The organism is Pseudomonas sp. 910_23, assembly GCF_052850795.1.
The window spans coordinates 1-57,671 of the sequence record NZ_VXCZ01000029.1; the positions used below are offsets into that span (position 1 = coordinate 1).

A 57,671-nucleotide genomic window follows, 5' to 3' on the forward strand; every position below is an offset into this window, starting at 1 on the left:
CCAAGCAAAAAAAAGCCTGTATCTCTACAGGCTTTTCTCTATCTGGCTCCACGACCTGGACTCGAACCAGGGACCCAATGATTAACAGTCATTTGCTCTACCAACTGAGCTATCGCGGAATGCGCCGTATGTTACTGATTAAAAAGAAGAAGTCAAGCTTTTCGTTACATTCGCTTCAATTACCGCCATGACCGCTTGAAAACGCCGGTTCCGCCGCCAGATCCAGCCAGGCCCGTGCCGCCGGTGGCAGGTGGGCGCTGGCGCGCCAGGCCAGGGCGATGTGCCAGTCGGTGTGGGGTTCGTCTAGGGGGATCAAGGCGATGCCGGCGTGTTGGTGCTTGTGCGCCAGCATTCGCGGCAGGAAGGCAACGCCCAGGCCGGCGGTGACCAGGTCGACGATAAAGTCGATCTGCCCGCTACGGGCGGTGACTTTCGGGGTCACACCTTTGCGCTCACACGCGCTGAGAATCTTGGCGTTGAGGGCGAAACCGGCTTCGAACAGGATGAACGGCGAGTCCGCCAGGTCGGTGAAGTCGATGCGCTTGCGTCGGGCCAGTGGATGGCTGATGGGCAGTACTGCGATCAGGGGTTCGTTGCGTACCGGTTGGTAGTCAAAGCCTTCGTCCACCGGCAACAGCAGTGCGGCCAGATCGACCTCCCCGGCTTCCAGGCACTCACGCAGTTTTTTACTGCCGTACTCGGTCAGTTCAATGTCGATGTCCGGGTAACGGCTGCGGTACGTGGCGAACATGGCGGCAAACAGCACCCCGCACCCCACCGGCGGCAGGCCAATGCGTAGTACGCCGCGTGTAAGACCGCGCAGGTCGTTGATTTCAGCCATCAGGTCGTTGCGTTCGGCGAGTATCACCAAGGCGCGGCGGTAGGCGATTTCACCGGCGGCGGTCAGCTCGTTCTTGTGGCCGAGGCGGTTGAGCAACGGCGTACCCAGCTCGTCTTCCAACGTCTTGATCGCCTTGCTGACGGTAGACTGAGTCAACGCTACCACCTCGGCCGCCTGGGAGAACCCGCCCTGGCGCACCACTTCGACAAACGCACGCAATGTTCGCAGGTTCATCAGTATTCCTTTTGCGACTGGATATCAGTGATAAAAGTTGTTTTTATCATGTCACAACTTTGCTTATCGTGTAGCACTTTGCCCTGTGGAGACACCGTCGATGATCATCTCGTCCGCTTCCGACTACCGCGCTGCGGCCAAGCGCAAGTTGCCGCGCTTTCTGTTCGACTACATCGACGGCGGCGCCTACGCCGAGCACACGTTGCGCGCCAACAGTTCAGACCTGGCCGAGATCAGCCTGCGCCAACGCATCCTGCGCAATGTCGACAGCCTGAGCCTGAGCACCCACTTGTTCGGCACGGAACTGGCGATGCCGGTCATTCTTAGCCCGGTCGGCCTGACCGGCATGTATGCGCGGCGCGGTGAAGTGCAAGCGGCCAAGGCAGCTGCCAACAAAAACATCCCCTTCTGCCTGTCGACGGTGTCGGTGTGTTCAATTGAGGAAGTGGCCTCGCAGAGCCCGCAGTCGATCTGGTTCCAGCTCTATGTGCTCAAGGATCGCGGCTTTATGCGCAATGCGCTGGAGCGAGCGCAGGCGGCCGGCGTGACCACGCTGGTGTTCACGGTGGATATGCCCACACCCGGCGCACGCTACCGCGATGCGCACTCGGGCATGTCCGGGCCGTACGCGGCGCAGCGGCGCATGTTGCAGGCGGTCACCAAGCCGCAATGGGCATTCGATGTGGGCCTGATGGGCCGCCCCCACGACTTGGGCAATATCTCCAAGTACCTGGGCAAACCCACCCATCTGGAGGACTACATTGGCTGGCTTGCCAACAACTTCGACCCGTCGATCAGTTGGAAAGACCTGGAGTGGATCCGCGAATTCTGGAAAGGCCCGATGATCATCAAGGGCATCCTCGACCCCCAGGATGCCAGGGATGCGGTGAGTTTCGGTGCCGACGGTATCGTGGTGTCCAACCATGGCGGCCGCCAACTCGACGGCGTGCTGTCCACCGCCAAGGCGTTGCCGCCGATTGCCGACGCGGTGGGCGATGACTTGACCGTGCTGGTGGACTCCGGCATTCGTTCCGGGCTCGACGTGGTGCGTATGCTCGCCCTGGGTGCCAAGGCGTGCCTGCTGGGGCGCGCGACCACCTATGCGCTGGCCGCCGAAGGCCAACGTGGGGTAGAGAACGTGCTGGATATCTTCGCCAAGGAAATGCGCGTGGCCATGACGCTGACCGGCGTCACTTCCATCGCGCAGATCGACCGCACGACGCTGGTCCAGCCGTGATGAAGGCGGTGTCATTTATGTGAGGTTTATTTGAGACGTTGTTTGTTCGCGACAAACAACGCGAACCACCGTGACATTAAAGTTGAACGGGTCGGCCGCAATGCCAGCCCCTACCAGCCAAATAACTGGCGCCATTAATTAAAAGATAATTTTTGCTTTAATTACAGTCTTTTGATTTATAAGAACTTTTTAAAACAAAACGGCTTTGGCACGAATCTCGCTGTAACACTTGCCAAGCAGGTTAAGTGATGACAAGACGTGCGGCACGTGCCCCGGGGTTATAACTCAATGCAAAGCGGTTTAAACTGCTCCCATGTTTTACGGAACTGAAGGAACAGTAAGACGCCTGGCACTTGCCGCCCTCATCTCGCCTGTAAGACAGCCAAGTGCTTAGAGGCCACCCGCTTATGAAAACACCCACCCAGACCAACGCGATTGACTTCGACACTGCCAAATTGCAGCGCCTGGGATTTGGTCAACCTTCCCTGCGTCCACGCCGCCCCGCAACCCTGAGCGAACTTTGCCAGCAACTGAGCCAACAGTTGCAAACCAGCCTGGAGCCGGAGCGCATCCTCGGCCTGTTCTTTCGCGAAATACAACGCCTGGTGCCGCTGGACGCGTTGCAGTATCGCCATGCCGCCAGCGACCTGCGCCTCGAGTTCGGTCATCGTGGCCACCATTCGGTGAGCTACACCTTGAGCCACGAAGGCGAGCACCTTGGGGAGCTGGTGTTTCGCCGCAACCAACGGTTGATCGACGAGGAACTGAGCCAGCTCGAATCCCTGCTGGTGACGTTGCTGTATCCGATGCGTAACGCCCTGCTCTACCGTGCAGCCACCCGCAGCGCCCTGCGCGATTCGCTGACCGAAACCGGTAACCGCGTGGCCATGGATCAGACGCTGCAACGGGAAATCGACATGGCCAGGCGGCATCTGCACCCCTTGTCCGTGCTGATGCTGGACATCGACCACTTCAAGAGAATCAATGACACCCATGGTCACGCCGCCGGCGATAGCGTGCTGCGCACCGTGGCGGGGGCGATCAAACACCAGTTGCGTAACGTCGACATGGTATTTCGGTTTGGCGGGGAAGAGTTTCTGATCCTGCTGTCCAACACCGGACGCGATGCAGCGAAGATGGTCGGTGAGCGTTTGCGCCAGGCGGCACAAGCCCAGGACTATTGGGTGGAAGGCACGCGGGTCGAATTGACGGTGAGCCTGGGTTGCTCGACGCTGCTGGCGGCCGAATCGGCTGAAAGCCTGCTGCGCCGGGCAGACAACGCGCTGTACGTGGCCAAGCGCGAAGGCCGCAACCGCTTGGCTATGGCGGGGTAATTCCAACTGTGGCGAGGGAGCAAGCTCCCTCGCCACAAGTTACCATCAGAACAGTTACATCACGCCTCGCTGGCAACGCGCACCGGGCGCTCGCGAATGGCTGGCGCCTTCTCTTTGTCTTTCTCTACGTTCTCCAGGCGCATGCAGCTTTCCAGGAACAGGTACATGTAGTCGTAGCTTTTGCATACTGCCTGGCGCAACTCTTCCTGCAGGGCCTTGCCAGGGTTGTTCCCGGCCAGGGTGCAGATGATTTCCAGGGCTTCCCACGGGTGGGCGTCGTCGTACTGGGCGTGCATCTTCAGCCACTTCATCGCCCGCTTGCGATCTTCCTCGGGGAAGGCGTCGGCATACACACCGGTAGAGCAGACCACGGCAGACCACTCCCCAGTCGCCCCCTCGATCGCATAGTTGGTGGCGGCAATCGCGACGATCAACGAATCCGCCGAGCTGGTGTGCCAGCACCAATGGCTCAGTGCATGCAGTTCCGGCGGCACGTCCTGGGCTTGCAGCTCTTCAAGGCTGACACCATGGGCACGCGCCCAATTCACCCAATAATCAGCATGGTTGAGTTCCACGCGAATGTTGCGCATCAGCCAACGTCGCGCCATATCCTCACCCGGGTGGCGGGCGAACTTGGTCTTGGTCAGGTTTTGCGCCATGTACAAAGCAAACTGTTCCACCACCGGCCAACCACCAATGAGGTAGTGGCGCATGGTCTTGGCGCTGAGGGCGTTGTCGCGCATACGCTGATACAGTTCGTGCTCGACAACCCGACGCTTGCTCTCGCTACAGGCCTGGATCAATTGCTGCGCCCAGGCTGGGTAACTCGAGGCTTCCATAAGCGGCCCGGTTCTGTTGAATGTGTCGATCACTGTAGGGCTCCTTTTTAAGTGTGATTTTACAGACCAGCAAATGTTTCAGCGGAATGTGCCGGGCGCCTTGAACACCAGGGGCTGAGGCCGCACGGGTCGACACTGCAAGCTATCAAAGGTAAACAATTGCGGGCGTTCAATCAGGTAGCCCTGAGCGTAATCCACACCGATCTCAAGCAACGCTTGTTCGATCTGGGGTGTTTCAACAAATTCGGCAATTGTGCGCTTACCCATGACGTGGCCGATGTGGTTGATCACTTCGACCATGGCGCGGTTAATCGGGTCGTCCAGCATATCCTTTACGAAACTTCCATCGATCTTCAGGAAGTCTACAGGTAAATGTTTCAAATATGCGAATGAGGACATTCCGGCGCAAAAGTCGTCGAGTGAGAAATGGCAACCTAACGCTTTGAGTTCATTAATAAATCGAATGGCACTACCCAAATTGGCTATAGCGCTGGTTTCAGTTATTTCAAAACAAATCATTTCTGGTGGAATGCTGTAAGCACCGAATTTCTCACGTAAAAAACCTAGAAAATCGTCATCACCGATAGTTATTCCTGACAGATTAATCGCACACATGGCCATAGGACGGCCCGGACGTTCAGTCATGCATCGAGCAATGATCTTGAATACGTTTTCAACCACCCAACGATCCAGCGACGTCATCAAACCGTATCGTTCGGCTGCCGGGATAAAACTGTCGGGCAAAATGATGCGCCCGGCTTCGTCATGCAGGCGTAGAAGAATTTCGATGTGCCCATTGCCGGCTTCGGTGTGGCCCAACGGCGAGATTTCCTGCGCGTAGAGGCAAAACCGATCCTCTTCAAGGGCAATGTGCAGGCGCTGCACCCAGGCCATTTCGCCAAAGCGCAGCGACAACTCGGAATCATCGGCGTGATAGACCTGTATGCGGTTGCGCCCTTTTTCCTTGGCCATGTAGCAGGCCATGTCGGCCGCCCGCAGGGAGGTTTCCAGGGTGGTTGGGGTTTGCGAGATATGCACCAGGCCGATGCTGACGGTGGTCATGAACGGTCGGCCTTTCCACACAAAATGCAGGCTTTGCACCGTATGGCGCAAGCTCTCGGCGATCTTTTCCGCCACCGGCGCCGGGCAGTTCTCCAGCAGAATGCCGAACTCGTCCCCCCCCAGGCGTGCCAACGTATCTCCCTCGCGCAAGTCAGATTGCAACAGCGCGCAGATGTGGCGCAGGAGTTCGTCGCCTGCCGCATGGCCGCAGGTGTCGTTGACCAGCTTGAACTGGTCGAGATCGAGAAACATCAAGGCATGTCGCCCATTTTGCTGGCGTGCCACCTGTTGCAGTACCTGCTCAAGACGGAACTCGAATTCGCGGCGGTTGGCCAGGCCAGTCAAGGCATCATGGGTCGCCTGCCACGAAAGGTTGGCGATATACTGGCGCTCCTGGGTCATGTCGTGCAGCACCAGCACCGCACCGCTGACCTTGCCGCCACTGCGGATCGGCGCGCCCACCAGCGTGACCGAGACGGTGCTGCCGTCCAGGCGCTGGATCAGCTTGGAATGCTCGCTGCCGCCACTGAGTTGGCCCTTGATGATGTGTTCAATCAAGGTAAAGCCGTCGGGCTCGGCGTTTTCATCCAGCAACTTGAATAACGCCGCCAACGGCAAGCCCTGGGCCTGCTCCGACTTCCAGTGGGTCAGCGCTTCGGCCGCGGGGTTCATATAGGCAATGGCGCCGTCGACGTCGGTGGTGATCACCCCGTCACCAATCGACTCCAACGTGATCTGCGCCCGCTCCTTCTCCGCCTGCAGCGCGTCAGCGAAGGCGTGGCGCTGGGCCAGCAACTTGTGGGTACGCAACAGCGCCAGGACGATCAGCCCCAGGGCGGTGGCCAGGTTGGTGATCAACAACAGACGCAGGATCATTCGCGAACCTTCGCCCAGCGCATCACTGAACGCCTTGGCGGCCGGCGTTACACCCTCGTTGATGGCAATGATGCGCGCTTTCCAGGCGCGCACATCCTGCTCGGTGACCTGATCGGTGCTGATGGCGCTGTGCATCTGCTGGGCCAGTTCATCCAGTTGCTCAAGGTAGCCATCGCCCACCGTCCACAGCTCAATGGCTTTTTCCAGGTAGCTGAAATGGCGGAAGTTGAGGTACAGCCAGATCAGGCTGGGGACGTCGTCCGGGTGATTGCCACCCTTGAGGATGCCCAGGCGCGCGGCAGCCAGGTTTGGCGTGGCCCGATCCAGAGCCACACGCAGCTCATGCCCGCCTTGAGGTACGGCAATGGCATGCTGGTATTTGAGATAGGTGGCGTCGTCGCGGCTATCGGCATACAGCGTCAGGTAATAGATGGCATCCTTCTGGCCCTTGGACCACAAGCTTTCGCCAGCCACATAGCCACGCACCGCAGAGAGCACGTAGAGACTGCCACAGCCTAACAATGCCTGGAACAAGACAACGGCAATAAAGGGCCAGACGATACCCAACAACCGTGGCGTTCCGAGAGTCCGCTTTTGCTTCATGAAGTCCCTTACACATGCACAGCTTGATACGCACGCGAAAATCCGCTTCCGATAGCACAGCCTAAGCTAAATCAACGCACTTGTTGCAGGTGTCCGTAAAGTTTGGCGTAGAGCCCGCCGTCGGCAATCAATTGCTGATGGTCACCATCCTCGGCGATGTGCCCGCCATCGAACACCAGTACTCGGTCAGCCTGTTTCACCGCGGACAGCCGGTGGGCGATGATCAGTGTAGTACGCCCGCTGAGAAACCGCGCCAATGCCTGGTGCAGGTTGTACTCGGTCGCCGCATCCAGTGCCGAGGTGGCTTCGTCCAGAATCACCACTTTAGGCTCGGCGAGCACCATGCGGGCGATGGCCAGGCGCTGCCGTTGACCACCGGAGAAGCGCACACCCGAGCGCCCCACCACACTGTCCAGGCCCATGGGCAGCGCCCTGACAGTAGCATCCAGCTGGGCGATTTCCAGCGCCTGCCAGCAGGCTTGATCGGAGCGAGTGCGGCCCATGGTCAAATTGGCGCGCACGGTGTCGTTGAACAGCGCCGGGTGTTGCAGGACTACGGCGACGTTTTCACGAATGGTTTCCAGGCCGATCTCCTGCTGGGTGGCCCCCCCAAAACGAATGCTGCCGGCCTGTGGTGTGTAGAGCCCCAGCAGCAACTGCACCAGGGTACTTTTGCCGCCACCGCTGGCGCCGACAATCGCCACCTTCTCCCCCGGCGCGATCGCCAGGTTCAATTGGTCGAGCACCAGGTCCTCACCGTAGCCAAACTCCAGACCACGCACCTCGATACCGACAGTCTCATGCCCGGTAAACGGGTCGGCACCACCGGCGTACTGCGGCTCATCGGCGCGTGCCAACAGCTCGTTGATCCGCGTCAGCGCGCCGCCCGCGGCGTAGTAGGCATATTGCAGGTTCAGCAGTTGTTCCACCGGGCCGATCATGAACCACAAGTAGCTGAACACGGCGAGCATCTGGCCGATGGACAGGTCGGAGAACAGCACCGTAAGCATGGCTGCCGCACGGAAAATGTCGATACCGAACTGGAACAGCAACCCACTGGCGCGGCTGGAAGCATCGGTTTTCCATTGGGAATGAATCGCATAGTCGCGCACTTCCAGGGCACGCTGGCCCAGGCGCCCAAGGAAAAAGCCCTGGCGATTGCCGGCGCGCACTTCCTGGATGGCATCGAGGGTTTCGGTCAATGCCTGGGTAAAGCGCGAGGTGCTGTCGTTCTCCAACTTCTTCAGATGCTTGACGCGCTTGCCCAATTGCACGGTGGCGTAGATCACCAGCGGGTTGAACAACAGGATCAATAGCGCCAGCTGCCAATGCATCCACACCAGGATTGCCGACGTACCGACCAGGGTGAGCATCGCCACCAGGAAACGGCTGAGGGTTTCGCCGACGAATTTGTCCAGGGTGTCCAGGTCGGTGACCAGGTGGGTAGTGACCGTACCACTACCCAGGCTTTCGTACTCACCCAGGGAGATCCGCTTGAGGCGTTCGATCAGCCGCACGCGGATGCGATAGACGATGTCCTTGGCCAAACGCGCAAACAGCCGCGCCTGCACCACGTTGAACACCAACGCACCACAGCGCAGGGCCAGCGTTACCAATAGCATCAGGCCGATGTAGCCGGCGGCTTTCTGCCAACCCAGGGGCAACGCGTGGTTCATCACCTTGAGCGCGGCATCGCCGTGGCCCAGCAGCACTTCGTCCACCAGCAATGGCAACAGCAGGGGGATCGGCACACTGCACAGCGTCGCCAGCACGGCCACGCCATTGGCGATCCACAGGGCTTTCTTGTGGCGCAGCGCCAGACGGCGAATCTCTGCCCAGGTCAGGCGGTCAGTGCGTTGAGGTTGCTCATACACAGGCAGCTCGCTCCAGCCATCGACCCAATAACGGCGACAGCTCGGACAGCGGCTGGTAACCATTGGTCAGCAAGGCCAACTGGCCATTGCGCTCTGCGAGCAACGTCGGGAAACCGGCGATCCCCAGATCCTGCACCCAGGTGAAATCGGCGGCCGTGGCGGCATGCTGCTCGGCGCGGTCGAACTCGCCTGCAAACTCGATACGCGGAATACCGGCCTGCTCGGCCAGGTCCACCAGCACATGGGCGAGGGTCACGTCCTGTCCCTCGACATAGAACGCGCGCTGGATCAGCCCCAGCAGCTTCCAGGCGCAATCCGGCGCCAGGCTGCGCGCGGTGACGATGGCACGGCAGGCAGGCTCGGTGTCGTAGACAAACCCGTCAGGCAATGCGCCCTCACGCTTGAATGGCTGGCCGGTGGCCTCGGTCACCGCTTGCCAGTGCTCAAGAATGTAGCGCCGGGTGGTCGGCTCCAGCGCTGCACCGCTACCGGTACGCAAGCCGCCCACCACCAGGTGCACGTCCACGCCGGCCGCCTGGGCCTGCTCAACCAGCGCCTGCGCGACCGGGGCGAAGCCCCAGCACCAGGAACACATCGGATCCATTACATAGAGCAGGCGCGCAGACATGGCTCAGGCCTCGGAAGGAGTTTGCTTGTAGTTGAAACCAATCGGGTGCGGCATGTTGCGGGCCTTGGCCAGCTCGATCTGCTTCTGCCGGTCGATCGCGCTGCGACGGGTCTTCTCCGGCAGCTTATCCCAGCAATGGGGGCAACTGATGCCAGCCACATAATGCTCAGAGGCGCGATCTTCTACGCTCACTGGTGTGCGGCAGGCATGACATTGATCGTAGTCGCCTTCGCTCAAGTCGTGGCGCACGGTCACGCGATTGTCGAACACAAAGCAGTCGCCCTGCCATTTGGTTTCCTCCTGGGGCACCTCTTCGAGGTACTTCAGGATCCCGCCCTTGAGGTGATAAACCTCATCAAAGCCTTCGCTGAGCATATAGCTCGACGCCTTCTCGCAACGAATGCCGCCGGTGCAGAACATGGCGACTTTCTTGTGCTTGGCCGGGTCGAAGTTGGCTTTGATATAGTCGGGAAATTCGCGAAAACTGGTGGTCTTTGGGTCGATTGCGCCCTCAAAGGTACCGATTGACACCTCATAATCGTTACGGGTGTCGATCAACAGCACTTCAGGATCGCTGATCAGTGCGTTCCAGTCTTGCGGGTTGACGTAGGTGCCGACCTTTTTGTTCGGATCAACCCCTTCGACGCCCAGGGTCACGATCTCTTTCTTGAGTTTGACCTTGGTTCGGTAGAACGGCTGATCGTCGCAGTAGGATTCCTTGTGGTCAATGTCGACCATGCGCGGGTCTTTTTTCAGCCAGGCCATCAGGCCATCGATACCTTCGCGGCTGCCGGAAACGGTGCCGTTGATGCCTTCTTCGGCGATCAGCAAGGTGCCTTTGATGCCGTTGTCGACCATCGCCTGCAGCAGTGGCTCGCGCAGGGCGACGTAATCTTCGAGGGTGACGAACTTATACAGTGCCGCCACAACAATCGGTTGAGTCATGGGTGTTCTCTCCAGGTGGCTACCCTCGTAAGGGGTGAACCGGATGCAAAAAGGCGTCGGTCAGGCGACGCGGCGCGCATTCTAACAAAAGTGCGGCGCCATCGCATCGGCACGCAGCCTCTGATATGTCCTCAGCGATGTGGGTTACGTACCCCTTCCACTCGGTACCGCTGGCCGCCGAGATGGCTGAACATCAAACGATAGGCACCGCGTCCACGAGCAGCGGCGTAGCCGTGCAAATCAGCGGACCATAGTTGGTCTCTGTGAGCATGCCAATGAACCGCGCCAAAACGCCCTTCACGCAAGTGGCTGAGGGTAAGGGCAATACTGCGGCGCTCGCGGCCCGATAGTTGGGTATCTACAAGCCTCGCGGTATCGAACTCCATCTGCGGGGTAGCGGCTCTCGCTGCCGCCGGCGCCACCAACGGCACCTGCGCCTGTGCTTGCCGACCACCGCGTGCGCGACTTGAACCAGCCACCGGTGTCGTCACCCCAACCTCGAACGCGCTTGGCCCCGCCTGCTGACCGCTCGCGGCAGCGGACTCACGTGCTGGACTTCGCAGCACTATCACGCCATAGCCCATGCGTTTCAACTCCGGCATCGGGTTACGATTCCCCCCCAGTACGCGTTCGAGGTCTTCCGCCTCGTCCACAGGCCCCACGTAGCCACGGAGGGTCCCCTGACGCCGATGGACCATAAGGGTAATGCCTTTTTCAGCATGACGGCGCGCGTAGGCAAAATTCACCAGCCGCTCCGTTTCTTCGTGACTCAGCCCCGCATCCTCCGCCGCAGCAATCGCCGTCTCCGAAACGGCCCTGGCGAAATTTTCTTCCTGTTGTTGCGCTGCGCTGGCCAGGGCCTGCGGCTGCATGCTTTGATAGGTAATGAAGCGGGCGGTACCAACCAGCAGGCCTCCCACCAGCCCCCCCACGGCAGCTCCCACCCTCGCATCGCCCAGCAACGCTCCCGCCCCCAGGCCCAGCAAGGCCAGAACCAGGATGAGTATGATCTCGTCCTGTATCTGAGGATTTTCCATGTCGGTAGGCTGCAACCCCATTGAATCAACGAACGTGACCGGGTTGTTGAACGCCATGAGATAAGGATTCAGCTGCGTCCCTCCCCCAACGGGGTCGGGGCTTATCCAGCGCTGCAACCATGGGGCGTAATAGCGGAAACCGTAGTAATACAAACCGCTGCCGTCACGCTCCTTGCCTGAATATCGACGGGTTTTGTAACTGCCCTCCACCGCGTTGCGCGATGCCCACCACGCTGTCCCCCCATACGGGAAATAACTCTCCTGACTCAATAACTCGGCCTCTTCGCCCAACTCCAACCCATGGCTCGACTGCTGATCGGTCAGGCAGAAACGCAGGGCTTCATCGTCAGCCCCCTCATCAAGTCCCAGCTCCCATTGCAAGACCTCCACCGCGCAGCGCGCTACGTCAAGGCGCAACACATTCAATCGACGCAATGGCCACTGGCGAATTTCCAGGCCTGGCAGGTAATAGACACGCGCCGTTTGTCGACTGCCGGCAACCTGCTGGTGAGTGAGCTTGAGCACACGCTGGCCGTCGCCTGCATACACATAAGCTTCCTCATCCGAGTCAGCTCCGTCGCGCACAACTGACGTGACCCTGGACAACTGATTACGCACATTCCACGCCATCGCTACACCACGCCCCAGCCGTTGCTGATTGCCATTGGCGTCAAAACCCTGCGCCAACGCGCCAACCGGATGCTCGCTAGACAACGCGCGGTTACTGCCACTGGCGACCTGCATGTCTCGCGTGTAACCGACGCCACTGGACGGCACATGCCGCAACCGGGTCAGGTTGCCCCCCTCGTCATAAGCATAATGCTGGGTGTAGTTGCGACATAAACCGGCATCGGTCGAACCGAACGAAATACGCGCAGGCAGTGCTGGGGTGATGGCGGCGACGGTACTTTCCCGGCCTGTCGCCTGGGTCAGTTGGTACAGCGAGTCGTATTGATAGCAATAGGCGGCATTCACTTGCGTGTTGTGGCTCCATTGGGCCGGTTGCGCCTGATCCCGCAGCTTCGAAACATTTCCCACGGGATCATAGTCGTAGCGCAAATCCTGTAATGGCGCCGCCGGCTCATTCTGGCGGTACGCCATCAACCGGTTCATACGGCCATCCTCGGGCCGATAGGCGGCCAGACTGCTCACGCCATTGCCCAACCGGGCCGCCTCCACCTGACCGGCGGCATTATAGACGTAGCGATCTATCACGGTTTTGCGTGCGCCACTTTTCAAGGCGAGGTGAATATGTTTCGTCTGTCCGTCCAACCCATAGGCAAACTGCCGACCATTACCCTTGGCGTCGACCTGTTCCAACGTGCCGCCGAGGGCATCAAATATCCAGCGTGTGGTGTAACGCTCGCCGTCCAACTGCGCGTCCTGATCGGCCTGAGCAAGCGGCCAGTCAACATCGCCCGGCGCCTCGCGAAATCGCCGCGTCTGCCGAAGCACTTGCCCGCTCATCCCATACGCTTCGAACACCTGGGTGCCAGCCGGGTCGGCATGGCACACCAGACGACCACCGCGGTTAAGCGCGCGGTGCTCAGACGTTGGGGTGGCATATACCAGGCGTTCGACACACCGAGGTCGCTCTTCGTCGGCAGCCTGTTCGAACACCGCCACCGGACGTTGCAAGTCATCGTAGTCGTGGCGCTGATAGGCCCCCCTACCATCCCAGACCTGCAACAGTTGCCCGGATGGCGCTGCCAGCATCAGCCGCATGCCGGCGTCCACATCGTGGTGGCGGATCAGCGTCCCGGACAGGCTGTACACCGACACCTGATTCGCCTCGATCAATGGTTCACGTGATTTAAGGGTATGCAGGCGAGAGTCCCACTGCTCAAGCATCAGGCCGCTGGCCCCATAGACTTGACGCCTGACACGGGCCTTCGGCGCAGCCTGGGGGGTAGCGCGCAGATAAGCGACACTGCGGACCGTCAACCCACGGGGGTCGAATGCTACAAGCGAGGGCGTATTTCGATGAAGTGAAGCAGACATGATCACATGGCCTGAGTTGCACAATGGTCAGAAAAGCCTAGGGCTCATGTCTTGCACAGAGGTGGTATCGGTGTATAGGCACCTCAACCGGCGTGCGCCGACGACGCCTGTAAATACCTATACCTGGCCCCGTTAACCTGCGTGATAGCGTTTTTCATTGCCCGCCGGCACCCTCGGCGGGCGTGAAGGAACGTATGAATATGCAAACCGACAGCAGCCCCTTGCTCGCCAAGCTGATTGATCACTCACGTCCTCCCGCCCCCGGTCGGGACGATTTCAAGACCGCCCTGCAGCGCCTCAACCTCACCTCGGTATTGGACATCGTACGATTGTCCGAAAGAGCCTTTGCCGAGCAACTGGCAACGTACAACGATGACGATGCACACACGGTGTACCTCAAGGCCCAGAGCGCCGCCGCGCAACTGGAAACGCTATTTCGCGAACAGCAAGTCTCGCCCCCCCCTTCTTCACCGCGCAATAAACGCAGTCTCCCCCCCGAGACCAGCGCAACCTACCAGGCCTTGTTCAAGGAAAAGTGGGACCAGTTCTGCTCCAGTTCGTCGATTGCAGCGGTTGACTCACCGACTGCCTACCTGCGGGCGCTCTATTTGTTCGCCCAGCAGCTGGAAGAAAACACCAAGGACGCAAACGCGCTCAAGCTGTCGCAGCGACGCCCGGAACTCAAAGACCAGGTGATCAACCAACATAGCGTTTCGGGCCAGGTTCCCATGTTGTCGATCGTCAACCAGATCTTGCTCAAAAATATCGCGCCGGCCAAAGAAGAAGATACCTATAAGGTGCTGAGTGAAACCTGGTATCCGTTTTCTCTGCCCTATCATTTGCACCATCAGCAATGCCAACAGGGCCTGTCAGGCGACAAGCCGGCGTTGGGTGAGTTGAACTATCGCATCAGTCGCCAATTGCCTCTGGCGGGAGAAACCAGCACTTACGGGCAGGTCGGCGAACAGAACAACGAAGTCCAGTGTCAGTTATCGGGGTTGAGCCCTCAACAACAGACAATGCTGAAAGCTAAATGGGTTACCGAAACAGAGGTGGAAAAAGAGGAAAAGGTGAAAAAGTTCCATCTCCAGTTTTACAACTGGACGATAGATCAGACAGGACCAGAGAAACTCACTGACTTTCTGAACCATACACAACTGGATGCCGACCAACTTCAGGCGCTGCTTGCACAACAGACTCAGTCACCACGCCAATCGCCTAACTGCAAGCAAAACCCCGGCCTCACCTACGGTGCGTGCTATATCAACGGCACGACCACACCCGCTATCAGCCTGGACAACGCCAAGCTGACCCACGTTAGCCTTGAGCGCTTCGACAGGCTGCAACGCATGATTCGTCTACAGCGCTGGCTCGGCCTGCCTTTCGCGCAATTGGACACCCTGATAGTCAGCGCCATGCGCTGTGAAGGCCATCGCAACAGCACGCTGCTGATCACCCATAACACCCTCCGGTCGCTGGGGGTCTTTTGCTATTTGAGCAAACGCTACACGTTGCAAGCCGAAGAATTTGCCGCCCTGCTTCATCAGTTACCCGTCCATGCCTCAGGCGACCGCGTGTCATTGTTCGACCAGGTGTTCAATCGCACGGGTTCCGCCCTGCCTCCCCTGTATCTGGACAGCGCTACGTTCGACGGTACCACCCGGCAACAGCTCTGCGCGGGGTTGGGCCTGCAAGACACCCAGGATTCGCTTCAACTACTGATCAACCCCAACAAACCTGCAACCCGTACGATCGAGACGGTCAGCGAGATCTATCGGCAAGCGAGAGTCGCTCGCCTGTTCGGGTTATCGGTCGTGGAATGCCGACAGTTGGTGCAAATGCTCGGGAATGCGAACTTTCTCATGCAGCTGCGCAACCCAACGTTACGCAACAAACCGAAGGGCACGACTGACTTCCTCGACATGCTCATGCACCTGGAGTGGGCCAGCCGTTGGTTTAAAGAAAACGGCAGCAGCCTGGCGCTGCTCAGACGCCAGCTATTGCTGGATCGCCAGGTCCAGGACCCGATCATCAATCAGCTATTGAAGGAGTTCGCCAGCTATGACCAAGCGTCTCTTTCCGAAGCGTTGCACCGGCTTGATCTCCCTCAGCAACCCGATGACGAAACAGTTCGTTTACCCGCCATTGACTGGGAATCCTTGGCCTATGCGGCGCTGCAACGGATGCGTCCCAATAACAGCATCGAGATGGCGCTCGATCAAGTGCTCTCCTCCGTTGAAATCAGCACTATGCCTGTACGTACGACACATTTGATCAACCAAGCGAAACCTACCCTCAACACACTGCTGAGCAAGGTGCGTGATGAGTTGTGGGCTTTATATCTACGCCTTAAAGAAATCACCCAAGCCGTCCTCCATGAGCCAAGCAATGCCAACGGCTATCAAAAATACGACAATGACCACCATTTCCTGCGTTTATATGCCCCCGCTGCTTCGCCGCTGCAAACGCTCAGTTATCTGATACTGCGGTTACCTCACGCCGCCGATATTCTGCAACTGCCCCTCAGCCCACAAGCACTTCACCAGTTCCTGATCAATCCGCACTGGCTCGCGAGCAAGTACAAGATGTCTTCATTACTTGAACTCACCCCGTACAACCTCTACCTCATGCAGCAGTTCAAACATTGCATACACCACTGCGGCCTGACGGAAGAGCAACTGCTCGACTACTTCGAACACGCCAATACCTTGCCCAACGACGCTACGCAAAACACCAGTGAAGAAACGAACGAGCGTCTCGCTCAACTTTTAGGTTGGAATGCCAGTGAAATCGACGTTTTCTGCGACAAACTGAGACCTCCACGCATTACCTCAATGATGCGCCTGGACTGGGTGCTGCGCTGCCGCCAAGCCAGCATCGACACAGGCCTGCCTGCCAACATGCTGATCAAAGCCAGCGAACTGAAAGCCGACTCTACATTTGCTGACTGGAAGAGCGTCGGCGAGGCGATCACAAGTGCGTATTCATAACCCATTCACACCCTACTCACATTCGACCTGCTCAAGGATTGATCATGTCTCACTCGCTTAATCAACAGCTCAATGAAAGCCTGCGCGACGCCATGCTCGCGTACTACCTGACCTACAAGGTACCTACCGATTTAAAGGAAAAGATCACCCATGCCGACGATCTTTACGAATACTGGCTGCTCGACGTACAAGTCAGCCAAGCCGTACCGACCAGCCCGGTAGCCTGTGCCATCTCCAGCCTGCAGCAGTACATCACGCGCATCCAACTCGGCCTGGAACCGGGCTATGAAAAGCAGGGCATGACCGCGCAACAGGACACGTTATGGCGCGAACAGTTGCACACCTACGCTCTCTGGAATGCCAACCAGCAGTTGCACTATCACCCCGCCAACTACTTGGACCCGACATTACGGCGTGACAAGACCGACAGTTTTGAACAGTTGGAAAACGACCTGAGCCAGTATCGAATTCAAGCGGATACCGTCACCACGGCGGTTCACAATTACCTGGCCAGGTTCGAGGAAACCGCCAACATACGCACGATCAACGGTTATATCGACGCCGACTTGAGCAAGCTGCATAGCGGCACCTATTACTTCGTCGGTAAATCGAGTTCCGAAAACACCTATTACTGGCGCTCCCTCGATCTGTCCAAGCGCGCAGGCTCGGTACTTTTTCAGGACGCCTGGTCAGACTGGGAGAGAATCAACTTGTCGGTCTCCGATGCCACCGCCGAGCAAAGTATCCGGCCGGTGTACTTCAATAACCGGTTATTTTTCATCTGGGCCGAATGCATCAAACCCGCCCCCACCAGTTCCGTCCCAACGGCGCAAACGGATTCAGAGGAAAAAAAACAGCTGACCGAATGGATCAACAGCCGCTACGTCAAGTTTCGCCTCAATTTTTCTTATAAAAAGCACGATGGTAGTTGGAGCGCACCCAAAGCCTGCATCGAGGAGCACTGCGCTACCGAAGACGTCAATGCATTGACCTCTGCCTTTCTGAAAACCATTACGCAGACGGTAGCTATCGTCGACAGTAACGGCCCCCCGGTACTGTTTTTAAGTGTGCTGGCCACCAGCCGTAAAGACCCCAAACAGCAGGAGAACTTTATTGGCAAATTTTTCCAGGCTGTCCACGTCGACCAGTCCTTCAACATCACCACCATCGCCGATGGTGGCAGCCCCGAGCGCTACAGCGTGCTGCCCGGCTCACAGGTGGACGAAGAGATAAACCGACTCCTGGAACACTTCGATCCATCGCAGAAGACAAAAGTGCAGACTGTCGTTCAAGGCAAAGATCAAAGCGTGAGTGGGTACTACAGTGAGTTGCTGCCTGACACCGCCCGGCAATACCTCACGTTCTTTGCTCATAAAAACCAAGGTAACTTGCAGTTCAAGGTGACCCCCCCAAACAAGCACTCGATTTCCCCCAGGGAAGAAACGATTACCGAAGACAACAACCATTGGAACTTTGGAAAAAATCGAGAAAAAATAAAAAACCCAGAAACAAGTGACGTCTCTTTTGATTCAAACACCAATGAACTCGTATTTACTTCCACCCTCAATCAAAATTTCCGGCAATCGTACAGCGTCACATTAACAAAAGAAGCCCCTAAGGACATTAGCATCATACTGATAGTAGACGACGCACTGGATGATCCGAAAGCCACTCAGCTCAAACTGACCAGCGAGTCTAAAATTACCGGCCCAACAGACGCGTTAAAAACTGATTTTTACGCTATTTATTTTAAAAACACGGCCACGCATGACGAGTTCCCCAACGCTGTACATATCAAAAACGGGTTACTCATTAACGCTAAGTCCAAAGACGGGAACACCGTCTCACTCGAAGATCATTATATCGACAAGAATGCGTTCATCAGTTTATACACAAGTACAAAAAACTCCATCCAGGTCGCCCTTGACCGCTACAGCAAATACCCAGACGCAAACAAAAAGACGTCGCTGCACGCACAAAATACGTTGACCATCAAAAGGCCCAACGTGCGCACATCTAATTTACGTGCCTATAAGCACATCATTATGAGAGCCAATTTTACAGACTATCCATTCACCGAAAAAATCAATGCCAACTCGCATCAAATCATCAACTATCAGGACACTGTCCACGAAAGCCTCACCGGATCAAAACCCGAATTACCCAGCGGCCATCGGGTCACGGCGCGGATTCCAGTGACCACGGAGGAAATAACGTCGGGCATTACCCTGATACACGGGGTGGTGACGCTTGAGCCTGCCAAAGAAGACGGCTCGACAATTCTCGGCTATACCCTGAAAGCGACCACCTTGAAGCTGGCCCCTTCCACCTCTGACACAACGCTCAATCAACAACTGGCGCCGACGATCAAAAGACAGACGTCGGAAAAACTCGGCACCGCCGAATTTATTGATTTCCCAACGAGCACCTCAACCCCGCCTGCCGACACGCCCCCCCGCCTGCGCATGAATACCTGTTTTGCCGGCAATCTGGTCAAGGCGGCCAATGTCAGCCTTGAGCATTTGTTTTCGTTAACACCGAAAACGTGGCAAGAACCTCCACTCACGCCAGGTGGCGCAGCAGAGGACATTGACTTTAACGGGGCTCACGGCAAGTACTTCTGGGAGCTGTTCCTGTACGTGCCCTGGCTGGTTGCCCACCGCCTGAATCAGGAGCAGCAGTATGTCGAAGCCCAAGCCTGGCTCAAACACATCTTCGACCCAGGGCGATTGGCCGATACGGCCAGCGAGCGCCCTGCATTTTGGGGGTTCAACGAGCTCGTTCGTACGGGTCCGCTCCCCGGTTCAGTCACTCACGACCCACATAAACTGGCGATTCGCTCACCGGTGCATTTTCGCAAAGCAATCTACCTGCTTTATCTCGACATACTGCTCAATCGTGGCGATGCAGCCTATCGGCAACTCACCCCCGACAGCCTGACCCAGGCCAAACTCTGGTACACGCGAGCCAATCACTTTCTCGGGCCACGCCCCCGCGTCACCACCACTGAACCGTGGGATGAAATCACCCTCGAAAGTTTGACGACGAGCCGCTCTAAAGCCCTGGTAGAACTGGAGCAAGAAAACCCACCAATCAATGTCAACCCTGCGACCGAAAGCACCGCACTGGCTTCGCTCACGGACACCGATAATCTGTGCCTACCCTTCAATACCGATCTGGTGGCGCGCTGGGACAAGCTCGAAAGTCGCCTGCATAACCTGCGCTACAATCTCGATATCACTGGCAAACCCTTGCGCCTGTCGCTGTACGCAACCCCGCTCTCACCTCTGAAACTGTTGGCCAGCCGCAGCAGCGGTGCCTTCGGCGAAGGAGGCGCGGCGCCGTTCATTGACGCGCAAGTCGGCCATTATCGCTTCCAGATCATGCTGGGCCACGCGCTCACGGCAACCGAGGCGGTGATTCAATTCGGCAACACGGTGCTGAGCCTGATTGAGCGCAAGGAACAGGCTGAATACCTGGAGTTGCAGCAACAACAAGCCTGGGACTTGGCCAATATCGTCGTCACCCAACAACACCAGGCATTGTTGCTCGACGAGAAAAACCGCCAGGCACTCGGCGCCAGTCGTAGCATGATCGAATCCCGGATGCGCCACTACGAACGCCTGCTCACCGAAGGCATCAGCCCCGCAGAAGCACACGCAGGCCAACTCTACCTGATCAGTAGCGGATTCGAGGCCGCAGGTTCCGCCGCCGCCGCAGCGGCCGGCATCGCGATGATCGCGCCGAACATCTTCGGTACGAGTACCGGCGGGTCGCGCTGGGAGGGCCCGTTTTATGCAGCCCAAGCCTTGGCTCAAGGCGTCGCGACAGTGTTGCGGGGCACTGCCGCAGACCTGGACCGTTCCGAGCAATTCAACCGTCGGGAGCAAGAGTGGGCGCATGCCCAGGATCAGGCCCGACTCGAATTGGCACAGGTCGATGCCCAGTTACAAGCCTATGCCGAGCAGGAAAAAGCCACGCGCCTGCAATTACGCCTGGCCGAGACCTCCCTGGCCCAGGCCTGGTCGAACTATCAATTGCTGGCCAAGCGCTTTACCAGGGCACAACTGTATGACTGGCTCAATGTACAACTGAGCAAGTTCTACTACCAAGTCTATGACCTTAGCCTTTCCCTGTGCCGCACCGCGCAAGCGTGCTGGCAGTACGAAGTCGCAGACTATGCGAGCACGTTTATCCAGCCCGGTGCCTGGAACAACAACTACCGCGGCTACCTGGCGGGTGAGGCCCTGAAGCTGTCGCTGTTGAAGATGAATGCGGCCTATGTGGACCAGAACGTGCGGGACCTGGAGATCGTCAAGACCATCTCCCTGCGTCATCGCATGATCGATTGCAAAGTCTCCACACCTACAACAGACACAACCGGCACTCAATCATCGAGTACACAAAACACATGGGCCGAGCATAAACGACAACTGGTCGATAACGGCACGCTGTGCTTCAAGTTGCCCGAGGCTCTGTTTGAAGAGGATTACCCCCACCACATCCTGCGGCGAATAAAAGGCATCAGCGTGTCGTTACCCGCGACGCTAGGCCCCTATGAGGACATCAAGGCGATACTGACCCAAACCCATAACGAAATCGTATTGCCCGCAGGCGAGCGGCGCCGCGACATGCGTGCCCATCAGCAAATCGCACTGTCCACCGGCCTGGATGACAACGGCCTGTTCACCCTCAACTTCGAGAGCCACGATCGCTACTTGCCCTTCGAATACACCGGGGCCATCTCCAACTGGACCCTGGAATTCCCCAATCACAGCCGGCAAGAAGCCGTACTCCAATCAATCAACGATATCGTCATTCACCTGCGTTACACCGCCAGGGTGCCAGTTGCCAGCGGGGGTAAGGTATGAACGACGATACGCCCAACCTCCAAGTCAATACCCCGGCCCTGCCCAAAGGCGGCGGTGCCATTCAAGGCACCGGCAAAGGCTGGGGCGATGTCGGCGCCAGCGGTATGGCCACCTTTGAGATTCCCTTGCCGATCTCTCCCGCGCGCGGTTACGCGCCGGCCATGTCGCTGGCCTATCACAGCGGCGCTGGCAACGGCCCCTTCGGATTGGGTTGGGGGATACCCCTGCCGGCTGTCAGCCGGCGTACCTCCCATGGTGTGCCGGCCTACACGGAGCACGACGTACTGGTGGGCCCCGACGCGCAAATATGGCTACCCGAACGCGACGCCGAAGGTGCGATCGTCAGCCGCGCCGCGACCTCCTTCAATGGTTTGCCACTGACCATCGCCTACACGGCCACCCGGTACTTTCCCCGGGTTGAGAGCCATTTCGACCGTATCGAGCACTGGCACTCGGCAACCGATGCTGCAGGCTTCTGGTTGATACAAAGTGCCGATGGCAGTCAGCACTTTTACGGGAAGACCCCATTGGCCCGAATTGCCGATCCGGACCACCCGCACCATGTGGCGCAATGGTTGTTGCAGGAAAGCCTGAATACCCACGGCGAACACATTTATTATCACTACAAAAAAGAAACTGACTCCTCACGCTACCCGAGGGACTGTCGAGCCCAGCGTTACCTGGAGCGCGTCTGCTACGGCAACTTCACCGCCGAGGAGCAGGAACAACTCTACCTTTGGAAGACCGACGATGAGCCGGGCATGGGCTGGCACTTTCAGTTGCTCTTTGACTATGGCGAACGTGACCTTGAGCTGGATAAGCGGCCGACGTATCAGAAAATCCGGGAGTGGCCGACACGACCCGATCCTTGCTCGGATTTTTCGTTCGGCTTCGAGCTACGCACCCTGCGCTGTTGCAACCAGATTCTGATGTTTCACCACTTCCCCAAGGAAGCGCAAATGGGCACCGACCCGGTGCTGGTCAAACGTCTGCTGCTGGAATACCGCGCGCCCACCCATGTCAGCCTGTTGATTGGGGTCCATGAGCAGGCCTTCGACAGCTCGGGCAATAGTGTGAGCCGCCCGCCGCTGGAGTGTTTTTACCAATCGAGCCAGCTCAAGGTAGACAAGAGCGGCTATAAGCCCTTCAGTTCGCTGCCCGGGCTGTATGACAGCGATCGCTATCAACTGGTCGATCTGTATGGCGAAGGCATACCGGGTGTGTTGTATCGCGCTGACAAGAGTTGGTACTACCGTGAACCGCTCAGGCCGCAGCACACGAAAACCAGCGACGAGGTGATTTACGGCGCGGCCCAGGAGTTGGCGCGGGTGCCGGTCGCCGACAGCAGCCGGCCCATCCACCAGGCGCTGGCCGATGTGGACGGCGATGGCCGTTTGGACTGGCTGGTTGCCCACCCAGGAATGAATGGCTTTTTCAGCCTGGATGAACAGCGTAACTGGTCAGCCTATACGTCGTTCGATGCATTCCCCTCGGAGTTCTTCCACCCCCAGGGCATCCTCGCCGACTTGATGGGGACGGGACGCCCTGACGTTGCCATGATCGGCCCCCGTAGCGTACGCCTGTATGCCAATCGCCGAAGAAAAGGCTTCGAACCCGCCATTGAGGTGCCTCACAAGCTCGATGACGTCTTGCCGATCGTTTCCGCCTCGCCTAACGAGCTGGTGGCGTTCAGCGATGTACTCGCCACGGGCCAACAGCATCTGGTGCGTATCCGGCATGACGAAGTGAAATGTTGGCCGAACCTGGGTCGAGGCCGCTTTGCCCGAGGGTTTGTGTTGGCTACGTTGCCACTGCGTTATGAAACGTTCAAGCCGGCCAATGTACTGCTCGTCGACCTCAATGGAGGTGGCGCTACGGACTTGCTGTATCTGAGCGCCGCCCACCTGTGGATTTTCCTCAATAAAGGCGGCAACGGTTTCGAGGCGCAGGCGATCAAGGTCCCATGGCCAGAGGGTGTGCAGTATGACGACCACTGCCAGGTCAACATCGTCGACGTGAGCGGCCGGGGCTGCCCTAGCCTGATCCTGACCGCCGCCCACCAGACCCCCATCCATTGGCGCTACGACTTTTTCAGCCACAAGCCCTGGCTGCTCATACGCACCGACAACAACATGGGCGCCCAGGCGTCGATCAAATATCGCAGCAGTGCCCAGGAGTGGCTGGACGAAAAACGCGAGCTGCATGCCAAGGGCCAGCCCGCTATCAGCCAGTTACCCTTTGCGCTGCTGCTGGCCAGCCAACAAACCCAACGAGACGAAATTACCGGCAACCAGCTGACCCAGCGCGTGAGCTATCGTCAGGCTTATTACGACCGTGTGGACCGCAAGTTTCGTGGCTTTGGGCTGTTGCTGCAAACCGACACCGACAGCCGCAAAGACGCCCCTCACGCGCCGGGGTCAAGCGCTCCCGTGCTCAGCAAAACCTGGTTTCATACCGGGCGATCCCTTGACATGCCCTGCCTCGGCCAGAGCACTCACGACCCAGACGCCAAGGCTCCCGGCCGCACGCTGGTCAGCCGCTACAGGGGGACAGCTGGGGCACAACCGCTGGATCATCATGACGACTTGATCAGCGACCCCGCACCGGCGCTGGCACGCGACGTGGCGCGTGCACTCAGTGGCGCGGTGCTGCGGGTCGAAGTGATGGCAGCAGACCCGGCGCAAGACGCCGTGCCCTACTCGGTCAAACACCAGCGGTATCTGGTCCGTGAACTGGCCCCGGCCAGTGCTCATACGCCCTACCCCCGGTTGCTGCCATTAGCGCTGGAGTCGATCAGCTATCAATATGAAGGCGTGGAAAACGATCCCGTCTGCCTGCACCAGATCAATCTGCGCTGGGATGCCTATGGTTACCTGGTGCATAGCGTGACCCTGCATTATGCCCGCCGTACCACCACCGACAGCCCGCCGCCCGCCGTGCTGGTGGATGAGCACCAGCAGCGCTGGTGGCAAGATACCCATGACAACGCGCAACAATTCTATTACCTGAGCGAAACGCTGGCGCAGCCCATTCATCTGGACGACGCACAGCAGTGGTGCCTGGCCTTGCCCTACCGCCAACGAGACAACGCCCTGGTGCTCGGCAAGGCGCCGGTGCCTGGCGGGCTGGACCCTGCGCGTATCGCCTATGAGGTGTTCATCGATACCAGCGTCGGGCCGCTGGCCGCAGGGGCCAGCCGCACCCTGAGCGGCTTGTCGCTGCAGTACTACCGGCAGGCCGGTAGCTCCGGTAAAACCCTGGAGCCTGGCGTCGCCACCGTCCAGGCATTGACTGACTATCTGGAAATCGCCGAGCTGGATGACCAGGCCATAAGTGCCTACAACGACATTCCGGCCATGCCCAACCAACCCAAGGTGGACCTGGTGCAAAAGCTCACCGACAGCGGCTATCACACCATGGAGTTGTTTTTTCTATTCGACGGCGAGGTGCCGCCCAAGGAAAACCGACTGTGGTCGATTCGCCGGCACTTTCCCCGCTATGGCAAGGCCACCCAGTTTTATCGGATAAGGGCGCTGCGGGCCACCGAGGCCCATGGCGAAACAAAGCTCACCTATGACCCCTACACGTTGCAAACCGTGCGCGTAAAAATGCCCGACGATTGTGTAACCAAGGCCGAATACGACTATCGATTGCTGCTGCCGATAAAAATCGTCGACCCCAATGGCACTATTCAAGAAGCGCTTTATGACGGTTTTGGGCAGTTACTCGCCAACACCTTTTACGGCCACGAACAAAGCCTCAGAGTGGGCTTCGCCGCCCTGGAAAGCTACCGCCCGCGCAAAAATGTAACGCCCGCATTGGCCATCGAACAGGCGCAAAGCGTGCTGCAAGACATGGCCAGCGCGCACTGCTACGCGCCTTTCAGTTGGATGGGCAGCATCGACTTGGCTCTGGTCAAGCCCGAGTGGATTACCAAGGGGTATCTGCTCCCCAGCGGGCATATCCGCATGAGCGCGCGATCGCGGCTGAGTGGTGCTCGCCAGCCCCTCAGTGACAGTGCAAAACAACTCAAGGCGTTGATCGATGAGGCCAGCCGTACGCCGGTACATGGGCTCATATTGCAAGCTGACCGCTACCCCGGCGATGCCGAACAACAGGTTCGCATGACCCTGACCTGCTGGGATGGCTTCGGCCGCTCATTGCAGACCAAGCAGAAGACCGAACCAGGCCCGGCCCATGCGGTCGACGACAAGGGCAACCTGTTGGTCGACGAACGACCGGATGCAAACGCCACCTTGAAGAAACAGCTGCGCCAAGTGCAAGCCGACCCCCGCTGGCGCATCAGCGAGCGTGTCGAATACAACAACAAGGGCTTGGTCATTCGTGTCTACCGTCCCTACTTCGCCGACAAGCACGCCTACGTCAATGATCGATCGATGCGCGAGCTGGGCCACAGCGACCAACAGTTCTACGACCCTCTCGGGCGCCCGACAAAGACACTGACCGCAGGAGGATTTATGCGGCGTACCACCTATTGGGCCTGGTACACCGTCAATGAGGATGAAAACGATACCTACGAAGAGCTGCACGCTGCCCCCACCAAAGCACTGACTGACGAGCGATAAGGGCCCGGCTGATCGGATCGCAGAGTGCGCGCTCCGGTTTTTGATCGTTCCCACGTAGCGTGGGAACGATCAATGCAGGCTTGAGTGCGTGGCAACGCGGCAGGACAGCGCCCCATTCATTCTCCTACCTGGACCTCGGGCCTCGGCGCCAGCTCGTTGCCAAGGTCGAATACCCGCCCCTGGCAATCTGTACGAAAAAGCCACGCCATTCGGTCAGCGCGGAAATCACGCCGCGGGCCGCCATCACAAGGTTGCGAGTAACCCGGCCTTGAGCAGCCATGGGTAAGCCCGTCAACGAAACGGCCAATGCTTCGATACCGGACGCAGCCCAGTGCGTCCACACCTGATTGAACATTCTGCTCAGCCCACCGTTCGCCGTCGCAACCGGGTCCGGCAGTTGCAGGCTTTGGCCGTGGGGATCGTGGGCGGCCGTCGGGTGACCACCACGGATCATCGTGCCCATCGCTCCATCGAAGGCTTCTATTACAGGAGAGACATTGGGTTGCATCAGCGCGGGTACTTCCCCGCCGTAAACAGCGTTGGCCACGGTTGCCAGACCATAGGCCGCCGTCGCTCCAGCGGTGCGCGCGACCCTGCCCTGCAGGGGCGTGCTGCCCCAGGAGACGCCGCTACCATGCCCACGGATGACCTGTTGCACGAGTTCCCTGGAGAGCGCGCGTACATGCCCGCCCAACCGCCGGACCGCTACCGGGTCCCAGCTGTGCTCGGCTTGATCACCTATCGAGTCGCCATAAACGGCATATCCCATACCCGCAGCACCTGCAAAAACAGCACCGATCTGTGGCGCAAATCGCGTCCAGTTACCAGCGACACCGGTGCTCATATGCGCCGTGGACACTGCATCCAATACCGCGACGGTAATGCGCAAGATTTGGTTGCGTTGCGCCGTGGGCTGTATGTTGCTGAAGATCGCCAGATCGACGCCCGTCGAAATAGCATTGGCAATATAGGTGGATAAACCATCACGAATCGCGGCCGATGCACCCGCCTGTATCCTGGGTCGAAAAATGCGCTCCATATGCGCGAGCCTGCGGCTGATGGAAAGCCTGCGCAGTTGTGTCTGCCGAGGCGGTTCCAGAGCCGGTGTCGACGTCAGCCCCTGCCCATCGACCTTGGTGATCGGGTTACCGCCAACCATGGCGTACAGATTCAAACCATCGGCATCGCCGATCGGGTCCGGGCTGATCCAACGGCATAACCACGGTGCGTAATACCTGAAGCCGTAGTAAGACAACCCACTGGCATCGCGCTCCTTGCCCGAGTAACGGATGAACCTGTAACTCGCCTCGCTGGCATTCTTCGCCGCCCACCAGGCAGTCCCGCCGTAGGGGTAATAACTTTCCTGGCTGAGCAGTTGCGCCTGCTCGCCCAGTTCCAGGCTGCTGCTGCCCAAGTGGTCCGACAAGCCGTAACGGATCTGCGCGTCCTGGCGCCCCCCCGAAGGGTGGCGATCCCAAAGCAGGACGCGCACCGTGGTCGTACCAGCATCAAGGTTGAGTACATTCAGTTGCTCACCCGTTGCGCTGTCATGCCGAATTTCCAGCCCCGGCAAGTAGCGCACCTCGGCCCTATGCAGCACGCCCCGGGCCTGGGAGACCCGGCGCTTGAGGATGCGCTGGCCCGTGGCATCGTAGGCGTAACGTTCTTCATCGTCGTTGCCGCCCTCGCGCCGCACCTGCGTGAGGCGCACCAGTTGATTGCGCACATCCCAGCCCATCTCGTAATCGCCTGCCAACGCTTGCAGATTGCCATTGCGGTCAAAGCCCTGGCCCAACCCCGGCGCAGTCTTGCCATCGGCCTGCGGCAAAAAATGATTGCTGCCCGCGGCCACGCTCATCTGCCGCGTGAAGCCCGTGCCGCTGCTGGGCACATGTTGCAACTCAAGCATATTTCCGGCGGCGTCATAGCTGAACCGCTGGGTGTAGCGACGCCATACGCTGTCGTCAGTCGAGCCGAACGTCACACTCGCTGGTAACGCCGGGCCTCCAGTGTTGCCGGCGGTTTCGCGGCCGGTGGCCTTGGTCAGTTGCGATAACGTGTCGTACTCATAAAGGCTGGTCGAACTGATTCGGGTGTTGCTGGACCATTGCGTCGGCTGGGCAAGGTCATCGATCCGCACGACGTTGCCAACGCCGTCATACTCGTAGCGCAGGTCTTGCAGCGCTGCGCCCGGTCGCGCGGGCAGATGGGCAGTCATTTGCCGCAAGCGACCATCGAATTCACGGTAGTGCATGGCACGCACAACGCCGTTGCCGGCGCGTTCGCTGAGCACCTGACCCGCTGCGTTGTAGTGCCGCTGGCCCAGTACCTGCGTACGCTCGCCGCCCCTGGGCGTCACAAAGATGCTCGCCGGTTGGCCGTCAATGCCGTAGGCGTAGTCGAAGCGATTGCCCTTGGCGTCCGTGTGATGCAGGCGCTCACCCAGCGCGTTGAACCCAATGGATGTCTGGAATCTCTCGGGCTCCAGGAGCACCTCGCGTTGTGCGTACAGCTGCGGCCAATCCAGCGCGGCATCCGCCTGCCGGAAGCGTCGGGTCTGCTGAGCAACTTCTGCGTGCACCCCATACCGCTCGTGGAACAACGAGCCGCCGCCGTCATCGTGGCGAACCACCCGGCCGCAGCGGTTGCGCGCCGCCTCTTCGTTCGAAGATGCAGCATAGGCAAGACGCTCGACGCACAACGCTTGCCCGTCACTGGCCGCCTGCTCGAAGACCGCCACCGGCCGCAGATATTGATCGTAGCGATGAGCCTGGTGAGCGCCCCGCCCATCCCATTCTTCCAGTAACTGCCCAGCCTCCCCCATCAGCGTCAGCCGCCAGCCGGCATCCACGCTGTCGGTGCGCAACGCTTGTCCACCAAGGCTATAGACCGTGCGTTGATTGGGCGCGGTGTCAGGCTGTGAGCGTGACAACTGCAACAAACGTGGGTCCCACTGTTCAATCATCAAGCCCGTACTGCCATACACCTGACGATGAATGCGCATCTGCGGTTCAACCTCTGTGCTTGAACGGTGGTAATCGATGTTACGAACAATTAACCCACGCGGGTCGACTGCGACCAGGGACGGCGTGTTTCGATGGATGGAATCAGACATGACCTCAGGACCTTATTGCTGAACAAGTAGTCCTGAGAGCCTAGGGATGAGGGGATGAGAAAGGTGGTGCTGGAGGATGCTTTTGTGTATCCAGTTACTGGCATCGCCCCGACCCGCTCACGTGTCAGCGTGCCGCCCGCCCTGACACCCTCGGACGGCTGGGTTTGTAGCGACGCCAAGCTCGCGCGTTTGACTCCCAAGGCGCGTCGACCCGTTGTTGGTGTCGATAGAACGTCACACGGCCTGCCAGTTGCAGACGATGCCGATAAAGCCAGCGCAACTCCGAACCTGTGGCGGAAGTCGTGGACTTATGGATCACATCATCCACGTCCAGATTATCAAGGGCAAAATGCACCTGCCGGGTGCTCTGAGGGTCCGTCAGCGTCTTCAACGCCGACTTACTGGCGCGGCTGACCAACTTATGCTGGAACTCACTCAAGTCCACGTCGATATAATCCTTCAGAGTACGCTCGAACGAATACTCACTGGAAGCAAGATCACTGACGAACCGCTTCGCGAACTCCCGGTTGGCGGTGGTCGACGTACAGCCCGAATACTTCGACACAATAGCGCCATAGAACTGTTGTGCAACCGACGAGCCTTGCTCCGTGAGCCTTTGCTCATACTCGTGTTCATCGATCCTGCCGAGCTTGAACTGAATGAACATGGGGGCACTTTCCTTTCTCAGCCTCGCAGTCGCCGGCCCTATCTCCTCGTTCCCGAAATAGGCGGCCATTATGTCCCCACGTGCGGTCAGCTTCGACCAGAAGCTGCGGTAGAGACGCACGGTATCCGCCAAGCCGAAAATGATATCGCCACGACTGGGTTGGAATTGCTCGCCAAACGTCGTTTGCGTGCCATCGGCATCCCTGAACCCTACGGGATTGCCTCGGGCCATCGCATACAGGTTCAAGCCGTCCACATCGCCCATCGGGTCCGGGCTTATCCAGCGCTGCAACCACGGTGCGTAATAACGCGCACCGTAGTAGTACAGGCCCGTGGCGTCGCGCTCCTTGTCGGAGTAACGGCGAATCTTAGGGTGCCCCCGAACGATATTGCTGGTTGCCCGCCACGCCGTTGCGCCATAAGGATAGTAATGCTCCTGGCTCAACAAGCGAGCCTGCTCGTCCAGTTCCAGCGCACAGCTCTTGAGGTGATCCAGAATGCTGAATCGCAGTGAGTGGGTACTCATCTCGCTGGGTTTGCCCGACTCCCATTGCACCACGGTGACTCGCCCACCGCCCGTATCAATGTCCAGCACATTGAAGCGCTGTGCCCTTTGCTTGTGTACTTGCAGGCCCGGCAGGTAATAGGTTTCCTGGGTGTAAGGTTTTGCACGAGCCTCACGGCTGCGAACCTTGAGTGCGCGCAGGCCTTGACTGTCATACAGGTAACTCTCCACATCAGGGTCACCGTTCTCACGCTGTACCTGGGTGGTGTAGGTCAATTGATTGCGCACATTCCAGGCCGCCTGCTGTGTGCCGTCGAGCGACAACTGATTGCCATTGGCATCGAACGCCCCATCCCATTGAACCTGCCGCCCTTGCGCTACGGGCACGGCGCGGTTCGTGAGCGCCGCCACTTGCATTTCGCGGGTATAGCCTGTGCCGCTGGAGGGCACGTGTCGAAGGCGCGTCAGATTGCCCGCCCCATCATAGGCATAATGCTGGGTGTAATTGCGCCAGAGCCCCTGATCCGTCGCCCCGAACTGCACCTGCGTTGGCAAAGCCCGGCCCCCGGCATTGGCGCTATTTTCCCGACCGCTGGCCTGGATCAACTGATAAAGCGTGTCGTACTGGTAGCGATTAACCGCATCAATCCGGGTGTTGCTGTGCCATCGAATCGGTTGCGCCAGGTCGCTGAGGCTGAGGATGTTGCCGACCGGATCGTACTCATATACCAGCTGCTGCAGCGGCGTGCCGGCCTGCCCTTGGCGGTACACCTCAAGTTGCTGCAAACGACCGTCATGCTCGGCGTAACGGGCGACTTTGGTAACGTTATTGCCCGCCCGCTCGGACACGACTTGGCCGCTGGCGTTGTATACCCGCTGATTCATCAACACTTGGCGCTCGCCGGTCTTGAAGATCAGCAGCATTTCCAACACCCAGCCCTGTTGCCCATAGCGCCACTGTAGGCGGTTGCCCTTGGCATCGATCTGCTCCAGCATTGCACCCAGCGCATCGTAACGCCAGGTGGTGGTATAGGCCTGGCGTTCCGTTAGCAGATCCTGTGCCTCATCGCTGTTTGGCCAGTCGACCAGAGCGATATCGGCGCGAAACCGTCTGGTTTGCTTGATGACGCGTTGATCGATCGCGTACGCCTCCACCAGCAGCACACCCGCTGGGTCCGCATGGCGAATCAACCGTCCACAGCGATTGCCGACGACCTCGGCCGAGATTGCGGGCGCGTACGTCATACGCTCGACACAACGGGGTGACGGGTCCTCTGCAGATTGTTCGAACACCGCCACAGGGCGCAGCAAACTGTCATAGTGAAACGCTTGGAGGGCGCCGCGCGAGTCCCAACTGTGCAACCGCTGCCGCGCTGCACCGTACATGACCAAGCGCCAACCGGCATCCATACTCTGGGTTCGCACGGTTTCACCCGACAGGCTGTAAAGGTTCGATTGCGCCGCCACCCCGGTCGAGCCAAGGGCGAACTGACGTGGGTCCCACTGTTCAAGCAAAAAACCACTGGCACTCAACACCTGGCGATTGACCCGCGGCTGAGGGGAGTCCGCGAGCGTTGCACGATGATACTGCACAGTGCGCACGGCTAACCCGCGAGGGTCAATGGCCGTCAAGGTAGGCGTATTTCGATGAAGGGCGTTAGACATGAATTCATGACCTGTTTTGCACTAAGGTCAACAAATCCTAGAGGTACCGGCCTCGATAAAGGGGTATAAAAAGTAGCCTTGTGTAACCAGATTCTGGCACCACCTGTCGAGACCAGCAGGCTTGGCACCTGCTGGCCTCAAAGGTTTTCAGTGCCCGCCGGCGCAGGTCGGCGAGGCCGGGGCTGCGTCGATTTTCGCCCATTCCTCAGGCGTGTAGGTATGCAGCGCCAACGCATGAAATTCGCTCATCAGGTCACCCAGGGTGGCGTAGACCTTCTGGTGGCGCTTGACGCGGTTGAGCCCTTCGAACTGCGGGCTGACCAGCACGGCCTTGAAGTGGGTCTGCAACCCACGGCTGTGCATGTGGCTTTCATCCAGCACACTCAAGTGTTCCGGGCCCAGGGCGGCGAGCGCCGTTTCGATACGCTGTTGCATGGTCATTGCTGCTTACTTCTTCTTGGCCGGTGCGGCACCTTTTGGCGCCAGCTCATTGGTCATGTCTTCCAACAGCTTGTTCACCACCGGTACGGCGCTTTCCAGTTTGGCCTGGGTCATCTGGGCTGATTGCTGAGTCAGCTGGGGCATTTTTTCCAGGACTTTCTTGCCCAGTGGCGACTGGTAGAACGCTACCAGGTCCTTGAGCTCGGATTCGCTGAAGTTGGTGGTGTAGAGCTTGACCATATCGGGCTTGAGCTTCGGCCAGCCGATGGCCTGGTCCAGGGCGGCGTTGGCCTTGGCCTGGTAGCTGTCCAGTACGGACTGCTTGGCGGCAGGCGCCTTGGTCTGTTCGAAACGCTGGGCGAACATTTGCTGCACTTGCATGTACACCGGGGTCCCCAGCTTGTCAGCGTGGGCCAGGGTAAGGAAGGCTTCGGCACTGGCGTTGTGGCTGGCGGTATCGGCAAAAACCTGGCCGCTGGCGCAAACCAGAGCAACCGCGGTACAGATGGCACGAAGACGAGTCATCGAGTTTCCTTTTCTAGCAGGCGAGGTAAGACCCCAAGGGCGCCCATTCTGCGCCTAAAAAACCTCGCGGCTCAACCCCACCCCACGTAGGCCCTGGTTTTGCGGGGCGCAATGGCACAAATGCGGATTTAGGGAACCCACGGCAGCCGCCAGGGCCTAAACTGACCAATCACGACTGGATAAGGAGGGTGCCCGATGAGCCGTATCGAAACCGACAGCCTGGGAGAAGTACAGGTCCCTGATGATGCCTATTGGGGCGCGCAAACCCAGCGCTCGCTGGTCAATTTTGCGATTGGCGAGCAGCGTATGCCGCTGGCGGTATTGCATGCCCTGGCCCTGATCAAGAAGGCCGCCGCCCGGGTCAATGACCGTAACGGCGACCTGCCCGCCGATATCGCCCGGCTGATCGAACAGGCTGCCGACGAAATCCTCGACGGCCAGCATGACGACCAGTTCCCGCTGGTGGTCTGGCAGACCGGCAGTGGCACCCAGAGCAACATGAACGCCAACGAAGTGATCGCCGGCCGCGCCAACGAACTGGCCGGCAACAATCGGGGCGGTAAAAGCCCGGTACACCCCAACGACCATGTGAACCGCTCCCAAAGCTCCAACGACTGCTTCCCAACCGCCATGAGCATTGCTGCGGTGCAAGCGGTGCACCAGCAACTGCTGCCTGCTATCGCGACGCTGTCCGGTGGCCTGGCGGAACTGGCCGCGCGGCATATGAAGCTGGTCAAGACCGGCCGCACCCACATGATGGACGCCACGCCGATCACCTTCGGCCAGGAGCTGTCGGCGTTTATCGCCCAGCTCGATTACGCCGAGCGCGCGATCCGCAGCGCCCTGCCCGCCGTGTGCGAGCTGGCCCAAGGCGGCACTGCTGTCGGCACCGGGCTCAACGCACCCCATGGCTTCGGCGAGGCGATTGCCTCCGAACTGGCGGCGCTGTCGGGCTTGCCCTTCGTGACCGCACCGAACAAATTTGCAGCCCTCTCCGGCCATGAACCGCTGGTCACCTTGCACGGCGCGCTGAAAACCCTGGCCGTGGCCCTGATGAAAATCGCCAACGACCTGCGCCTGCTGGGTTCCGGCCCACGCACAGGGCTGGCCGAAGTGAAGTTGCCGGCCAACGAACCGGGCAGTTCGATCATGCCCGGCAAGGTCAACCCCACACAGTGCGAAGCGCTGTCGATGCTGGCCTGCCAGGTATTGGGCAACGACGTAACCATCGGCATGGCCGCCAGCCAAGGGCACTTGCAGTTGAACGTGTACAAACCGGTGATCATTCACAACCTGCTGGAGTCGATCCGGCTGCTGGCCGATGGCTGCAACAACTTCCAGGAGCATTGCATCGCGGGTCTTGAGCCAGACGCCGCGCAAATGGCCGAACACCTGGAACGCGGGCTGATGCTGGTCACCGCGCTCAACCCGCATATCGGCTACGACAAGTCGGCAGAGATCGCCAAGAAGGCTTACGCCGAAGGGCTGACACTGCGCGAAGCCGCGCTGGAGCTCGGCTACCTCACCGACGCCGAGTTCGACCAGTGGGTCCGCCCGGAAAACATGCTCGGCGCTTAAACCGATATCCGCAGCCGCCGGGCCCTGAGCCCGGCGAGCAGCGAAGGCGCCAACGCCACCATCGCCGACCCCGTCACCACCACCAACGCCCCCACATACCCCAAGGCATTGATCTCTTCGGCCTGCACATAGTCGGGCCACAGCCAGGCCGCCAAGGCCACCGCCACAAAGGTCACCAACGGCGTCAACGCCAGGGTCGCACTGACCCGCGAGGCTTCCCAATGCGCCAGGGCTTCGGCAAATGCGCCGTAGGCCACCAGCGTATTCATGCAACACGCCAGCAGCAGCCATCCTTGCAGCGGGCTCAACTGCAACGCCTCCAGCGGATGCGCCCACGGCGTGAGCAACACCGCGCACGACAGGTAGATCACCATCATCACCTGCAACGAATTCCACACTGTCAGCAACTGCTTCTGCCCCAATGCATAGAACACCCAGATGGTGGTGGCGAGCAGGATCGTCAGTACACCGGCGGTGTAGGTGCCCATGGACGTCAGCAACTCCACCAGGCGTTGGTTGAAGAACAAACCAAAGCCGATAATCAGCACCACCAGCCCCACACCCTGCCCCAGACTGAAGCGCTCCTTGAACACAAACACACTGGCTACCATCAGAAAGATCGGGCCCATCTGCACTACCAGCTGCGCGGTGCCTGGGCTGAGCATTTTCAGCCCAACCAGATACAGCACGTAGTTGCCGACCAGGCCGCACACCGCCATGCCCACCAGCCAGCCGCCCCTGGGGCCGAGCACTTTACGGCTGGGCAAGCGCTTGGTGGCAGCCAGATAGACAAACAGGCAAGTACCGGCCACCGTGAGGCGAAACCAGGTGACGGTGATCGGGTCCATCACTTGCAGCACTTGCTTGAGCTTGACCGGAAGGATGCCCCACAGAAACGCGGTCAGCAGGGTCAGGAAAAAGCCGTAGACCCAGCGGCCGGAGGAGATGTGCATGAGTGCCCCAGATGCCAGAGGAAGTGGAACCGCATTCTAGGGGCAAGTCACTGGATTGGGATACGCCACAATCCTAAATGTGGGAGGGGGCTTGCCCCAATGCCAGTCAGTTAAGAGCTAGAGCAGACAACTAGTGAGCTGTGGCCCGATGAGGGAGTGTCAGTCAGCACATCTGTGACTGACTCACCGCCATCGGGAGCAAGCCCCCTCCCACATTTGGACCGAGCCGGGTGCAGGCTATTTCTTTTTCTTTTTGTCGTGCTTGTCGGTTTTAGCGAACGCATCCTCCAGCGCCCGGTTGATGGTGCGCAACACCTTGACCCGCGCCCAGCGCTTGTCATTGGCTTCTACCAGGGTCCAGGGCGCCACCTCGGTGCTGGTGCGATCAACCATGTCGCCCACCGCCGCGCGGTAGTCGTCCCATTTGTCGCGGTTGCGCCAATCATCTTCAGTGATCTTGAAGCGCTTGAACGGGATTTCCTCGCGGGCCTGGAAGCGCTCCAGTTGGGTGTCCTTGTCGATGGCCAGCCAGAACTTGACCACGATCACCCTCGCATCGCGCAATTGCTCTTCGAAGTCATTGATCTCGCCATAGGCGCGCATCCAGTCCGCCGGGGTGCAAAAGCCTTCGATGCGTTCCACCAGCACGCGGCCGTACCAGGAGCGGTCGAACACGGTGAACATGCCACGCGCCGGGATCTTCTGCCAGAACCGCCATAGATAAGGCTGGGCGCGTTCGTCTTCACTGGGCGCGGCAATCGGCACGATGTGGTACTGGCGCGGGTCCAGTGCTGCCGCCACACGACGGATCGCCCCGCCCTTGCCGGCTGCGTCGTTGCCTTCGAATACGCTCACCAGCGCGTGCTTGCGCATGCGTTTGTCGCGCATCAGGCCAGAGAAGCGCGCCTGCTCGGTGATCAGCTGTTCTTCGTAATCGTCCTTGTCCAGGCGCAGGGTCATGTCCAGGCTGTCGAGCAGGCTCTTCTGGTCAACCGAGGCAAGCAACGGCGCCGGGTTCATGCCGCTGGCCTTGACCTTGGCCTGTTTCAAGGCACTTTGCAGTCCATCCAGCAGGATCTTGCCCACGGTCAGCCCACGGTAATGGGGGTCGACGCCTTCGATCACATGCCACGGCGCGTAATCGCGGCTGGTGCGGCGCAGCACACGCTCACCGAAATGCACGAACTTGTCGTAGGTCTCGGACTGCTGCCAGTCCAGCGGGCTGATACGCCAGCTGTGCAGCGGGTCGTCGGCCAGGGCCTTGAGGCGCGCCTTCATCTGTTTTTTGGACAGGTGGAACCAGAACTTGAAGATCAGCGCACCTTCATCGCAGAGCATTTTTTCCAGACGTTCGGCGCCGGCGATGGCCTGGTCCAGGCGCGCATCCTTGATCTGCCCATGCACCCGGCCTTGCAGCATCTGGCTGTACCAGTTACCGAAAAAGATGCCCATGCGCCCCTTGGCCGGCAGTTGCCGCCAATAGCGCCAGGCCGGCGGGCGCGCCAGTTCTTCGTCGGTCTGCTGGTCGAAGGTGCGCACTTCGATCAGGCGCGGGTCCATCCATTCATTGAGCAGCTTGACGGTTTCGCCCTTGCCCGCGCCTTCGATGCCATTGATCAGGATGATCACCGGGAAGCGCTTCTGCTGCTGCAACTCGTACTGCACCTCCAACAAGGCTTCACGCAGGGCCGGCACTTCGGCGTCATAGGTGTCTTTGTCGATGGCGTGACCGATTTCGGCGGATTCGAACATGGGCAGCTCCGTTTCAAGATGGCTCAAGACTAGCGGATTGGGCACCACGGCAGGCAAGGAATTTCACTCGGCTTGCCGTGGATCAATCACCGCGGCTACGGTTAATACCCAGGAACGTGACATAGGCCCAGGTCCTGATACTTCAACATCTGCTGTGTCAGGCGCTCCATCACTGCGGTTATTGCCTGCCGTCGCGGTGCGCGCAGGGCTTCCATTTGTTTGAAATACTCCCCGTCAGTAAGGTCCTGGCGATTCTCAAAAAGTGTTTGCTGCTGCGTATCGAAGGGCTCAGTCACCAATAGGAACTCAGCAGGAAACTGCTGTTTGAGATGGGTTTTCCAGAACGTCAACTGGGTAATAAAACGCAAGAAGGCGGGCGACAGCTCAGCTGTTCGCACCTGGGCTTGCGCCATCGCCAAATCGCTGCTGGGCACCTCGAAAAACGAGTCATAGACCATATGTTTGGGCTGCCCCGGCAGTTGCAGGTCCTTGGCCAACCCGATCCGAAATGCCAGGTTGATTTCCAGCGGATCCGAGGAGGCTTTTTCAACCGCGTATGTCGCCGCAATTTTCTCCAGCTCGCTGAGGCGAAACAAACCTCGACTCAAGTTCAACAGCGCCCCGGAGTTGCTCTGTGCACGACCCGCCTGCAGCGTTGCCTTCTCGACTTCCTTGAGAACCTCAATCTGGCTGAACATCTGCGCCGCCCCATCCTCACAACCAGTCGGATGGGCTGCCAGTTGGAAGACCTGCTCGCGCAGCCCGACATTGTCATGGGTCGCCTGCAATACGTCCCAGACACGTTGCGTCATATCCTCGCGCACACGGCGACTGTCAGCAGCACTGGTCAATTCAGCCAGCAACAGGAACAACTCTGTCGACTCCGGATCATCCCGCAGGTTGGCCCAGACGCTACGCTTGTTGGCATCGCGGGCAGCCACCTCGTCCGGCAACCACCGCGCCCTGGCCTTCAGTTCGCTCATACGAGGCTGATCGTCGTCTACATACCCCATACCAATACCCACGTCAGCGCGGTAACGCTCGAGTGCCTCTACTGTCGTGTCGGATAGCGGATTGCCGCCCAAGTCGATCGACTGGCTGAAAATGCGCGGCACCGTGAACAACCACTCGGGCAGCACGGTGATCAGGTTATCGCGCAGATCCACCTGCTCCAAGTGGGCCAACCGCCCGATGCCCGACGGCAGGTCGACGAGTCTGCTGTCCCGCAGCAACAGCGTGTGCAAGTCACGCATCCTGCTGACATCCACCAGCTTATCCAGTGGGTTATGGCTCAGGTCCAGCAGGCGCAGCGTATTCAGATCAGCCAGTTTCAGCTGGGTATACTCGGTCAGTGCAAGACGGTTATGGGGCATCGACAAGCTTTCGAGGTCGAGCATCCGCGAGAATATTTCCGGCAAGCGCGTCAGGCGGTTACGGTCCAGCGCCAGATGCCGAATGCCTTTGAAACACTTGAGGAAATACGCGACGTCATCGCCCAATCGCATGTTCTTGAGTGACACCTGACGGACATGGTCGAAACGAATGTCGGCAGGCAGCGTCGGCAACGATCCGACGCGCATTCCGTCCAGGTTCAAACTGGCAACCGACATCTGATGTTCATCCAGAGCAAAGCTTTGACGCCGCCAACAGGCTTCAATGCGCTCAGCCACCTGCTCGCGGCTGGTACGAATGTCACTCAGGCCCGGCTGTTTATCCATGCCCTGGGTATCGGTCTTCCAGTGTTTGAGCAGCGCTCGCAGATGAGTAAGCTCTGCCTTCAAACGCTTTACCGCCCTGGCCCGGGCAAGATGGTCAGCACCCAAGGCCATCAGCAGCGAAGACACTTGTGCAGTGCTGAACAAGGGGTACAAACGCTTCACCTTGCGCACCAGCGCGCGAGGGTGCGCCAATGGCCCCGTCGGCGAATCAGCCATTTCACAGGGCATCGCGTCCAGCACCGGCTCGCTGCCCCTGCTGGAAAAAGCCTCGGCGGCCAGCTCCCGTTCCCCCTTGGCCTGGGAAGCGCTCATGTAGCGCAGGCGCCAGAGATTGTTGGCCTCGTTGAGCGGCAACCCCATTGCTACGCGCTGACTGTCGGTCAGCGCGCACTCAATCGCCTGAAACAAGCCGTCCGGTCCGGAGTAAGGCCCACCTAGACTCAGGCCGTTGTCGTCGAACGTTGCAAACCCAGCGTCCGAGCTGACCACTATTCGTCGCGCACCGGCGCCATTGCTCGCGCCCAGAACCAATAAATCACCTTGTGACGAACCCTGGCGCAACTCAAGCCGCACCTCCCTGCCCCACCCTGCCAGATGCGGCATCGACCGAACCGCCACACACGCCGTATCAAGGCTGGCCAGCTCAGGCTGCTCAAACCCCATCAGGGCGCGGTCCAGGCGTTGCTCCTCGAGGGCACGCTGGACCGACTCGGCCAATGCCATGGGGATACGTTGATTATCGCGCAGGGTCTCGCGCTGCACCGTTGAGGTCTGGGCCATCAATTCGCGCATCAGCGTACAGGGCAGTTGCGGATAGGTACGCCTGAGCAACGCCCATTCGGGCGGTACAGGTCCGTCATGGGCCTGATACAACTGCTCGAACAACGGTCTGCAGTCAGCCTTGAGGTGTGCGAGCAACTGACGCTCCAATACGCCGCGCTCCTGATCAGCAGCAACCCCCTCTCCAAGCAGGCCGATTTTTTGTGCCTCGTCCAGCTCGGACAACAGCACATCAAACACTTTGCCCTCACGAAGCATCTGCTCAGTGAGCGTCAAACGCAGGCCTACATTGTCAAACGGCCCACCGGTGGGGTAACGCGCCTTGACGCTACCCTGTGCATCCAGCACCTCAAAATAGCGCCCCACCGGCCACCCGCCTAACAAGGGCAGGGCATGCATCTGCAAGGTCAAGTTTTCTACACTGGGGGATGCACCGCTTTCCAACTGCCAGATCAGATCACGAATGGACTGGTCCAGCTTGAAACGCTCATACAAATCACGAAAACGTGCGGGAAAGGGCAGGCACTCTTCGGCCTGATAGACGCCCCATTCATGGGGCATATCCATAATGGCCTTGATCTGCACAAGTTTCCTGGGATGCAGCGAAGCACCTGGGCCTGCCGGGTTCAGGCGTGAAAAGAGATACTCCTGATCCTCCCATTCGTCAGGCGTTTCGAACGCAAAACGCCAGCGTCCTTCGCCGTTGTGCAGCAACAGCGGGCGATAAGCCGTCTGCCGCAGCGGGTGACTGGCCCGCCATCGATCCAGTTTCGAGTCAAACGTAACCCGATGTACGCAATCATTGACCTTGACGTATGAATGCCCTCCGACTTTGTAAATTCCCGTAGCGTCCGCAACCTCGTCGTCGACAAGACGCTGATCATGGAAGTACGGCGTGACATTTGCCCGCCACAGCCGCAGATTGCCATCTGTGGGGCGTACCACTTCAAACTGGCGAAAAAAGTTATCCAGGTTAAGACCGCTGCGTTTCATCGCCGAACCGACAACCTTGCTCCCCGCCGCGAACAGCACCATCGAGGTGATGTTTTGCGCTACCGCTGCCAACTGCTTGAACGCCTCTTCTTTATCGCCACGGCGCCAGTCCTCAATGCCCTCATACAGCTCGCCGAGCATCTGGCCCACCGCCACGCCAGTCATCAATAGTCCCAACTCCGGCACAACAAACCCGGCGAGGTTGAGCACTGTCAAACCGGCATCCAGGTACGCTTGCAAGCGCTGCTCGCGGGCCACCTCATCCACGTCGGCCACCGGTACCGCCAGGGTCCGCGCGTCGGCTTGGAGTTTGGCGGCGTAAGTTGCGAAAAAATGCCCCGCCAGGCTAACCGTAATGGGGTTTGCCTCCAGCGCCCCCAAGGTACGGGATTGATCGAAATGGCTGAAGAAGCCGACCCGGTCATCCTGGCTCAGGTACCGGGTAAAGAAACTACGATAAGCCGGCACTTCAAGCTTGCCCTTGAGGTAGACCTGAAAGTCATCAAACGAGGAATACTCGAACAATGGCCGCTCCGGCTCATTGGGCATGTACACCACACAGGGTTCTTGCGGGTATTGCGCAACCGAGCGGCCGGAGAACACCAGGATGCTCCACAGGCAACTGCCCTGTACATTCAGCCATTGCCAAGTGACGGGGCGCCATTCAAACAAAATCCCTGCCGCCTGAGCCTGAGACGCTGTCAGCTTGCGGTCCAGCAATTTGCACAACACCTCGTAGACACCTTGGGAAATATCTGCGCGCATCAGGGCAATGTGGGCGTCGATTTTTATATCCAGGGTTTTCATCTGGCCGATATCAGTTGCGACATCATTGAGGTTGGGCTGATCACTCCCCAGCTTGAATACTTCACTGATGTGCTGCTGATACAGGCCACCCAGATCCAGGGCACGGCACCCCTGGGCAAACTCCAGGGGGGTTATGCCAATGACCCCGCGAGCGGCAGCCCCCAAGCGCAGCAGCGAGCCCGTCGGAAAGTGCTGCGCTCGCACTTCATCCTCGGAAAAATTCTGCATCGCCACATGCAGGAGACTGTCCTGCACCAGCCTCACCGTTTTCACATATTTCAATGGCAAGACTTCTTTCTCGTACTCGTTTACAGCACGCACCAAAAGATCTTTTTTCGGATCCACGGTCAGTTGCCATCGGGTCTGACAGTAAGCCTTGAGCCGCTCACTGCAAAACTCATCCAGTGCTTGCAAAGGCTTCAATTGCTCGGCGACAACTGCCTGGGCATCTGCAACCCGTGCGGCATCTCTGGTCAGTGCGTCCAACACGCCAGGCGGTGCGTTGACCATCCAGCCCGGCAGTTGCTTTTGCAACACCTGGGCCTTGTCCAAATCACCCGTCATTTCCAGTAAGGCGGATTGCAGTTGCCGCTGGGTCAATTGGTTCAGTTTGCTGTTCAAATCGTCCTGCGGGCGCATCAGCAATGTCCTTTATTGCCTATAAATCAAGCTATTACGATACCGCAGCAACTTGCACAGAATTAACGCTGATAGTTGATGGATTGCAGGCCGGACGCAGCAGCTATTTCCATGCAAAACCTATGGGGCTACCACCTGGAATCGGCCCTGCGCGCCGCGATCGGCTAGAATGGCCGCCTTGTCTTTGCCTGCTGTATGTCTATGAGCCGCCCATGACCCCCATCACCCACGCCCAGCTCGACTGGGATGACCAAGGTCGCCCGCATTCGCGGGTGTTCGACGACGTGTACTTCTCCGACCAGTCGGGCCTTGAAGAAACCCGCTATGTGTTCCTGGAGCAGAACCGCTTGCAGGAGCGCTTTGCTGGCTTGTCAGCGGGCGGGCGACTGGTGATCGGCGAAACCGGCTTCGGCACGGGTTTGAATTTTCTCTGCGCCTGGCAATTGTTTGAGCAACACGCACCGGCCGGCGCGCGCCTGCACTTTGTCAGCGTAGAAAAATATCCGCTGAGCCATGCCGACCTGCAACGCGCCCTCGCCCTCTGGCCTGAACTGCAACCCTTGGCCGAACAACTCTTGGCGCAATACATCGCCATTCACCAAGGCTTCCAACGCCTGGTGCTGGATAACGGCCACGTGGTCCTGACCCTGTTGATCGGCGACGCCCTGGAGCAATTGCCGCAACTGGATGCGCAGATCGACGCCTGGTTTCTGGACGGTTTCGCCCCGGCGAAAAACCCCGATATGTGGACCGCCGAACTGTTCGCTGAACTGGCGCGCCTGGCCGCTCCGGGCTCGACCATCAGTACCTTCACCAGCACGGGCTGGGTACGGCGCCTGATCAACGCCGCGGGCTTCAAGATGAAGCGCACGCCGGGCATCGGGCACAAGTGGGAGATTCTGCGTGGAGAGTTCGTCGGCTGGCCCGACGAGACGCCGCCGCCCGCCAAAAGCAAACCCTGGTTCGCTCGCCCCCCAGCCATCGACGGTGAACGCCACGCCATGGTTATTGGCGGTGGCCTGGCCGGTTGCGCAACGGCTGCCAGCCTGGCCGCCCGCGGTTGGCGCGTCAGCTTGCTGGAACGCCATGCCGGCCTGGCGCAGGAAGCCTCGGGCAACCCTCAGGGCGTGTTGTACCTCAAGCTGTCGGCCCATGGCACCGCATTGTCCCAACTGATACTCAGCGGTTTCGGCCACACCCGCCGCCTGCTGGAGCACTTGCACCGTGGCGTGGATTGGGATGGCTGTGGTGTGTTGCAACTGGCGTTCGACGCCAAGGAAGGCCAGCGCCAGGCCCAACTCGCCGACGCCTTCGCACCGAGCCTGCTGCACCTGCTCGACCGCGAGCAGGCGCAACAACAGGCTGGAATCCAACTGGCCCACGGCGGCCTGTTTTTCCCCGAGGGCGGCTGGGTACATCCACCCGCACTGTGCCAGTGGCAGGCGACGCATCCGCTGATTGAGGTGCTCAGCCACCATGAGGCGCTTGAGCTGGACCGGCGAGACGACCAGTGGCACGCCCGCGCAGGCGATCGCGTGCTGGCCAGCGCCAGCGTGGTGGTGCTCGCCGGGGCGGCCGAGATCAAGCGTTTCCCCTTGAGCGCAGACATGCCGCTCAAGCGTATTCGCGGGCAGATCACCCGGCTCGCACAAACCCCAGCCAGTGAGGCCCTTACTACTGTGGTCTGTGCCGAGGGTTACGTCGCACCAGCCCGCCTTGGTGAACATACCCTGGGCGCCAGTTTTGACTTCAACAACCAAGACCTCACACCCACGCTCGCTGAACACACCGGCAACCTGGAGATGCTGCGCGAGATCTCCACAGACCTGCTGCAGCGCCTGGGCGCCGACCGCCTGGCGGCCGAACAGTTGGAAGGGCGTGCTGCGTTTCGCTGCACCAGCCCCGATTACCTGCCGATCGTCGGGCCGCTGGCCGACCATGAAGCGTTCCAGCAGGCTTATGCCGTGCTGGGCAAAGACGCCCGGCAAGTACCGGATACGCCGTGCCCCTGGCTGCCCGGGCTGTACCTCAACAGTGGCCATGGCTCCCGCGGCCTGATCACTGCACCCCTGTGCGGCGAACTCCTGGCCGCCTGGCTGAATGACGAACCGCTGCCAGTACCGGCCAGCGTGGCCGCGGCTTGCCACCCCAACCGGTTTACCCTGCGCGCTCTGGTTCGAGGCCAGGCCGCAGCCCGTAAAGAGCGGGATTGATGGCTAGGCGGCCATCTGCCTTATAACTTATCGGTCTAAAACTCCACGCATAGCACTGGGTCAGTTTCTGGGTACGCGCCGTTTGGCGTATTGAGTATTGACCCCTCCCCAACGGAAAAACCGGTAAGGAACTTATGTGTGGATTAGCTGGCGAGTTACGCTTTGATCATCAACCTGCCGATCTGGCAGCCGTAGAACGCATCACTCATCACCTCGCCCCCCGTGGCCCCGACGCATGGGGCTTCCACGCCCAAGGGCCGATTGCCCTGGGCCACCGCCGCCTGAAAATCATGGACCTGTCGGACGGCTCCGCGCAGCCCATGGTTGACGCCCAACTGGGATTGTCCCTGGCGTTCAATGGCGCGATCTATAACTTCCCGGAACTACGAGAAGAGCTGGAAGCCCTGGGCTACGCCTTCTATTCCGGCGGTGATACCGAAGTGCTGCTCAAGGGCTACCACGCCTGGGGCGAAGCACTGCTGCCCAAGCTCAACGGCATGTTTGCCTTCGCCATCTGGGAACGTGACGCCCAACGTCTGTTCATCGCCCGTGACCGCTTGGGCGTAAAACCTTTGTACCTGTCGCGCACCGGCCAGCGCCTGCGTTTTGCCTCGGCGTTACCGGCGTTGCTCAAGGGCGGCGACATCAACCCGATCCTCGATCCGGTCGCTCTCAACCACTATCTGAATTTCCACGCCGTGGTCCCCGCGCCGCGCACGCTGTTGGCGGGCATTGAAAAGCTGCCGCCCGCCAGCTGGATGCGCATCGACGCAAGCGACAAGGCCGAACAGAAAACCTGGTGGACCCTGCCCTACGGGCCCCATGAGGATGAAAAACACCTGACGCTGGAAGACTGGACCGACCGCGTGCTCGACAGCACCCGCGAAGCCGTGGCCATCCGCCAACGCGCCGCCGTGGATGTGGGCGTGCTGCTCTCCGGTGGCGTCGACTCGAGCATGCTCGTCGGCCTGCTGCGTGAAGTCGGTGTGCAGGACCTGTCCACGTTCTCCATCGGTTTTGAAGACGCCGGTGGCGAGCGCGGCGACGAATTCCAGTACTCGGACCTGATCGCCAAGCATTACGGCACCCGCCACCACCAACTGCGCATCGCCGAAAGCGAGATCATCGAGCAACTGCCAGCGGCGTTCCGCGCCATGAGCGAGCCGATGGTCAGCCATGACTGCATCGCGTTCTACCTGTTGTCGCGGGAAGTCGCCAAGCATTGCAAGGTGGTGCAGAGCGGCCAGGGCGCCGACGAATTGTTCGCCGGTTACCACTGGTACCCGCAGGTGGATGGCGCAAGCGACCCGTATGCCGCGTACCGCGAGGCATTTTTCGACCGCAGCTACGATGACTACGCGGCCACCGTCGCACCGAAATGGTTGACCGCCAACGACGCTGCCGGCGACTTTGTGCGCGAGCATTTTGCCATGCCGGGCGCGGACGCCGCCGTGGACAAGGCCCTGCGCCTGGACAGCACGGTGATGCTGGTGGACGACCCAGTCAAACGCGTCGACAACATGACCATGGCCTGGGGCCTGGAAGCCCGGACACCGTTCCTCGACTACCGCCTGGTAGAACTCTCGGCCCGCGTACCGGGCAAGTTCAAACTGCCCGATGGCGGCAAACAGGTGCTCAAAGAGGCCGCGCGCCGGGTGATCCCCAGCGAAGTCATCGACCGTAAAAAAGGCTACTTCCCGGTCCCCGGCCTCAAGCATTTACAAGGCGACACCCTGAACTGGGTGCGCGAGTTGCTGCTGGACCCGAGCCAGGACCGTGGCCTGTTCAACCCGGCCATGCTCGATCGCCTGCTGACGGACCCTCAGGGTCAACTGACCCCATTGCGCGGCTCCAAGCTGTGGCAACTGGCGGCGCTGAACCTGTGGCTCAGCGAACAAGGAATCTGATCCATGAAACCTAACGCCGCGGCGTATAGCCAACGCTTGATCAAAGGCCAGGCGCCGACCTACGAGCGCCTGCAGGCCCGGCTTGCCGAAGACGGCAGCCCGCAAGGCCCCGAACCGATTGCCGTGCATTGCGGTTGGGGGCGCTTGTTGATCGGGCATACGTTTCCCGACCCTGCCAGCCTCGCCCTGGAGCTGCTCAACGAACAGCCCGGCGAACGTGATATCGCCCTGTATGTGGCCGCGCCCCAGCAAATCCTCGGGATCGACCCGCAGCAGTTATTCCTCGACCCGTCAGACACCTTGCGCCTGTGGTTCAGTGACTACCGCCCCGCCACCCGTGTGTTTCGCGGTTTTCGGATCCGTCGGGTACAGAGCGAAGCCGACTGGCACGCCGTCAACTTGCTGTATCAGGGCCGCGGCATGTTGCCCGTCGACGTCGAACGCCTCACACCGCGCCATCAAGGCGGCCCGGTGTATTGGCTGGCGGAAGACGAAGACAGCGGCGCCGTGATCGGCAGCGTGATGGGCCTCAACCATCAGAAAGCCTTTCACGACCCGGAAAACGGTTGCAGCCTGTGGTGCCTGGCGGTAGACCCACAGTGCACCCGCCCAGGCGTGGGTGAAGTGCTGGTGCGCCACCTGGTGGAACACTTCATGAGCCGTGGCTTGAGCTACCTGGACCTGTCGGTGCTGCACGATAACCGCCAGGCCAAGAGCCTTTACGCCAAGCTGGGTTTTCGCGCACTGACCACCTTTGCGATCAAGCACAAGAACGGCATCAACCAGCCGCTGTTTCTCGGCCCGGGGCCGCAGGCGGGGTTCAATCCGTATGCGCGAATCATTGTCGAAGAAGCCCATCGGCGCGGTATCGATGTGCAGGTGGATGACGCCGATGCCGGGCTGTTCACCCTCAGCCACGGCGGGCGCCGCGTGCGGTGCCGCGAGTCGCTGAGCGATTTGACCAGCGCCATCAGCATGACCCTTTGCCAGGACAAGAGCCTGACCCACAAAGTGCTCAAGGCCGCTGGCCTGAAGTTGCCTGCGCAGCAGTTGGCAGGCAGTGCCGACGACAACCTCGAGTTTCTGGACGAGCACCAGCGAGTGGTGGTCAAGCCGTTGGATGGCGAACAAGGCCAGGGCGTGGCGGTGGACCTGCGAACGATCGAGGAGGTGCAGCAAGCCATCGAAACGGCACGCCAGTTCGACAGCCGCGTACTGCTCGAAAGCTTTCACGAGGGCCTGGACCTGCGCATCCTGGTGATCGGTTTCGACGTAGTCGCCGCCGCGATTCGCCGCCCCGCCGAAGTGATCGGCGACGGTCAGCATTCGATTCGTGCATTGATCCAAGCGCAAAGCCGACGTCGTCAGGCCGCCACCGATGGCGAAAGCAAGATCCCCCTGGACGGCGAGACCGAGCGCACGCTCAAGGCCGCCGGCTACGACTACGACAGCATCCTGCCCCGCGGCCAGACCCTGGCCGTGCGGCGAACTGCCAACCTGCATACCGGCGGTTGTCTGGAAGACGTCACCGCCATCCTGCACCCGACGCTGGTGGACGCCGCCGTGCGCGCCGCCCGCGCCCTGGATATTCCCATGGTCGGCCTGGACCTGATGGTACCGGCGGCCGACCAGCCGGAGTACGTATTTATCGAAGCCAATGAACGGGCCGGGCTGGCCAACCATGAACCGCAACCGACTGCAGAGAAGTTTGTGGATTTGTTGTTTCCACACAGTCAACCGGCCGCTTGAGGCTTGTGTTGAATGTGAAACCGCTATCGGGGGCAAGCCCCCTCCCACATTTTCCTGTGTTCACACATCAAGGGTGGGAGGGGGCTTGCCCCCGATGAGGCCGGCACTGACAACGAATCTCTCAACCCTATCATCGAAACCATCGATGCCCTCAACTCATCAGGAGTTTCCATGACCAGAACCATCCCAGAACCCGATCTCGCCTACCTGCAAAAAGTGCTGCTGGAGATGCTCGCCATTCCCAGCCCCACCGGATTTACCGACACCATCGTGCGCTACGTCGCCGAACGCCTGGAAGAACTTGGCATCCCGTTTGAAATGACCCGGCGCGGCACTATTCGCGCCACCCTCAAGGGCCAGAAAAACAGCCCTGACCGTGCCGTCTCTGCGCACCTGGACACCATCGGCGCCGCCGTGCGAGCGATCAAGGACAACGGCCGCCTGACCCTGGCACCGGTGGGCTGCTGGTCGAGCCGCTTTGCCGAAGGCAGCCGGGTCAGCCTGTTCACCGATAACGGTGTCATCCGCGGCAGCGTATTGCCGTTGATGGCGTCCGGGCATGCGTTCAACACCGCCGTGGATGAAATGCCGGTGAGCTGGGACCATGTGGAACTGCGCCTGGACGCCTACTGCGCCACTCGTGCCGACTGTGACTCCTTGGGCATCAGCGTCGGAGACTATGTAGCGTTCGACCCACTGCCGGAGTTCACCGAAAGCGGGCATATCAGCGCCCGTCACCTGGACGACAAAGCTGGGGTCGCCGCCTTGCTCGCCGCGCTCAAGGCAATCGTCGACAGTGGCGAACCGCTGCTGATCGACTGCCACCCGCTGTTCACCATCACCGAGGAAACCGGCAGTGGCGCAGCGGCCGCCCTGCCTTGGGATGTCAGCGAGTTTGTCGGCATCGACATCGCCCCGGTCGCCCCGGGCCAGCACTCCAGCGAACACGCGGTGAGCGTGGCGATGCAGGACTCCGGCGGGCCGTACGACTATCACCTGTCGCGGCACTTGCTGCGCCTGGCCGCCGATAACGACTTGCCGGTGCGCCGCGATCTGTTCCGCTATTACTTCAGCGATGCGCACTCAGCGGTTACCGCCGGCCATGACATTCGCACCGCCCTGCTGGCCTTCGGTTGCGATGCCACCCACGGCTACGAGCGTACCCATATCGACAGCCTGGCCGCCCTGAGTCGCTTGCTGGGCGCCTATATCCTCAGCCCGCCGGTCTTTGCCAGCGATGCGCAACCGGCCCAGGGTTCCCTGGATCGGTTCAGTCATCAGATCGAGCATGAAACGCAAATGGAGAGCGACACCCGCGTGCCGTCGGTGGACAGCCTGGTCGGAAACAAGTCCTGACGCCGGCGACAGCTGCTACTGGCAACATAGGTCCCGGCGCAGTAGCATCGCCGGGACCTGACACCTGAGGCTTGTATGCTGATTCCCTACGATGCACTTGAAGTCGACACCCTGACCCGCCTCATCGAAGACTTCGTCACCCGCGACGGCACTGACAATGGCGACGATACGCCGCTGGAAACCCGCGTGCTGCGCGTACGCCAGGCACTGACCAAGGGCCAGGCGCTGATCGTCTTCGACCCCGAGAGCGAGCAATGCCAACTGATGCTCAAGCACGATGTGCCCAAGCATCTGTTCGACTGAAAACCCCGCCTAAGGATTGGGTACCGACACGGGATGCGTGACGGGCCCCTGGCGTTCGCGGATCTTCTGGTAAACCTCGGCGCGGTGCACATTGACGCCCACGGGGGCTTCGATACCGAATTTCACGTGGGTGCCGTTCACTTCGAGAATATAGACGGTGATGTCATCGCCAATAGCGATGGCTTCGCCTATGGTGCGGCTTAAGACCAGCATGGCGTGTGTCCTTTTCAAGTAGCAGGACCTGGACCATGCGCCCTTGGAAATGGACCGGCAATGGCTTGCTGGAAAATCAGGCATTACCTACACAGGTAGGTAATTTGCCTGACAGACTTCATCCAAATCAGCCCTTAACGACCTGCGCCTTCGCGCGCATCTTGTCGGCCATCAGCGTCATTTCGTCATACAGCAACTGCGGGTTTTTCTGCTTCAGGGCCCAGGCCATGCGCCCTTGCTCATGGGGCAGGATCATGAATTCGCCCGCGGCCACGCGCTGGTAGATGTAATCGGCGATATCGGTCGCCGAAATAGGTGAACTTTCAAGCAACTTGCCCACCTGCGCCTTCATGGCCGGGGTCGGCCCACGGAAGGAGTCGAGCAGGTTGGTCTGGAAAAACGATGGGCACACCACGTGCACGCCCACTTCCTGCTGCTTGAGCTCGACCAGCAGGCTTTCCGACAACGCCACTACGCCGGCCTTGGCCACGTTGTAGTTGCTCATGGCCGGCCCCTGCATCAATGCAGCCATCGACGCGATGTTGATGATCCGGCCCTTGCTCTTCTCCAACAGCGGCAGGAACGCCTTGCAGCCCTTGACCACGCCCATCAGATTGATTGCGATCTGCCAGTCCCAATCCTCCAGGGACAGTTCGGCGAAGAACCCACCCGAGGCCACGCCTGCGTTGTTGACGATCACATCAATGCCGCCGAGCTTGACCTCGCACGCCTGGGCAAACGCGGTGAGCTGGCTGTAGTCGCGCACGTCGCAGCGCTGGATAAACCCTTCACCCCCCGCCTCGCGCACAAGTTTGAGGGTCTCCTGCAAACCGGGCTCACTGACATCCGACAACGCCAACTGCCAGCCCTCACGGGCCCAGCGCAGAGCGATTTCACGACCCAGACCGGACCCGGCGCCAGTGATCATCATGCGGTTTTGCATAGGAAGTAGCCTTGTGGTTTACCGAAGAAGTGACCGGCAGTGTAGCGAAGGTTTTTCCCGCACCCACGCACCATCAGATTGATGAATGCCCCAGGCAAACCGTGGGCCGGGTCGCAGGCACGCATATAGCCCAAGTTCAATTTTTTTCAACTGATTAGTTCAAGTTGCGCACGGGTTAAAAGAAATAAGCAACTAATCAAAATGTTTTAGAAAAACAATGAATTTTCTGCGAAGTGCATGAGTCGGAATGGTTAAGACGTCCCGATGCACATGGACGAGATAACGGTCAAACAACCGGTTTTTGCACAGAACCTATAAGGAATAAAACCATGAGCCTCATTCTAATCATTATCCTGATCCTTCTGTTGGTCGGCGGCCTGCCAGTGTTCCCGCACTCGCGTAACTGGGGTTATGGACCGTCGGGTATCCTGGGTGTGGTGCTGGTCGTCCTGCTGGTGCTGTTGTTGCTCGGCAAGATATAAAAGCCGGGACAAAAAAAGAGGCCTCGATCGAGGCCTCTTTTTTATTGCCGGTCAGTTAGTCCGGCTTACCATCTACAACACCTGCGGTGTTATCCAGCAGGCTCTTGGTAGCGGTTTGCAGGAACGACTCAAGTTTCTGCTTGAGCGCAGCTTCGTCCGGCGACTCAGGGATCACCTTGCCAGTCGGTTCGGCGCCCAGGGTGTATTCCCACAACTTGGGTGGCATTTCCTTGGGCAATACCAGTACGCGGTCAGCGGTAAGCAAGGCCACGGTCTGGTCGCTGCCCGATGGCTTGATCACGCCGAAGCCCTTGTCGCCTTCCGGCAGGTTCAACAGATCCCGCCCCCAGCACTGGTGCAACGTGTCGCCACCCAGGCGGCCCATGATGGTCGGCACGATGTCGATCTGGGTGCCCACGGTGTGGTCACGTACGCCGAACTTTTCCTGCATGCCCGGTGCGATCATCAGCATCGGCACGTTGAAGCGGCCCAGGTCCATTTCGGTGATCTGTTGCTCGTTGCCGAAACCGTGGTCGCCCACAATCACGAACAGCGTTTCCTTGAAGTACGGCTCCTTGCGGGCCTTTTCAAAGAACTGGCCCAGAGCCCAGTCAGAGTAGCGCATGGCCGTCAAATGCTCGTTGAGGCTGCCACGGTCGGTGACTTTTTCAACCGGCAATGGCGTCGGCAACGCGTACGGGGTGTGGTTGGACAAGGTTTGCAGCAATGCGTAGAACGGCTTGCCGCCTTCACGGGCTTTGAGTTCCTCCAGGCCACGGTTGAACATGTCCTGGTCGGACACGCCCCATGTCGGGTCGGAGAACACCGGGTCGACAAAGTCATTACGGCCGATGAAGTTGGTCATGCCCTGGTTGCTGAAGAAGCCCGACTGGTTGTCCCAGGCGAAATCGCCGTTGTAGACATACACATCGTCGAAATCACGCGCACTGAGCAACTGCGGCAGGCCCGACAACTTGTGGCTGCCTTCCGGGGTCTGCATCAGGTATTCGAAGCCCGGCAGGTTCGGGAAGCAGGCCATGGTGGCGAACATACCCTGGTGGGTGTGGGTACCGTTGGAGAAGAAGCGGTCGAACAGCAAGCCTTCCTTGGTCAGCTTGTCGAAGTACGGCGTGATATTGCCCGGACGCCCCAACGCGCCTACCGAGTGACCGGCGAAGCTTTCCATCAGGATCACTACGACGTTCTTGATCGGCAGGGTTTTCTCGGCCGGCGGCGTGAAATCACGGCGCACGGCAGCGGTGTCGGTATCCACCAGTTTTTCGCTCGGCAACACCAGCATGTCGCGCACGGTCTGGGTGGCCAGCGGTTGTTCGAGGGTGGCTTTCCAGATGTTGGCACGGTCTTCACCGAACCGCGCCTTGGCCGCCGCGATCAGCGACAGGGTGCCATTGAGGCCCAACTGGTTGGCGAAGTTCGAATCGGTGGTGTAGACATCCCCCCAACGCAATGGCGGGCCCTGACGCAGGGTGCCGCGAATGGCGACCACGGCGACCAGCAGGCAAACCACGAATACAGCGATGCGGCTGTACCACGGAGCCACCTGGCGCGTGCTGATCGTACCGCCGCTGAACGGGCCACGCGGGCGCGTTGCACGGTCGGCGCCCTTGAAGGCCATGCTCAGGATCAGCGTGCCCACGGCCCAGGCCAGCAGGTAGCGCACCACCGGGAAACCGTACCAGAGCATGCTCATCACGGTTTTCGGGTCTTCCTTCACATACTGGAAGACCAGGCCGTTGAGGCGCTGGTGGAATTCACGGTAGAAGTCCATTTCCATCAGCCCCAGGAACAAGGCGATGCTGGACACGACGGTCAGCCACAAACGGAAGAAACCTCGTGCCGCCATGGCCCGTACACTGAACAACGCCAGCAGCAACGGGATCAGCAGGTACATCACCAAGCGGATATCCAGGCGCAGGCCATTGGCAAACGCTTCCAGGAACGTCGAGGCCGGCGTGTCCAGGATCATCTCGCGGTTGTAGACCAGCAACGCCAGGCGCAGCAGGGAGAACATCACCATCATGACCAGTGCGCAGAGCAGCGTGTACGCCAGATGGGATTTGACGGTCGGTTGCAGCAGGCGATTTGAAGCTCGCTGCTGATTCAGGGCGTCCGGGTTTGCCATGTCGTTTTAGGACCCATTGGAAGTTTAAGTTGCGAAATAATGCAGTGGCGTCCGCCCTCGCCCAGGCTGGCTGGGGTAAGCGGTTTACGCGGTGGCACAAATGGTGCCCGATCAAGGCCGGCAAGGCTATTAATTACTGAACGTGCAACCTTGTCGTGTCTTTAAAGGCCCCAGGGATAGAGCCTTGGCAGGCGAATAAAGCCGGCGAATTGTCTTGGATGGAATGTGAAAATTCTGTACAGCGAATATTTCGATACATAAATTTTTCGAAAAAATGTGGGAGGGGGCTTGCTCCCGATAGCGGTGTGTCAGTGAGCTTATTTGTCACTGATCCACCGCTATCGGGAGCAAGTCGAATCGTCGCACCGCCCCTCCCACATTGACTGCGCCGACTCCAGGAGGAGTGAGGCGCTCAGATCCGCACGTTACCGCGTGGCCCGGCGATAGCCCAGATAATCAGACCCAGTACCGGCAACAGCAGGATCAACAGGATCCACAGCACTTTGGCGCCCGTACTTGCGCCGCTTTTGAACACGTTGATGATCGCCCAGATATCCAGCGCGAGGATGATCAGGCCAATCAGGCCGTTGAAAGTGGAACCCATGGTGTCGCTCCTAAGTGAGGGCATGCACTTGTAGGATAGTCAGCCTTGGCGGGGGTTCCGTTTTAATTTCAGACGTGCACGGCGATCTTCAATGCCTCAAGCGACGGCTCAGCCTTGATGCCGACTTCAGCGCACAGTTGCAGCACGCGCGGCAGGTCGTTGCCGAACACCAATACGGCCTGGATCTCATCATCGAGCAACTGACTGAAGTTCATCAGCACATAACCGCCGTCTTCCGGGCTCAAGGCGCTCATCTGAATCTGGATGCGGTTCAACGCGGTCAGGTCTTCAGTCTTGGTCAATTGCTTGGGCTTGAGATTGAACGCCACGCCCGGACCAAACGAGGCGACGATCTGCGCGAACAGGTCGCCGTAGGTATCAGCCTGAAACAACACCGTGTCGGGCAGGCTGCCGACCACCACCCACTCCCCCAGCGGTATCGGGAAGCTGTCGTCGTAGTTGATATCCGGGTTAGCCGCCAGGAAAGCGGCCGGGTCTGCGTAGGCTTGCGCCGCTTCGTCGGCAATACGTGCCACCTCGTCCTCAGCCATGACGCCGGCGCTGATTTTGCTGATGAGTTCGACGAGGGCGGTTTTCATGGGCGATCCTGTAGCGGGCGGCTTTTCGAGGGCGCGTAGCCTACACGAGTTTCTGCAACTGCGCCGCCGTATCCACCGCGCCCATGGTCTGTGCCGCAGCCAGTGCCGTGGCACCTTGAGCGTCGGTAGCCTTGGGATTGGCGCCTTGACCGAGCAGGTATTCGACCATTTCAACGCGGTTGAACATCGCCGCCATCATCAACGCCGTACGCCCGTCCGATGAGGCCGCCTCAACCGGCGTACCGCCTTCGATCAGGGCCCTAACCACAGGCAGGTTGCCTTTGAACGCCGCGCCAGCAATCGGCAACTGGTTCTTGTCATTGGCGATCAAGGGGTCGGCCTTGAATTCCAGCAGTACTTTTACCGCCTCCGCGTGGCCGTGGTAGGCCGCGAGCATCAACAAGGTGTCGCCATTGTGATTGCGAAAGTTGGCCGGCAAGCCCTTGGCCAACAACGCAGCGAGCATGGCAGCATCGCCGCGGCGGGCCACGTCGAAGACCTGCTCGGCAAATTCGGCGGCTTCGTCTTCGGTCATTTGTTTAGGCTGGTCTGACATGGGGGCTCCTTGCTGAGGCGGCTTGTGTAACTGAATAAGGCGCCCAGTGTCGCGATGGAGTTCCCCCCTGTCATGGCTTTTTTGTCAAAAGCCGCCATAGCCAGAATCAATAACGAAAGTGCCCGCCCTGGATCTGCGCCAATAATTGCCCGGTAACCGGCACGTAGCTCTGCGAACCTGGCAGCCAGGCGTACACCGGGTCATTGCCGGCCTTGGCGGGGTCGAATGCTTCCTCTTTGAGTTTCATTTTCTGGTACTTGAAGGTGCCGGTGGTTTCCATTTTTACCTTGATCCGCAGGAACAGCGGCACCGCATAGTGCGGCAACTGGCCGTGGGCAAATTGCAGCAGTTCGCGCATGTCCAGGGCGGCCAGAGACTCGCTCGGGGTGATGGCGACCATGCCAGCACGGCCATTGGTGTTCGCGATCTCGACACCATAAGCCACCACTTCGGCGATTTGCGGGTGTTGCAGCAGCACGTTTTCCACTTCGGTGGTCGAGACGTTTTCACCCTTCCATCGGTAGGTGTCCCCCAGGCGATCGACAAATTGCGCATGACCGAAGCCGATGCTGCGTACCAGATCGCCAGTATTGAAATACCGGTCGCCCTTCTCGAACACGTCGCTGATCACCACTTTGCGATTTTTTTGCGGGTCGGTGTAGCCATCGAACGGTGACTTTTCATCGATCTTCGCCAGCAACAAGCCCTGCCCGCCCGTTGAGACCTTGTGCATGAACCCATCACTGCCGCGCAACGGTTCCCCTGTGTCCGGAGCGTAATCCACCAACGCCCAATGCTGCAGGCAAAAGCCGATGGTGTTGTCAAAATTCAGCACGTTGGTAAAACCGATATTGCCGTCACTGGCCGCATACAGTTCGCAAATATGCTCCACCTCATAGCGCTGTTTGAACTGCGCCCATACACCGGGGCGCAGGCCATTGCCGACCATCTTGGTCACGCGGTTATCGCGATCCTGTTCGCTGGAGGGCTGGTCGAGCAAATAGCGGCATAACTCACCGACATAGCCGAGGGTGGTTGCGTTGAACTTGCGCGCATCCTCCCAGAACTGGCTGGCGCTGAACTTGCGCCGAATGGCGAAGCCGGACGCGCCGATAATGGCCGAGCCCCAGCACACGCACAAACCGGTGCCGTGGTACAGCGGCAAGGTGCAATAGAGAACGTCGTGCGGTGCCATGTCCAGGGCGATCCTGCCGAAGCTCACAGCGGTTTTGGTCCAGCGCCCATGCTTCATGATGCCGGCCTTGGGCAAGCCGGTGGTGCCGGAGGTGTAGATATAGAAGCAGGGATCGTTGTAGGAAATCTGCGCGCAGATCGCAAGGTTCTCCACCGGGTGCCCGGCACTGGCCGCCATCAGGTCGATGTAGCCCTCAGGAACTGCGCCATCGGGTTGATCCGCCACAAACCAGGTGCGCTCGGCCGGGATCTGCACCTGATCGCGCACCGCTGCGTAGGCGCTCAGCAACTCTGCCCCCACCACAATGGCAACCGGGTCGACCAGCGTCAGACTGTGCACCAGCGTCCCCTGGGTTTGCGACGTATTGAGCATGGCGCAGACGCCGCCCAGCTTGGCCACGGCCAACACGTTGAGCAGCAACTCGGGGCGATTTTCAATTAACAGCGCTACCACGTCGCCTTTGCGAATGCCCTGTTCATGCAGGTGATGGGCGATGCGATTGGCCTGCTGATTGGCGTCGCGATAGCTGATCACCTGGTCAGCGTAAAGCAACGCGGCACCGTCAGGATTGCGCAAGGTCGCTTGCTCGAAATGCCAGCCCAGGCCGCAGGGTTGCCTGGGGTCGGTGACATTGGCCGCGCGCATGCCGCGTACCACACGCGGGAGCGCCCGAACGATGGCAGGCACCTTTCGCAGCATCATGCCCCAGGTAATCATGTCGTTTTGCCGATGGCTCATGGCGGGACTTCCTTTTTCTTATTTTTGGTCGAGTCCAGATACCTGACGAGCTCGTAAGCACTCGCCAATGCGTTACAGGAAAATACGTCAGCCCTTCTTGGGCTGTACACGCGGGATTTGAAAAGTTTTGTATCCCAAAGGGCAGTCGCCGCAGGCAACGGAATTTTCCGGCAAAAAAGGCGGTCAATAGCTGTAAGGCAAGCCCGACACCTTCGCAAAGGCGCCGACTAAATAACGCAAAATGCAGGATGCACGATGGCCTTTCATGCAAATTGCACGAAAATGAAAATTCGATTATTTTATAAGTATCTGATTTTTAAAGACTTTTTTCTTTAACCAATACTGGCACAATCACTGCACCTATCACTCCATGCTTGCCAACTTGAGCCAATGGAGCTGATAGACATGAGCCTGATCCAAGATAAATTCGCTTCGGTATTCTCCAACTACGACGTCACCACCCAGCCACGTCCTGACGGTGGGATCCTGTTGACCCTGCGCAACAGCGAAGGCAAACAGGTCAAGCGCTCGATCTCGTACCAGCAATTGCACACCGCCGATCAATTGACCTGGGT

The 57,671-nt window shown here is 59.4% G+C and carries 34 protein-coding genes and 1 tRNA gene (1 of these 35 running past the window's edge); 13 read left to right on the forward strand and 22 right to left on the reverse strand.

The window, feature by feature from the left end; translation table 11 throughout:
- Positions 1–43: 43 nt before the first annotated feature.
- Both FW800_RS25895 and FW800_RS25900 read right to left on the reverse strand, forming a co-directional pair.
- A tRNA-Asn gene (locus tag FW800_RS25895) sits at positions 44–119 on the reverse strand.
- A gap of 56 nt (positions 120–175) precedes the next feature.
- The gene (locus tag FW800_RS25900; protein ID WP_078821905.1) at positions 176–1,075 is read right to left on the reverse strand and encodes a LysR family transcriptional regulator; all 900 of its coding nucleotides are present in this window, start codon (positions 1,073–1,075) and stop codon (positions 176–178) included.
- 100 nt (positions 1,076–1,175) lie between these two features.
- Between FW800_RS25900 and lldD the strand changes: the two genes are divergently transcribed.
- Together lldD and FW800_RS25910 are read left to right on the forward strand one after the other, a co-directional pair.
- Positions 1,176–2,312: an FMN-dependent L-lactate dehydrogenase LldD gene (lldD, locus tag FW800_RS25905; RefSeq protein WP_194438814.1), complete on the forward strand. Its 1,137-nt coding sequence runs from the start codon at positions 1,176–1,178 to the stop codon at positions 2,310–2,312.
- Between the two features lie 407 nt (positions 2,313–2,719).
- Positions 2,720–3,646 carry a GGDEF domain-containing protein gene (locus FW800_RS25910; RefSeq protein ID WP_005789880.1) on the forward strand — a complete coding sequence of 309 codons (927 nt, stop codon included), beginning with the start codon at positions 2,720–2,722 and terminating at the stop codon, positions 3,644–3,646.
- Between the two features lie 59 nt (positions 3,647–3,705).
- Here FW800_RS25910 and FW800_RS25915 read toward each other — a convergent pair whose 3' ends face one another.
- From FW800_RS25915 to FW800_RS25940, 6 genes are all read right to left on the reverse strand, one after another.
- On the reverse strand, positions 3,706–4,485 hold the full coding sequence (locus tag FW800_RS25915) for a TenA family transcriptional regulator (RefSeq protein WP_282442878.1): 780 nt from the start codon (positions 4,483–4,485) through the stop codon (positions 3,706–3,708).
- 78 nt (positions 4,486–4,563) lie between these two features.
- Entirely contained in the window at positions 4,564–7,026 is a 2,463-nt protein-coding gene (locus FW800_RS25920) for an EAL domain-containing protein (protein WP_446438774.1), read from the reverse strand.
- 71 nt (positions 7,027–7,097) lie between these two features.
- Complete coding sequence (locus tag FW800_RS25925) at positions 7,098–8,900, reverse strand: ABC transporter ATP-binding protein (RefSeq protein WP_446438775.1); 1,803 nt, start codon at positions 8,898–8,900, stop codon at positions 7,098–7,100.
- Positions 8,893–9,528 carry a DsbA family protein gene (locus tag FW800_RS25930; RefSeq protein ID WP_078821909.1) on the reverse strand — a complete coding sequence of 212 codons (636 nt, stop codon included), beginning with the start codon at positions 9,526–9,528 and terminating at the stop codon, positions 8,893–8,895. Before FW800_RS25930 ends, FW800_RS25925 begins: the two co-directional genes overlap by 8 nt.
- 3 nt (positions 9,529–9,531) lie before the next feature.
- Positions 9,532–10,473, reverse strand: coding sequence for an oxygen-dependent tRNA uridine(34) hydroxylase TrhO (trhO, locus tag FW800_RS25935; protein ID WP_005789885.1), 942 nt, complete (start codon positions 10,471–10,473; stop codon positions 9,532–9,534).
- Positions 10,474–10,604: 131 nt separating this feature from the next.
- A complete protein-coding gene (locus FW800_RS25940) occupies positions 10,605–13,511 on the reverse strand; it encodes an RHS repeat-associated core domain-containing protein (protein WP_446438776.1) in 2,907 nt (968 codons plus the stop codon).
- A gap of 200 nt (positions 13,512–13,711) precedes the next feature.
- Here FW800_RS25940 and FW800_RS25945 point away from each other — a divergent pair, with 200 nt between their 5' ends.
- Genes FW800_RS25945 through FW800_RS25955 form a run of 3 tightly spaced genes read left to right on the forward strand, consistent with a single transcriptional unit; the run spans position 13,712 to position 25,958 of the window.
- Complete coding sequence (locus FW800_RS25945; RefSeq protein WP_446438777.1) at positions 13,712–16,501, forward strand: Tc toxin subunit A; 2,790 nt, start codon at positions 13,712–13,714, stop codon at positions 16,499–16,501.
- Between the two features lie 44 nt (positions 16,502–16,545).
- A complete protein-coding gene (locus FW800_RS25950; protein ID WP_446438778.1) occupies positions 16,546–21,372 on the forward strand; it encodes a Tc toxin subunit A-related protein in 4,827 nt (1,608 codons plus the stop codon).
- Positions 21,369–25,958 carry a SpvB/TcaC N-terminal domain-containing protein gene (locus FW800_RS25955; RefSeq protein WP_446438779.1) on the forward strand — a complete coding sequence of 1,530 codons (4,590 nt, stop codon included), beginning with the start codon at positions 21,369–21,371 and terminating at the stop codon, positions 25,956–25,958. Before FW800_RS25950 ends, FW800_RS25955 begins: the two co-directional genes overlap by 4 nt.
- Positions 25,959–26,082: 124 nt before the next feature.
- Here FW800_RS25955 and FW800_RS25960 read toward each other — a convergent pair whose 3' ends face one another.
- The 4 genes from FW800_RS25960 to FW800_RS25975 all read right to left on the reverse strand — a co-directional run bounded on the left by FW800_RS25960 (position 26,083) and on the right by FW800_RS25975 (position 32,875).
- Positions 26,083–29,073: an RHS repeat-associated core domain-containing protein gene (locus FW800_RS25960; RefSeq protein WP_446438780.1), complete on the reverse strand. Its 2,991-nt coding sequence runs from the start codon at positions 29,071–29,073 to the stop codon at positions 26,083–26,085.
- 124 nt (positions 29,074–29,197) lie between these two features.
- Positions 29,198–31,909, reverse strand: coding sequence for an RHS repeat-associated core domain-containing protein (locus tag FW800_RS25965; protein ID WP_446438781.1), 2,712 nt, complete (start codon positions 31,907–31,909; stop codon positions 29,198–29,200).
- Between the two features lie 147 nt (positions 31,910–32,056).
- Entirely contained in the window at positions 32,057–32,350 is a 294-nt protein-coding gene (locus tag FW800_RS25970) for a BolA family protein (protein WP_032880157.1), read from the reverse strand.
- A 6-nt stretch (positions 32,351–32,356) separates the two neighbouring features.
- Entirely contained in the window at positions 32,357–32,875 is a 519-nt protein-coding gene (locus tag FW800_RS25975) for a DUF2059 domain-containing protein (RefSeq protein ID WP_032880156.1), read from the reverse strand.
- A 195-nt stretch (positions 32,876–33,070) separates the two neighbouring features.
- On the opposite strand from FW800_RS25975, the gene FW800_RS25980 reads away from it, so the two are divergent.
- A complete protein-coding gene (locus FW800_RS25980) occupies positions 33,071–34,453 on the forward strand; it encodes a class II fumarate hydratase (protein ID WP_032880155.1) in 1,383 nt (460 codons plus the stop codon).
- Here FW800_RS25980 and FW800_RS25985 read toward each other — a convergent pair.
- From FW800_RS25985 to FW800_RS25995, 3 genes are all read right to left on the reverse strand, one after another.
- A complete protein-coding gene (locus tag FW800_RS25985; RefSeq protein ID WP_032880154.1) occupies positions 34,450–35,406 on the reverse strand; it encodes a DMT family transporter in 957 nt (318 codons plus the stop codon). The genes FW800_RS25980 and FW800_RS25985 overlap by 4 nt on opposite strands.
- Before the next feature lie 237 nt (positions 35,407–35,643).
- Positions 35,644–37,158 carry a polyphosphate:AMP phosphotransferase gene (gene pap / locus FW800_RS25990; protein WP_078821923.1) on the reverse strand — a complete coding sequence of 505 codons (1,515 nt, stop codon included), beginning with the start codon at positions 37,156–37,158 and terminating at the stop codon, positions 35,644–35,646.
- Between the two features lie 101 nt (positions 37,159–37,259).
- On the reverse strand, positions 37,260–42,095 hold the full coding sequence (locus tag FW800_RS25995) for an NEL-type E3 ubiquitin ligase domain-containing protein (RefSeq protein WP_446438782.1): 4,836 nt from the start codon (positions 42,093–42,095) through the stop codon (positions 37,260–37,262).
- A 212-nt stretch (positions 42,096–42,307) separates the two neighbouring features.
- On the opposite strand from FW800_RS25995, the gene mnmC reads away from it, so the two are divergent.
- The 5 genes from mnmC (at position 42,308) to FW800_RS26020 (ending at position 49,623) form a co-directional block, all read left to right on the forward strand.
- On the forward strand, positions 42,308–44,308 hold the full coding sequence (gene mnmC / locus FW800_RS26000; protein WP_446438783.1) for a bifunctional tRNA (5-methylaminomethyl-2-thiouridine)(34)-methyltransferase MnmD/FAD-dependent 5-carboxymethylaminomethyl-2-thiouridine(34) oxidoreductase MnmC: 2,001 nt from the start codon (positions 42,308–42,310) through the stop codon (positions 44,306–44,308).
- Positions 44,309–44,442: 134 nt separating this feature from the next.
- Complete coding sequence (locus FW800_RS26005; protein WP_446438784.1) at positions 44,443–46,215, forward strand: N-acetylglutaminylglutamine amidotransferase; 1,773 nt, start codon at positions 44,443–44,445, stop codon at positions 46,213–46,215.
- 3 nt (positions 46,216–46,218) lie between these two features.
- Entirely contained in the window at positions 46,219–47,964 is a 1,746-nt protein-coding gene (ngg, locus tag FW800_RS26010) for an N-acetylglutaminylglutamine synthetase (RefSeq protein WP_078821927.1), read from the forward strand.
- A 171-nt stretch (positions 47,965–48,135) separates the two neighbouring features.
- Positions 48,136–49,320 (forward strand): osmoprotectant NAGGN system M42 family peptidase, encoded by a 1,185-nt coding sequence (locus FW800_RS26015; protein ID WP_005789901.1) that lies wholly within the window; start codon positions 48,136–48,138, stop codon positions 49,318–49,320.
- Positions 49,321–49,395: 75 nt separating this feature from the next.
- Positions 49,396–49,623, forward strand: a complete 228-nt coding sequence (locus FW800_RS26020; RefSeq protein WP_003192759.1) for a YheU family protein — start codon at positions 49,396–49,398, stop codon at positions 49,621–49,623.
- Between the two features lie 9 nt (positions 49,624–49,632).
- Here the strand turns inward: FW800_RS26020 and csrA are convergent, their stop codons facing one another.
- Positions 49,633–49,836 carry a carbon storage regulator CsrA gene (csrA, locus tag FW800_RS26025; protein ID WP_005789902.1) on the reverse strand — a complete coding sequence of 68 codons (204 nt, stop codon included), beginning with the start codon at positions 49,834–49,836 and terminating at the stop codon, positions 49,633–49,635.
- Between the two features lie 127 nt (positions 49,837–49,963).
- Positions 49,964–50,779: an SDR family oxidoreductase gene (locus FW800_RS26030; RefSeq protein WP_223018166.1), complete on the reverse strand. Its 816-nt coding sequence runs from the start codon at positions 50,777–50,779 to the stop codon at positions 49,964–49,966.
- Positions 50,780–51,108: 329 nt separating this feature from the next.
- Between FW800_RS26030 and FW800_RS26035 the strand changes: the two genes are divergently transcribed.
- A complete protein-coding gene (locus FW800_RS26035) occupies positions 51,109–51,261 on the forward strand; it encodes a DUF3309 family protein (RefSeq protein WP_003192767.1) in 153 nt (50 codons plus the stop codon).
- Between the two features lie 55 nt (positions 51,262–51,316).
- Here FW800_RS26035 and FW800_RS26040 read toward each other — a convergent pair whose 3' ends face one another.
- The 5 genes from FW800_RS26040 to FW800_RS26060 all read right to left on the reverse strand — a co-directional run bounded on the left by FW800_RS26040 (position 51,317) and on the right by FW800_RS26060 (position 57,096).
- Positions 51,317–53,404 (reverse strand): LTA synthase family protein, encoded by a 2,088-nt coding sequence (locus tag FW800_RS26040; protein ID WP_005789904.1) that lies wholly within the window; start codon positions 53,402–53,404, stop codon positions 51,317–51,319.
- Between the two features lie 412 nt (positions 53,405–53,816).
- Positions 53,817–54,008, reverse strand: coding sequence for a PLDc N-terminal domain-containing protein (locus FW800_RS26045; protein ID WP_003172956.1), 192 nt, complete (start codon positions 54,006–54,008; stop codon positions 53,817–53,819).
- 68 nt (positions 54,009–54,076) lie between these two features.
- The gene (locus FW800_RS26050) at positions 54,077–54,607 is read right to left on the reverse strand and encodes a hypothetical protein (RefSeq protein ID WP_005789905.1); all 531 of its coding nucleotides are present in this window, start codon (positions 54,605–54,607) and stop codon (positions 54,077–54,079) included.
- A gap of 40 nt (positions 54,608–54,647) precedes the next feature.
- Positions 54,648–55,163: an ankyrin repeat domain-containing protein gene (locus FW800_RS26055; RefSeq protein WP_248128945.1), complete on the reverse strand. Its 516-nt coding sequence runs from the start codon at positions 55,161–55,163 to the stop codon at positions 54,648–54,650.
- Positions 55,164–55,269: 106 nt separating this feature from the next.
- Complete coding sequence (locus FW800_RS26060) at positions 55,270–57,096, reverse strand: long-chain-acyl-CoA synthetase (RefSeq protein ID WP_446438785.1); 1,827 nt, start codon at positions 57,094–57,096, stop codon at positions 55,270–55,272.
- Positions 57,097–57,501: 405 nt separating this feature from the next.
- On the opposite strand from FW800_RS26060, the gene FW800_RS26065 reads away from it, so the two are divergent.
- Positions 57,502–57,671, forward strand: the 5' portion of a protein-coding gene (locus FW800_RS26065) for a DUF3509 domain-containing protein (RefSeq protein ID WP_003172952.1). Its footprint extends 109 nt past the window's final position; only the first 170 of its 279 coding nucleotides appear in the window; its start codon is at positions 57,502–57,504; the stop codon falls past the right edge of the window.

Excerpts from the sequence above, each read along its gene's own strand:
- FW800_RS25920 (WP_446438774.1), bottom strand. The coding sequence starts at position 7,026 with ATGAAGCAAAAGCGGACTCTCGGAACGCCACGGTTGTTGGGTATCGTC.
- FW800_RS25995 (WP_446438782.1), bottom strand. The coding sequence starts at position 42,095 with ATGCGCCCGCAGGACGATTTGAACAGCAAACTGAACCAATTGACCCAG.
- FW800_RS25970 (WP_032880157.1), bottom strand. The coding sequence starts at position 32,350 with ATGACCATGCAACAGCGTATCGAAACGGCGCTCGCCGCCCTGGGCCCG.
- FW800_RS26015 (WP_005789901.1), top strand. The coding sequence starts at position 48,136 with ATGACCAGAACCATCCCAGAACCCGATCTCGCCTACCTGCAAAAAGTG.
- FW800_RS25910 (WP_005789880.1), top strand. The coding sequence starts at position 2,720 with ATGAAAACACCCACCCAGACCAACGCGATTGACTTCGACACTGCCAAA.
- FW800_RS25930 (WP_078821909.1), bottom strand. The coding sequence starts at position 9,528 with ATGTCTGCGCGCCTGCTCTATGTAATGGATCCGATGTGTTCCTGGTGC.
- FW800_RS25960 (WP_446438780.1), bottom strand. The coding sequence starts at position 29,073 with ATGTCTGATTCCATCCATCGAAACACGCCGTCCCTGGTCGCAGTCGAC.
- csrA (WP_005789902.1), bottom strand. The coding sequence starts at position 49,836 with ATGCTGGTCTTAAGCCGCACCATAGGCGAAGCCATCGCTATTGGCGAT.
- FW800_RS25940 (WP_446438776.1), bottom strand. The coding sequence starts at position 13,511 with ATGTCTGCTTCACTTCATCGAAATACGCCCTCGCTTGTAGCATTCGAC.
- FW800_RS25955 (WP_446438779.1), top strand. The coding sequence starts at position 21,369 with ATGAACGACGATACGCCCAACCTCCAAGTCAATACCCCGGCCCTGCCC.
- trhO (WP_005789885.1), bottom strand. The coding sequence starts at position 10,473 with ATGACTCAACCGATTGTTGTGGCGGCACTGTATAAGTTCGTCACCCTC.
- mnmC (WP_446438783.1), top strand. The coding sequence starts at position 42,308 with ATGACCCCCATCACCCACGCCCAGCTCGACTGGGATGACCAAGGTCGC.
- FW800_RS25965 (WP_446438781.1), bottom strand. The coding sequence starts at position 31,909 with ATGTCTAACGCCCTTCATCGAAATACGCCTACCTTGACGGCCATTGAC.
- FW800_RS25950 (WP_446438778.1), top strand. The coding sequence starts at position 16,546 with ATGTCTCACTCGCTTAATCAACAGCTCAATGAAAGCCTGCGCGACGCC.
- FW800_RS26035 (WP_003192767.1), top strand. The coding sequence starts at position 51,109 with ATGAGCCTCATTCTAATCATTATCCTGATCCTTCTGTTGGTCGGCGGC.
- FW800_RS26030 (WP_223018166.1), bottom strand. The coding sequence starts at position 50,779 with ATGCAAAACCGCATGATGATCACTGGCGCCGGGTCCGGTCTGGGTCGT.
- FW800_RS26055 (WP_248128945.1), bottom strand. The coding sequence starts at position 55,163 with ATGTCAGACCAGCCTAAACAAATGACCGAAGACGAAGCCGCCGAATTT.
- FW800_RS26045 (WP_003172956.1), bottom strand. The coding sequence starts at position 54,008 with ATGGGTTCCACTTTCAACGGCCTGATTGGCCTGATCATCCTCGCGCTG.
- FW800_RS26050 (WP_005789905.1), bottom strand. The coding sequence starts at position 54,607 with ATGAAAACCGCCCTCGTCGAACTCATCAGCAAAATCAGCGCCGGCGTC.
- FW800_RS25945 (WP_446438777.1), top strand. The coding sequence starts at position 13,712 with ATGCAAACCGACAGCAGCCCCTTGCTCGCCAAGCTGATTGATCACTCA.
- FW800_RS26005 (WP_446438784.1), top strand. The coding sequence starts at position 44,443 with ATGTGTGGATTAGCTGGCGAGTTACGCTTTGATCATCAACCTGCCGAT.
- lldD (WP_194438814.1), top strand. The coding sequence starts at position 1,176 with ATGATCATCTCGTCCGCTTCCGACTACCGCGCTGCGGCCAAGCGCAAG.
- FW800_RS25975 (WP_032880156.1), bottom strand. The coding sequence starts at position 32,875 with ATGACTCGTCTTCGTGCCATCTGTACCGCGGTTGCTCTGGTTTGCGCC.
- FW800_RS25980 (WP_032880155.1), top strand. The coding sequence starts at position 33,071 with ATGAGCCGTATCGAAACCGACAGCCTGGGAGAAGTACAGGTCCCTGAT.
- pap (WP_078821923.1), bottom strand. The coding sequence starts at position 37,158 with ATGTTCGAATCCGCCGAAATCGGTCACGCCATCGACAAAGACACCTAT.
- FW800_RS25985 (WP_032880154.1), bottom strand. The coding sequence starts at position 35,406 with ATGCACATCTCCTCCGGCCGCTGGGTCTACGGCTTTTTCCTGACCCTG.
- FW800_RS26040 (WP_005789904.1), bottom strand. The coding sequence starts at position 53,404 with ATGGCAAACCCGGACGCCCTGAATCAGCAGCGAGCTTCAAATCGCCTG.
- ngg (WP_078821927.1), top strand. The coding sequence starts at position 46,219 with ATGAAACCTAACGCCGCGGCGTATAGCCAACGCTTGATCAAAGGCCAG.
- FW800_RS25915 (WP_282442878.1), bottom strand. The coding sequence starts at position 4,485 with ATGGAAGCCTCGAGTTACCCAGCCTGGGCGCAGCAATTGATCCAGGCC.
- FW800_RS26060 (WP_446438785.1), bottom strand. The coding sequence starts at position 57,096 with ATGAGCCATCGGCAAAACGACATGATTACCTGGGGCATGATGCTGCGA.
- FW800_RS26020 (WP_003192759.1), top strand. The coding sequence starts at position 49,396 with ATGCTGATTCCCTACGATGCACTTGAAGTCGACACCCTGACCCGCCTC.
- FW800_RS25900 (WP_078821905.1), bottom strand. The coding sequence starts at position 1,075 with ATGAACCTGCGAACATTGCGTGCGTTTGTCGAAGTGGTGCGCCAGGGC.